Genomic DNA, 41,639 nt, shown 5'->3' with positions numbered 1-41,639 from the left:
GGCTCTGATCCTTGAAGCCGCGCACCGAGTTGAGCCCGCCGACGCTGAGGCGCTGGGAGCTGAACAGCACGTCTTCGCTCTTCTGGCCGGTGGCCAGGCTGTCGAAACTGAAACGCTCGCCCCACAGGCTGAAGGGCTGCAGGTAGCTGAGGGTCAGGCTGTATTTGTTGTAGCGCGCCACGGGCTGATCACCGCGGGGATCGCCGTTGCCCTGAGAATCGAAGGCGCCAATGCCGCGCTGCCAGCCGATGTCGGCGTTGACGAAGGCCGTGCCGATGCGCCGGCCATGGTTGAAGCCCAGTTGCCATTCGCTCAAGCGGTTGCTGGACAGGTCCATGCGGTTGCCAAGGATGAAGTTGTTGGTGCGGATATGGCTCAGGCCGGTGTTGAAGGCGGTCTTGCTGACGCTGTCACGGTGCAGCACGCGCTCGGCACGCAGGGCATGCTGCTGGCTGTCGCCATCGGTCTCGAAAGGAAAGCCGTTGCTCTGGCCCAGGGTGCGGTAGTAGCTCTGGCTGTAGCTGTAGTCCACGCGCCACCAGCCATAAGGGATGCTATAGGACAGACTCTGGGCATGGGAATGGCGGTAGCTGTCACTGACCGCATCGCGGCTGGCACGCAGGCTCAGTTGATCGGCCAGGCCGAGCGGGCTGTCCCAGGTCAAGCCCAGGCCCCATTGCTGCTCGCCGGTGCTGCGCTGGCCATCGTTATGACGATTAATGTTGGCGTGCCACGGCTTGCTGCGCTCGCCTTTAAGGCCTACGCGGCTGCCGCCCACCTGCTCCCCCGGCACCAGTTCGAGCTGGGCTGGGCGCGACGGCAAGCGGTTGAGGTTGTCGACCAGTTGCTCCAACTCACGCAGGTTGAGAATCTCGCCCGCCTCGCCTGGAAAGCTCATGGCCAATTCGCGGTCACTGGCCAACGCGGAGCTGTCGAGGCCTTCGAGCCGACCTTCGACCACGGTGATTTTCAGGGTGCGGGCCGACAGATCCTGCTGCGGCAGGTAGGCCCGAGTGGTCACGTAGCCGCGATCGACGTAATGGTTGGTGATCGCCTTGAGCAGCTCGTTGAGCTGGCTGACGCCCAGGCAGCTGTCGGCGAACGGGGTGAGAATGGTCGCGCGGTCAGCCTCGGACAACAGGCTGGCACCGCTGATCTCGATCTGCTCGATGGCGAAGCAGCGCTCGTCCTCGGCTGCCGCCGGCGCCGTCGGCTCGGCACGTTTGCCCGGCAACTGCTGCAATTCCTGCAGGCGCTGCTGCTGCTCGTCGAGCAGGCGCTCCTGACGGTCGCGGATCAGATCCTGGGTCAGCGGCGTTTGGCGGTTGGCGGGCAGATCGATGGGGGGCGTCTGCGCGGACACGGCCAGCGACAGGGCGGACAGGCAGAGGCATACCGCCGCAGGTCCATTGCGGAAGAACATAGGGTCATCCCTGAAAAAAGGTAGGTCGTTCGAGGTGGCGGATTAAAACACGTGGCACCTGGCCATCAAATACCGTTCAACGGAAGCGAATCACACTTTTACAATATCGCCGCTACCGCTCACGCTCATCCTGCTTTCTCAGGGACATTCCCGAATCGGCCTTACCGATTCATTACTAGCTGCCTTCCGGCTCGATCCGATAGAAATCCTGGGCATTGCGCCAGAAGAACCCATCGCGCTACCCGTAGACCTAACCACATCGAGCCTTGCGCAAAACGCTTGGTCAGCCCCGTTGCCGCCCCCCCATCCGACAGGCGATCTCGAAGGCCTGGCGGGTGGCGCCGACGTTGGCCTTGCCTTGCCCGGCTATGTCGAACGCGGTGCCGTGGGCCGGCGTGGTGATGGGGATCGGAAGGCCGCCCTGCACCGTTACGCCGCGGGAGAAACCCATCAGCTTGATCGCGATCTGGCCCTGGTCGTGGTACATGGTCACCACCGCATCGAAGGCCTGGCTGTCGCCCTGCACCTTGAGGAAGATGGTGTCGCCCGGGTACGGGCCGATGGCGTCGATGCCCTGCTCACGGGCGCGCTCTACCGCAGGTCCGATGATGTCCAGTTCCTCGCGGCCGAAACTACCGTTGTCGCCGTTGTGCGGGTTGAGGCCGCAGACGCCGATACGTGGCTTTTCCAGGCCATTGCGCTTGAGTGCGGTGTCGATCAGGCGGATCGCCTCGATCACTCGATCCTGGCTGAGCATGCCCGGCACGTCGGCCAATGCGACGTGGGAGGTCACCCGCGAGGTCCACAGGTTGTCGAGCACGTTGAATTCGCAGAACGGGCCATCGAAGCCCAGGTACTCGGCGAACCAGTGCAGCTCGTCGCTGTGGCCCATGCCGGCCATGTGCAGCGAGGTCTTGTTGAGCGGGCCGAACAGAATGGCGTCGGTCGTGCCGTCAGCGGTCAGGCGCAGGGCCTGCTCGAGGGTGTCGAGGCTGTACTGGCCACCGATCACGCTGGCTTCGCTGCGCGGGAAAGCGCCTTCGGCGCGGCCGCGAAACGGCAGCAGCAGCGGCGTGTCGTCGGTGAAGGTCAGGTTGTCGGTCGAGTCGATGAGGCGGTACGGGAACGACTGGCCGGCGATGTCCATGCCACGGCGCACTTCGGCTTCATCGGCGATCAGCAGCACCTGAGCCTTGCGACGCACTTCTGGCTCGGCGAGCAGGCGGGCGATCAGCTCGGGGCCGATGCCGGCGGGGTCACCCAGCACCATGGCCAGGCGGGGAAGAGTCGGGTTGCTCATGCGGTTGTCCTCAGGTCAGAAGATGCGTCCGGGATGCGAATGACATCGGGCACGGTGCGATACAGGCGCCGAGCGTTGTCGTGGAAAAGCAGTTGCTGCTGATGGCGCGGCAGATCGGCGACGATGCGCTTGAAGCCGCCGTAGATGTCGTCGAACGAGCCGCACAGGCTGTCGACCGGGAAGTTGCTGGCGAACATCACCCGCTCGGCGCCGAACATGGCGATGGTTTCGCCCACGATCCAGGCGTTGTCTTCGACGCACCAGCGCCGGCCCGGTAGGCCGATGCCGGACACCTTCACCGCCACGTTCGCGCATTCGGCCAGCTTCGCCATCGCCGCGTGCCAGCCGGCCAGGCCCTGCTCGCTGCGATCCGACGGCAGGCCGGCGTGGTTGAGAATCAGCTGGATGCCGGGAAAATCGCCGGCCAGCGCGATGGCTTCGGGCAGGTTCCACCAGGGCGTCTGCAGATCGAAGTGCAGGCCGTGGCGCGCCAGCTCGGCATAACCGCAGCGCCATGCGTCATCGCTCATCAACGTGCGTGAGCGGCCGACTTCATCCGGCGAGGCCGGGCCGCCGGGCTTGTGGCGCACGCTGCGTACCCGCTCGAAGCGGGCCTGGGCCGCCAGCAGCGCGGCGGCATCCGGGGCATCCAGCCAGGCCTGGGCGACCACGGCATTGGGCGCACCATAGCGAGCGGCGACCTCATGAATGAAGCGGGTCTCGCCAATCGGGTCACGCGGGTCCCACTCGGTTTCCACGTAAACCGTGGCCACCACCCGGTGCTCACCGGCATCGGCTAGGTAGTCGTCCGGGTAGTAGGGCCGTTTGATGGCGCTGTAGTCGCCATAACGAAACGGGATGTTCTCCTCGCCCGACAGCCAGGGGTGATGGTTGCGCAGCGGGTCCCAGAAATGGTGATGGGCGTCGATGATCGGCCCGTCGTACAGATCAGCCATGGGTCACCTCGGCCTTGTCGAGGGAGATCAGCAGCGTGCCAGCGATGAACAGCCCCGAGCACAGCGCGAAGAAGCCCAGCACCGCGGCGTAGCCGCCGGCATGCTGCAGCAACAGGCCGACCAGAATCGGTACGGCGATGCCGCCGAGGCTGCCGGCCATGTTCATCACCCCGCCGATCAGCCCGACCCGCGCCGGCGACGCCAGCAGCGCCGGGAAGCTCCAGTACAGGCTGCCCCACATCAGGAAGAACGCGGTCAGCGACAACAGGCCCACTGCCAGGTACGGATCGTTCAGGCTCGGCAGCAGCAGGAAGGCGACCAGCGCCACCAGCCCGGAGAGGCTCAGCAAGCTCTTGGCCGCCAGGCCACGGCGCACGCCCTTGGCGATCAGCCGGTCGCACAGGAAGCCGCCGGTCAGCGAGCCGGCCGCGCCGCACAGGAAGATCACGAAGGTGGCGGCGCCGATGCCCTTGATATCGAAGCCGCGGGCCTGGGCCAGGTAGCTCGGCCCCCAGGTCAGCAGACCAAAGAACACCATGGCCCAGCTGGCGCGGCCGAGTAGGATGCCGGTCAGCGAGCGGCGGGCAATGCCCAGGCCGCGCACGGTCTGTTTGGCTGCTTCGGCCATGGTTACCGTGCGGCCTTCGTTGATCGCTGCCAGCTCGGCGTCGTTGACGTCCGGGTGATCAGCGGGGTTATCGCGCAGGTAGTGCCAGGCCAGCCAGGCCATGGCGAGCGTGGCGATACCGGCGATGAAGAACGCGGTACGCCAAGAGCCCAGCACGGCGATCAGGTAGGCGATGATCAGCCCGCCGAGGGCCACGCCCAGCGGCCCGCCACAATCCATCAACACCGCGCCGCGGCTACGCTCGCCGCTGCCCAGCCACAACGAATTGAGCTTGCCGCCGGCCGGAAACAGCGGCGCTTCGGCAGCGCCCAGGGCCACGCGGGCGAACATCAGCGACAGGCCGCCAGTGGCGAATGCGGCAATGGTTTGAAAAGTGCCCCACAGGCCGGTCGACCAGCCGATCACGCGGCGCGGGCCGTAGCGGTCGATCAGCCAGCCGCCGGGGATCTGCAACAGGGCGTAGGCCCAGAAGAAGCTGCTGAGGATCAGCCCCTGCATGCTCGGGCTAAGGCTGAATTCATCGGCGATGACCGGCATGGCGATGGACAGGGAAACCCGGTCGATCAGGTTGATTACCGTGAGCGCGAAGATGATGGCGAAGATGCGCCAGCGCACCCGGGAGGGTTTGCCAGCCTGAACACCGGCCGAGGGGGTGCGCACCTGCAGGGCGACAGGTTGAGCCTGAGCCATGGGGAGTACCTCTGTGTTGTTGTTTTTGTAGTAGCGGGCGACGAGCGGTCGGCCCGGTTGAGCGAACTATCTGCCCGGCCAACGATAACCGTCTAATCAAAGCTTCTCATACGGACATAGCCTGGAGTTATCGCTGCACAGGGACGCCAGGCATAACCTGAGGCTATCGGAGTATCAGTTCTTTTGAGTAGACGCTTATCGACACCCTTCGCACACTCCAGGCAACCCACAAGAACGACAACAATGAGGTAGCCCCATGTACAGCCCCCGTACGCGTCATGTTCCGGCCCTGCTCGCCGCCCTGCTCTGCACCGCGCCCCTGGCAGCTTTGGCGGACTGGAAACCCGAAAAGAACGTGGAGATCGTGGTGGCCGGCGGCCCCGGCGGCGGCACCGACCAGCTCGGCCGGGTGATCCAGTCGGCGATCACCCAGCACAAGCTGCTCGACGTCAACACCGTGGTGCTCAACAAGGGCGGCGGCAACGGCGCCGAAGCCTTTCTGGAGATGAAGCTCGCCGAGGGCGATGCCAGCAAGCTGGTGATCGGCACCAACAACATCTACCTGCTGCCACTGGTGGCCAAGCTGGGTTACCAGTGGACGGACCTGACGCCGGTCGCGGCGGTGGCCGAGGATGACTTCATTCTCTGGACCTACCAGGGTTCGCCCTGGAAGGATGCCGCCGCGTTCAAGGCCGACCTGACCAAGAATGCCGCCAAGATGCGTATCGGCGGCAGCCAGTCCAAGGACGTCGACCAGACCCTGTCGCTGCTGCTCGGCCAGCAGGCGGGCGCCAAGATCACCTACATCCCCTTCAAGAGCGGCAGCGAGGCGTCCACGCAACTGGCCGGCAAGCACATCGCCGCCAACTTCAACAACCCGGCCGAAAGCGTCAGCCAGTGGCGCGGTGGCCAGGTGGTGCCGCTGTGCGTATTCAGCCAGGCGCGCATGGGCTACACCCAGAAAGTCACCGAGACCCAGTCCTGGGCCGACGTGCCGACCTGCAAGGAGCAGGGCCTGGGCATCGACCAGTACCGTTTCCCGCGCACCGTGTTCCTGCCTGGCGGCGTCACCGACGAGCAGCGCGCGTTCTACGTCGAGCTGATGCGCAAGGTCAGCCAGACGCCGGAGTTCAAGGCCTACGTGGAGCGCTCGGCCCTGGCGCCGACCTTCCTTTCCGGTGATGAGCTGGTGAGCTACATCGAAAAGGATCGTGAGCGCGTGACCCCTGTGTTCAAGCAGGCCGGCTGGCTGCGCGAATAACCCTCGCGCTTCGTGTCCGGCGTGCCATGCGGCCGCCGGACGGCCCTGCACACAGGAGAAAATACCCATGTCCAACACCACGGATACGCCGCTGGTCGCCACCCGCTGGGTGGAGATCGGCCTGGCGCTGTTCACCGCTGCCCTGGGCGGCATCGTCATGTTCGGCGCCATCGAGATCGGCATCGGCTGGGGCGACGCCGGCCCCGAGGCCGGTTACTTTCCCTTCTACATCGGTCTGCTGATGAGCGCTGCCAGCGTCGGCAACCTGATCCTGGCGCTGTTGCGCACGCCGGCGATGAGCGCCGCATTCGTCAGCCGCAAGGCGTTCGGCCAGGTGCTGGCGGTGTTCGTACCGATCGTCCTGTACGTGATCGCCATGCCCTTCACCGGCATCTACCTGGCCTCGGCGGTGTTCATCGCCTGGTTCATGTGGCGTGATCGCCAGCGCAGCAAACCCTACGGCATTGCCACCGTGGCGGTGATTTCCTGCGGGGCGGCGCTGGCCAGTTACCTGATATTCGCGCTGTGGTTCAAGGTGCCGCTGGACAGCGGCGTGCTCGGCGACCTGGTGGCCGTTGCCGGAGGGGCATTGCGATGAGCGAAATCGACTCCCTGATGCAGGGCATGGCGCTGATCCTGACCCCGCACCACATCGGCCTGATGGTCATCGGCGTGCTGCTCGGCATTCTCGTCGGAGTGTTGCCTGGCCTCGGCGCCCCCAACGGCGTGGCGCTGCTGCTGCCGCTGACCTTCACCATGGAACCGGTGTCGGCGATCATCCTGCTCTCTTGCATGTACTGGGGCGCGCTGTTCGGTGGCTCGATCACCTCAATCCTGTTCAACATTCCCGGCGAACCCTCGTCGGTGGCGACCACCTTCGACGGTTACCCCATGGCCCGCAACGGCCAGGCCGGCGAAGCCCTGACCGCAGCCTTCACCTCGGCGCTGCTCGGTGCGCTGGTCGGCGTGCTGCTGCTGACCTTCCTGTCGACGCGCATCGCCGAGTTCGCCATGGAATTCAGCTCGCCGGAGTTCTTCGCCGTCTACCTGCTGGCGTTCTGCACCTTCATCGGCATGAGCAAGAACCCGCCGCTGAAGACCGTGGTAGCAATGATGATCGGCTTCGCCATGGCCGCCGTCGGCATGGACACCGTGTCCGGCGAACTGCGCCTGACCTACGACCAGCCCTGGCTGCTCTCGGGCCTGAGCTTCGAGGTGGCGGTGATCGGGTTGTTCGGTATCGGCGAGATTCTCTGCACCGTCGAGGAAGGCCTGGTGTTTCGTGGCGAACGCGCACGCATCACACCGATGACCATCCTGCGCACCTGGGCCAAGCTGCCGCGCTACTGGCTGACCTGGCTGCGCAGCGCCCTGGTCGGTTGCTGGATGGGTGTGACGCCCGGCGGGCCGACTGCTGCCTCGTTCATGAGCTACAGCCTGGCGCGGCGCTTTTCGAAGAACCGCGACAACTTCGGCAAGGGCGAAGTGGAAGGCGTGATCGCCCCGGAAACTGCCGACCACAGCGCCGGCACCAGCGCCCTGCTGCCAATGCTGACCCTCGGTATTCCCGGCTCGGCGACCGCCGCGGTGATGCTCGGCGGCCTGATGATCTGGGGTCTGCACCCGGGGCCGACGCTGTTCGTCGAGCAGCACGACTTCGTCTGGGGCCTGATCGCCAGCATGTACCTGGGCAACGTGGTGAGCCTGATCGTGGTGCTGGCCACGGTGCCGCTGTTCGCCTCGATCCTGCGCATTCCGTTCTCGATCATCGCGCCGATCATCATCATGGTCTGCTCGATCGGCGCCTACTCGGTGCACAACTCGATGTTCGACGTTGGCCTGATGCTGATCTTCGGTGCCCTGGGTTACCTGTTCAAGAAGCTCGGCTACCCCATCGCCCCGCTGATCCTCGCTGCGGTGCTGGGCGACAAGGCCGAGGACGCGTTCCGCCAGTCGATGCTGTTCTCCGACGGGCAACTGTCGATCTTCTGGTCCAACCCGCTGGTCGGCAGCCTGACCACCGCGGCGCTGTTGATGCTGTTCTGGCCGCTGCTGGCCCGCGGCCTCAAGGCACTGTTCGGCGCACGCCAGGGGCAGGCGCGTCATGTCTCGTAATCGCCAGCAGGCCGGGCTGTTCCTGGCCACGGCTACGGGGCGCTCGCTGATGACTGGCGAGCGTCGCGATTTCTTGTCACCCTTGGCCAATTCCCCTGCCACGAGCCGCGCCATGTCCCGCATTCCTGACGCCAGCATCATCCACAGCCGCCTGCGTTTACGGCAGTTGCGCCTGATGCTGGCCCTGCAGGAATTCGGCTCGCTGCGCCGGGCCGCCGAGGAGATCGGCATGACTCAGCCGGCGGCGACCAAGATGCTTCACGAGGCGGAGAGCCTGCTTGGCGTCGAGCTGTTCGAGCGCCTGCCGCGCGGCATGCGCGCAACGGCGTTCGGTGAAACGGCGATCTACTACGCGAAGATGATCTTCGCCGAGCTGTCGGGCATGCGCGAGGAATTCGCCGCGCTGGAGTCGGGCAACCTCGGCCGGGTCACCATCGGCGCCATTCCGGCCCTGGCCTCGGGCCTGCTGACGCGCACCATCGCCACCCTCAAGCAGAGCCACCCGCGGCTGTCGATGAGCATCCAGGTCGACACCAGCGACGTGCTGGTGCAGGCCCTGCAACAGGATCAGCTGGACGTGGTGCTGGGGCGGATTCCCGATGGTGCGCGGGCCGACGACCTGTCGTTCGACAGCCTTGGCGAGGAAACGCTGTGCGTGGTGGCCGGCGCCCAGCACCCCATGGCTGGCGCCAGCAAGCTGACCTGGCACGAGTTGCAGGACCTGACCTGGGTGCTGCAGCAACACCCCAGCCCGATGCGCACCATCATCAACCAGGCGTTTCACAACGCGCGGGTCGACATTCCCAGCAGCATCGTCGAAACCACCTCGATCATGACCCTGCTGTCGCTGTTGCAGCAGACCGACATGATCGGCGTGACTCCGGTATCGGTGATCAATGACTACCCGGCCCGCCACTTGCTCAAGATCCTGCCGATCACCTTCGAGCCACGCCTGCCACCCTATGGCCTGATCACCCGCAGGCACCGCATTCAGTCGTCGGCCATGCAGGCCTTCATCAACGCGGTAAAGGACGAGCACGCCAACGAGTGAGCGCCCCGCAACCGCGCTTTTCGCAACGAAACGGTAACTTTTACAAGATTTTGCCGACAGGGCGGCGATCCGGCACACTAGCGGCCCCGAGCTCCGGCTCGTCGTCGCAGCCAGATTTCGTATGACCCGCTCCCCGCTTCGCCGCCTTGCCTTCGGTACCCTGCGCCGCCTGCTGTACCTGTGGGTGCGCTCGGAAACCATCAACCAGTCGGCCTTCACCCTCAAGCTCGACCGCAGCAAGCCGGTGTTCTACGTGCTGCAGCAACCTTCGGTGAGCGACCTGGCGGTGCTCGATCACGAATGCACCAAGGCCAATCTGCCGCGCCCGGTGCTGCCCGTGGCGGTGGGCGACCTGATCGAACCGGCGGCGTTCTTCTATCTGACGCCGGAGCCCGACTGGCTCGGCCGCCAGGACAAGCGCGGCATTTCGCCGACCTTGCAGCGCATAGTCGCCGCCCTCGGCGAACACGCCGCCGAGCAGGCGCAGATCATTCCGGTCAGCGTGTTCTGGGGGCAATCGCCGAACCGCGAAACCAGCGCCTGGAAACTGCTGTTCGCCGATAGCTGGGCGGTCACCGGTCGGCTGCGCCGGCTGGTGAGCATCCTGATCCTGGGCCGCACCACCCGCGTGCAGTTTTCCACGCCCATCCAGCTGCGCGACCTGATCGAGCAGAACAAGGGCCAGGAACGTACCCTGCGCATGGTGCATCGCATCCTGCGGGTACATTTTCGCAACCAGAAGGCCGCGGTCATCGGCCCGGACGTGTCGCACCGGCGCAACCTGGTCAAAGGCCTGGTGCACGGCCCGCAGGTGCGTCAGGCGATCGCCGAGGAAGCCAGCCGCGAGAACATTTCCGTCGACAAGGCCGAGGCCCTGGCGCTGCGCTACGGCAACGAGATCGCCTCGGATTACACCTACACGGCGATCCGTTTTCTCGAACTGATCCTGTCGTGGTTCTGGAACAAGATCTACGACGGCATCAAGGTCAACCACATCGAAGGCGTGCAGGACATCGCCCAGGGCCACGAGGTGATCTACGTGCCCTGCCACCGCAGCCACATCGACTACCTGCTGCTGTCCTACCTGCTGTTTCGCAACGGCTTGACGCCGCCGCACATCGCCGCCGGCATCAACCTCAACATGCCGATCATCGGCGGCCTGCTGCGCCGTGGCGGCGCCTTTTTCATGCGCCGCACCTTCAAGGGCAACCCGCTGTACACCGCCGTGTTCAACGAATACCTGCACACCCTGATTCGCAAGGGCTACCCGGTGGAGTACTTCGTCGAAGGCGGTCGCTCGCGCACCGGGCGCATGCTGCGGCCGAAAACCGGCATGCTCGCCATCACCCTGCGCAGCTACCTGCAGAGCCATCGCCTGCCAGTGGTGTTCGTGCCGGTGTACATCGGCTACGAGCGCGTGCTGGAAGGCCGCACCTACCTGGGCGAGCTGCGCGGGGCAAGCAAGAAGAAGGAGTCGATCTTCGACATCTTCAAGGTCATCGGCGCGCTCAAGCAGCGCTTCGGCCACGTGTGGGTCAACTTCGGCGAACCGATCAAGCTCGACGCCTTTCTCGATGCCCAACAGCCCGACTGGCGCGCCCAGGAACTGGGCCCGGACTTCCGCCCGGCGTGGCTCAACGAAACCACCAACCGCCTTGGCGAGCGGGTGGCCCAGCGCCTCAACGAGGCGGCGGCGATCAACCCGGTCAACCTGGTGGCCCTGGCGCTGCTCTCCACCAGCAAGCTGGCCCTGGACGAACGCGCCCTGGTGCGCATCCTCGACCTGTACCAGAGCCTGCTGCGCCGCGTGCCCTATTCGCCGCACACCACGGTGCCGGAAGGCGACGGCCTGGCGCTGATCGAGCACGTGCGCAGCATGGAACTGCTCTCCGAACAGAAGGATGCCCTGGGGCGCATCCTCTATCTGGATGAGCAGAACGCGGTGCTGATGACCTACTATCGCAACAACGTGCTGCACATCTTCGCCCTGCCCGGGCTGATCGCCAGCTTCTTCCAGAGCAGCGGGCGGATGAGCCGCGAGCAGATCCTGCGCTTCGTCCACGCGCTGTACCCCTACCTGCAATCCGAGCTGTACATCCGCTGGGCCGACGAGGAGCTCGACGAAGTCGTCGACCAGTGGCTCGACGCCTTCGTCGAGCAGGGCCTGCTCAAACGCGAGAACGACCTGTACGTGCGCCCGGCGCCCAGCTCGCGCAACTTCGTGCTGCTGACCCTGCTGTCGCGCGCCATCGCTCAGACCCTGCAGCGTTTCTACATGGCCAGCGCCCTGCTGCTCAATGCCGGTCAGAACGCGATCAGTGCCGAGGAGCTGGAAGACCTGTGCACGGTCATGGCCCAGCGCCTGTCGATCCTGCACGGGCTCAATGCACCGGAGTTCTTCGACAAGAGCCTGTTCCGTCACTTCATCCAGACATTGCTCGACCAGGGCGTACTGCGCGCAGATGAAGCCGGCAAGCTCAGCCATCCCCCGGCGTTCGCCGAACTGGCCGAAGGCGCCGCCAAGCGTGTGCTGCCGGCCGAGATTCGCCTGTCCATCCGCCAGGTGACCATGGATCGCAGCGAGGAGCTGCTCGACGGGCTCTGAAAGCCCGGCGTGCTCGACGAGTGCGCCGGGCGTTATTGAGCTTTGCCGCCACAGCCCCTAAGATGCGTCGTTGGGGCCACTTAGGGCAGGGATTTTCGTGCGTTATCACACCATTCTAGGATCACTGGCGATCGTGGTTTCCGGTTGCGCCATGCAACCGTCCGCATCGACCAATAACGAAGAAAAGCCGGCGCAACCGGCTCCAGTCGCGGCGCAAACCGCACCCGCCGCCGCTCAACCGACAGCACAGCCAGCCGCTGCCGCGCCGCCGAGCGCCCAGGCCCAGGCACCTGCCGCTGCGTCGGTGGCCCGCGAGCCCCAGGAATACGAAATCCAACCAGGCCAGTGCTGGGTACACGCCCAGGTTCGCCCACGCCCGGTGCAGAGCACCCAGGAAGTGGTGGTCAAGGATTCGGTCAACAAGATCACCGTCACCCCTGCCGAGCTCGAGAAGGGCTTCAAGCAAGTGGTCACCCGTGAAGGCACCAAGACCTACCGCATCGAGCCGCCGACCTACCGCGTGGTTTCCGAGCAGGTGAAGATTCGCCCGGAAGTGAAGCGCTACATCGTGGTACCGGCGATCTACGAGGACGTCAAGGAAACCGTGACCCTCGAAGAAGCCAAGACCGTGCTCGACCAGTGCCGCGCCGCCGGCACCCGTTACTCGAGCGGCACCGGCGCCATGTCGTTCTGCGCCCGCCAGGTGCCGGCCAAGCAGGAAGTGGTCAAGGTCAAGAAGCTGGTCTCGCCGGAAACCGTGCGAGTTGAAACCGACCCGGCCCAGTACAAGAGCGTGACCCGCTGGATCGTCGACAAGCCGGCCCAGGCCGTGGAAGTCACCCTGGATCCGGAATACACCAAGGTCGCCTCCACCGAAATGGTGCGCCCGGTCGAAGCCAACCAGATCATCCTGCCGGAAGAAAAACGCCAGCTGCAGGTCACCCGCTTCGAAGGCAACGCACGCATCGTTTCCCGGCAGACGATCTGCGATCCGGACATCAACGACGACCTGGTCACGCGCCTGCAGCAGAGCCTGGTCAAGCGCGGCTTCAACCCAGGCAGCGTCGACGGCAAGCTCGGCAAGCGCACCCTCGACGCGCTGACCGAATTCCAGACCGCCAACGGCCTGGCCGTCGGCGCCCTGACCCTGGAAAGCCTCACCGCCCTGGAAGTCCGCTAACGCCGAACCGGCACGCCCGCAACGGGCGTGCCGCGCTCTCCCCGCCCATGCTTTTCCTCAACCTTCGCCGCGCCCCTCGCCAGCCTGCTAAGCTCGCTGCTTATCTCCACCGCTCGAAGGTTACCGCCATGCTTCGCATCCCCGTTCTCGTCGCCGGCCTGCTGCTGTCCGCCAACGTGTTCGCCCTGTCGCTTTCCGACCTCAGCCAGCAGGACGCCAGCGGCGGCCTCAAGGACGCCCTCACCCAGGGCGCCAAGGTGGCCGTGCAGCAGCTCGGCAAGCCCGGCGGTTTCAGCAACAACCCCGAAGTGCGCATCGAACTGCCGGGTAAGCTCGGCAAAGCCGCCAAGACCATGAAGATGATGGGCATGGGCGCCCAGGTCGAGCAGCTCGAAACCAGCATGAACAAGGCCGCGGAGGCCGCCGTGCCCCAGGCCCAGGCGCTGCTGGTCGACGCCGTGAAGAAGATGACCGTGCAGGACGCCAAGAGCATCCTCGCAGGCCCGCAGGACTCGGCCACCCAGTACCTGAACAAGAGCAGCCGCGAGCAGATTCGCGCCAAGTTCCTGCCCATCGTCAAGCAGGCCACCGACCAGGTCGGCCTCGCCAAGCAGTACAACAGCTTCGCCGGCCAGGCGGCGACCTTCGGCGTGCTCGACGCCAAGAGCGCCAATATCGAAAGCTACGTGACCGAACAGGCCCTCGACGGCCTGTTCGACATGATCGCCAAGCAGGAAGCCAGCATTCGCGAAAACCCGGCCGCGGCGGCCACCAGCCTGGCCAAGAAGGTGTTTGGCGCGCTGTAACTGGCAAGCTGCAAAAAAGGGGCTGGCGCGTTATGTGCCAGCCCCTTTTTCATTCTGCGCGGTGAGCGTTGGATTGGTGGACGGATAAAGCATCGCTCACCTTACGACTGTGATGGCTGAAAAGTGGCGGTAGCGGCCGTTATTCGATCCACTGTAGGAGCCGCGACCTCGCGGCGATTCGCTCAGGCACCGCCGAAATAGGCAGTCAGGCTGCAATCGTTTCGCCCCGAGGTCGGGGCTCCCACAGGTTGGTTTGAGTGGCTGCTCATGCCTTATACCAACGCTCCCCAGCAACACGAGTTCTCAAATCCCATCAGGCCCTTAACTGTCACCCTCTGCCTGCGCCCTATCGCTCGGCTTGACCCTGAACCAAGCCGCATACAATGCCGGCAGAAACAGCAGGGTCAGCGCCGTGGCCACCACCAGACCGCCCATGATCGCCACCGCCATTGGCCCGAAGAACACGCTGCGCGACAGCGGGATCATCGCCAGCACCGCGGCCAAGGCGGTCAGCACGATGGGCCGGAAGCGCCGCACGGTGGCTTCGACGATGGCGTTCCAGCTGTCCAGCCCCGCCTCGCGGTCCTGCTCGATCTGATCGACCAGAATCACCGAGTTGCGCATGATCATCCCCGACAGCGCAATGGTGCCGAGCATCGCCACGAAGCCGAACGGCTGACCGAACAGCAGCAGGAACAGGGTCACGCCGATCAACCCCAGGGGCGCGGTGAGAAACACCATGGTCATGCGCGAGAAGCTCTTGAGCTGCAGCATCAGCAGGGTCAGCACCACCACGACGAACAATGGCACGCCGGCCACTACCGAGGCCTGACCCTTGGAGGAATCCTCTACCGAGCCGCCGACTTCCAGCAGGTAGCCATCCGGCAGGCTGGCGCGGATGTCGGCCAGGGTCGGCAGGATCTGCCTGGTCAGCGTGGCCGGCTGCTGGGGCCCGTAGATATCGGCGCGCACGGTGACGGTCGGCAAGCGATTGCGGTGCCAGATCACCCCTTCCTCGAAGCCGTATTCCAGGTTGGCGATCTGCGCCAGCGCCACGCTCTTACCACTGTCGGTGGGCACCGCCAGGCTCGGTAGCAGCTGCAGCGCCTGGCGCTCCGTCGAGGTGCCGCGCAGGAGGATTTCGATCAGCTCGTTGTCTTCGCGGTAATCGCTGACCGACGAGCCATTGAGCGAGCTGCGCAGGAACCTGGCCACATCGGCGGTGCTCACGCCCAGAGCCCGGGCGCGCTCCTGGTCGATGTTCAGGTACACCACCTTGCTCGGCTCCTGCCAATCGAGGTGCACGTTGACCACATCGGGGTTGGCGCGCACCTTGTCGGCGACCTGACGGGCCAGGGCGCGCACCTCTTCGATATGCTCGCCGGAAACCCGGAACTGCACCGGGTAGCCGACGGGCGGCCCATTCTCCAGGCGGGAGATGCGCGTGCGCAGGCTCGGGAATTCATCGCGCAACACGTCGATCAACCAGGCGCGTACGGCCTCGCGCTCCTCGATGGTTTTGGCCAGTACCACGATCTGCGCAAAGCTGGTGGCCGGCAGCTGCTGGTCCAGCGGCAGGTAAAAACGTGGCGAGCCAGTGCCGACATAGGCCACGTAGTTGTCCACACCCGGATGACCCGCCAGGCGCTGTTCCAGGCGCCGCACCTCAGCTTCGGTGGCGATCAGCGAAGCGCCTTCGGCCAGCTTGAAATCGACCATCAATTCCAGGCGCCCCGAAGCGGGAAAGAACTGCTGCGGCACGAACCTGAACAGAAAGATCGAGCCGACGAACAACGCCAGGGTCAGCACGATGACCGTCTTGCGCCAGCGCACGCACCAGTCGACCAGGCGACGCACACGTGCATAGAAAGGCGTTGAATAAGGGTCATGCCCGCCCGTGCTGCCATGCTTGAGGGCCGCGCGCTTGGCCAGGTCCGGCAACAGTCGCGCGCCCAGGTACGGCACGAACATCACCGCCGCCACCCAGGACATCAACAGGGCGATGGTTACCACCTGGAAGATCGAGCGGGTGTATTCGCCGGTGCCCGACTGCGCAGTGGCAATCGGCAGAAAGCCTGCTGCGGTGATCAGCGTACCGGTGAGCATCGGGAAGGCCGTACTGGTCCAGGCGAAGCTCGCCGCCTTGAGGCGGTCGTAGCCCTGTTCCATCTTGATCGCCATGATCTCCACGGCAATGATCGCGTCGTCCACCAGCAGGCCCAGCGCCAACACCAGGGCGCCGAGGGAAATCTTGTGCAGGCCGATGTTGAGGTAGTACATGGCGGCGAAGGTCATCGCCAGCACCAGGGGAATCGACAGCGCCACCACCAGCCCGGTGCGCAGTCCGAGGGAGAAGAAGCTGACCAGCAGCACGATGATCAGCGCCTCGGTGAGCACCTTGACGAACTCGCCGACGCCGGTCTTCACCGCCGCTGGTTGGTCCGACACCTTGCGCAACTGCATGCCCGCCGGCAGGTTGTTCTGCAGGCGGGTGAACTCGCTTTCCAGCGCCTTGCCGAGCACCAGGATGTCGCCGCCCGGCTTCATGGAAACCGCCAGGCCGATGGCATCCTCGCCCATGAAACGCATGCGCGGCGCCGGCGGATCATTGAAGCCGCGGCTGATTTCGGCCACGTCGCCGATGCGGAAGGTGCGGTCAGCCACGCGGATGGGGAAATCGCGGATCTGCTCGACCGTCTCGAAGTTGCCGCTGACGCGCAGTTGCACCCGGTCGGTGTCGGTCTCGAAGAAGCCGGCCACGGGCATGGCGTTCTGCTGTTCGAGAGCCTGCTGCACTGCAGCGAGCGGCAGGCCGAGGGTAGCGAGCTTGGTGTTGGACAGCTCGATCCAGATTTTCTCGTCCTGCAGACCGACCAGCTCGACCTTGCCGACATCCCTGACCCGCTGTAGCTGCAGTTGCACGCGGTCGGCGTAATCCTTGAGCACTGCGTAGTCGAAACCGTTGCCGGTCAGCGCGTAGATGTTGCCGAAGGTGGTGCCGAATTCGTCGTTGAAGAACGGCCCCTGGATACCGGCGGGCAGCGTATGGCGAATGTCGCCGATCTTCTTGCGTAGCTGGTACCAGAGCTCGGGAATCTCGTTGGAGTGCATCGAGTCCCGGGCCATGAAGGTGACCTGGGATTCGCCGGGCCGCGAGAACGACACGATGCGCTCGTACTCGCCGGTCTCCATCAGTTTCTTCTCGATGCGCTCGGTGACCTGGCGCGACACCTGCTCGGCGGTGGCGCCCGGCCAGTTGGTCTTCACCACCATGGCCTTGAAGGTGAACGGCGGATCCTCGCTCTGCCCCAGCTTGGTGTAGGACAGCGCGCCGACGACGCCGAGCAGCAGCATGAGGTAGAGCACGATCTGGCGGTGCTGCAGCGCCCAGGCGGACAGGTTGAACGACATCGGCGCTTACTCCTTGGCAGCCAGGTCGACGGCACGGTTCTGCCGATCCACCGGGCGCACCTGCTGGCCGTCGAGCAGCACCTGCACACCGGCCACCACCACCCAGTCGCTGGCCTTCAGGCCGTCGAGCACCGGCACGCTCTTCTCGCCATAGGCGCCGACCCGCACGGCGGTACGCTTGAGCGTGGAAGTCTGGGGGTCGACCACCCAGACGTAGGGCTGGCCCTGTTCCGCGCTCAGTGCCGACAGCGGCACTGCCAGCGGCACGTCGCCATTGCGGGCGATGAACACCCGGGCGCTCTGGCCGAGCTCGACCTGCGCCTCGGACGCCTGCAGCGCCACCCGGGCGGCATAGGTTCGCGAGCGTGAATCGGCCGCGGGCGACAGCTCACGCACGCGCCCGGCCAGCCGCTCGCCAGGCTGCGACCACAGCTCCACGGCCACTTCCTGACCGATGGCGAGATGCCTGATCACCTGCTCGGGCAGGTCGATCAGCACCTCGCGCTCGCCATCGGCGGCCAGCACGAACACCGTCTGCCCGGCTGCCACAACCTGCCCGACCTCGGCACGGCGCTGCACGATCACCCCGCTCTGTGGCGTTTTCAGCACGGCGTAACCGGCCTGGTTGTCGGCGACGTTGAGCTCGGCGCGCACCTGGCGCAGGCGCGCTTCGGCGGCGCGAAAGGTGTTTTCGGCGTTGTCGGCCAGGGATTTGCTGATCATCCCGCGTTGCTGCAGGGTGCGGTAGCGGTCGCGCTCGGCGCGCGCCAATTGCAGGTTGGATTCGGCCGATTGCAGCTGGGCGCGGGAGGCGTCGAGCTGCAGGCGCACGTCCTGCGGGTCCAGCTCGGCCAGTGGCGCATCCTTGTCGACCCGCTGGCCCACTTCGACCAGCCGCCGGGTCACCTTGCCGGCGATGCGAAAGGCCAGCTCGGGTTCCAGCCGCGCCCTGACCTCGCCTGGGTAGCTGTCCACCTGCTCCGCCGACAGCTGCGGCTGCGCGACCATGGCCGGTCGAATGCCCGGCTGCGGCGCCTGCGCGTCGCTGCAGGCAACCAGGGACAGAGCCAGGCACAGGGGCGCGAGGCGATACAGAGCATGGCAGAACATGATGAGCGTCCTTTCAGCGGGAACTTTTTAATATTTGTACTGCCGGGTATATTAAAAATAGCGTACTCGGCAGTCCAGTATTAAAATCGCCCGATGTCAGACACGTCATTGCAGTCCAGCGGCCCCGGTCGCCCCAAGGATCTCGCCAAGCGCGAAGCCATTCTCGAAGCGGCCAAATGCCTGTTCCTGCGCTACGGCTACGCCGGCAGCAGCATGGACGCCATCGCCGCCCATGCCGGCGTTTCCAAGCTTACGGTGTACAGCCACTTCAACGACAAGGAGACGCTATTCTGCGCCGCGGTGAAGGCCCGCTGCGAAGAGCAGTTGCCCGAGCTGTTCTTCGAGTTTCCCGCCGGCGCGACCGTGCATAACGTGCTGCTCAACATCGCCCGCGGCTTCAGCCAGTTGCTCAACAGCAGCGAGTCCGTCGACTTGCATCGCCTGATGACCAGCCTCGGCACCCAGGACCCGCAACTGGCGAAAATCTTCTACGAGGCCGGGCCACAGCGCTTGCTCGCCGAGATGGAGCGCCTGCTGGCCAAGATGGACCAGAGCGGCCAGTTGCGTATCGAATCGCCGAAGCTCGCCGCCGATCAGTTCTTCTCCCTGCTCAAGGGCTGTGCCAACTTTCGCCTGCTGATCGGCTGCGGCGAGCCGGAGACCGAGGCGCAGCAGGAGCAACACGCCCATGCCACCGTCGAGATGTTCCTGCGCGCCTATCGCCCCTGACTCGCCGCGCGCTCACCTGCTGCTAGGGTCTGTTCCCGTTTCACGCACGGCCGCGCCGGAGCCAGTTTTTGTGCGAGGCAAGGCACGAGATGCGAAGTTTGGCAGGTCAAATGAGCCATCGAGTAACGCCGCATCGCACAAAAACTGGCCCGGCCCTTCGGGTTGCGCGGGAAATGGCCTCCGCTGTCGTTGCAGGACTTGGCAAGGGAGCAACCATTCCCTGCGTCCTGCGTCTAACCGGAGGCCATTTCTCGCGGCAACGCGGCTCGCGCTGAAACGGGAACAGACCCTAGGCTCCATGCCATGAGCCTGCAGGAGGTGCGGCATGGATCCATTCACCGGCGGCTGCCTGTGCGGCCAGGTCCGACTCTCAGCGGCATGCCAACCTGAGCGAGTCGGCATCTGTCATTGCCTCGACTGCCGCAAGCACCATGGCGCGCTGTTCTACGCCGCGGCGATCTTCATCCGCGATGCCGTGACGGTCAGCGGCGCAACCCATAGCTACGCCGGGCGCCACTTCTGTCCGCGTTGCGGTTCCTCGCTGTTCGCCCGCAGTGGCGATGAAATCGAAATCCACCTGGGCGCCCTCGACGCACCCGATCAGCTGCAGCCCTCCTACGAATGCTGGACGAGCCGGCGCGAAGCCTGGCTGCCGGCCTTCCCTCTCGCCAAGCGCCATCCCCAGGATCGCTCCTGAGTCATCTGCCAGCCGGGAAAATGTATATACATCGATAACGTCACACGCTTCTAAATGTGCCGACAATAGTGCACAGGGCTTGACCATCTGAGGCCTTTCGCTTAATTGTATATACATTACAAAAAAGGCGATCTGCAATGGCTTCCTCCCAGTCCACTCCCCTGCTCTGGCGCAACGTCACTCTGTTCGATGGCCTCGAACAGCTCCCCGAGCCGATGGCCGTGCGGGTCGAGCATGGGCTTATTGACGGCCTGTGGCCGGAGAACGAGTTCGACCCGAGCCTGGCCGCTGGTGCCGAACAAGCAGCCAGCGGCGGCGTGATGACGCCCGGCCTGGTCGATTGCCATAGCCACCTTGTGTATGCCGGTGATCGTGCCGGCGAATTCGAACAGCGCCTCGAAGGCGTCAGCTACGAAACCATCGCCCGCAACGGCGGCGGCATTCTCAGCACCGTGCGGGCCACCCGCGCCGCGAGTGAGGAGGAGCTGATCGAAGCCAGCCTGCCGCGCCTGGATGCCCTGCTGGCCGATGGCGTCACCACCCTGGAGATCAAATCCGGCTACGGCCTGACCCTGCACGACGAACTGAAGATGCTGCGCGTGGCGCGGCGCCTGGCCACCTTGCGGCCGGTGCGCATCAGCACCACGCTGCTGGGCGCCCATGCCCTGCCGCCGGAGTACGTCGACGATGCCGACGGCTATATCGAGCTGGTCTGCGAGCAGATGATTCCGGCCGCCGCCAGCCAGCGCCTGGCCGACGCAGTGGACGTGTTCTGCGAAGGCATCGCCTTCTCCCCGGCCCAATGCGAGCGGGTTTTCCAGGCTGCACAACGCCATGGCCTGGCCATCAAGGCTCATGCCGAGCAGTTGTCCAACCTGGGCGGCAGCGCGTTGGCCGCCCGTTATGGCGCCTGGTCCGCGGACCATATCGAGTACCTGGACGAGGACGGCGTGCGCGCCATGGCCGAGGCTGGGACCGTTGGCGTGCTGCTGCCCGGGGCCTTTCACGTGCTGCGCGAAACCCGCCTGCCGCCCATCGAACTGCTGCGCCGCCACGGCGTGCCCATGGCAGTGGCCAGCGACGCCAACCCCGGCACCTCGCCGATCTGCCTGCCCACGCTGATGGCCAACCTGGCCTGCACCCTGTTTCGCCTGACCCCACGCGAAGCCCTGGCCGGCATGACCGCCCACGCGGCGCGTGCCCTCGGCCGCCCGGAGCTGGGCCGCATCGCGATTGGCGCAGTCGCCGACCTGTGCCTGTGGGACGTTCGCCAACCAGCCGAGCTGGCCTATGCCGTGCAGGCCGGGCGCCTGCGCCAGCGCGTCTTCAATGGAGTCATCAGCCATGCACGCTGACCGTTTCACCATGGCCCCGTGGACCGGCCGCGTCGACCCCGAACCGGACAGCGCCCGCTGGCACCAGCGCATCCAGCCGCTGCACGCCGGTGCCGAGCCGGGCATCGCCTTGCTCGGCTTCGCCTGTGACGAAGGCGTGCAGCGCAACCATGGCCGCGTGGGTGCCGTGGGCGGCCCCGTAGCGCTGCGCAAGGCACTGGCCAACCTGGCCTGGCACCGCGACGCGCCGGCCTTCGAAGCCGGCGATATCGTCTGCGAAGACGGCGACCTGGAGGCCGCCCAGACGCGCCTGGCCAACGGCGTGTGCGCGTTGCTCGACAGCGGACACCTGCCGCTGGTGCTCGGCGGCGGACACGAAGTGGCCTACGGCAGCTGGTCCGGGCTGGCCGGACACCTGGAAAAACGAGCCGATGCGCGGAGCGCCGCCCCGCGGAAGGCCGCCCCGCGGAGGGCCGCCCCGCGCATTGGCATCATCAACTTCGATGCCCATTTCGACCTGCGCGACCCGGCGCACGTGCACTCCTCGGGCACGCCCTTCGCGCAGATCGCCGAACAGTGCGCCGCGCGTGGCTGGCCGTTCAATTACGCCTGCCTGGGCATCAGCCGCGCCAGCAATACCCGCGCGTTGTTCGATCGCGCCGCCGAGCTGAACGTGCTGGTGCGCGAAGACCGCGAGATTCGTGAGGCCACCCTGGAGGCCATCGGCCGCGACCTGGACGCCTTCGTCTCAGGCTGCGACCTGCTTTACCTGACCCTGGACATCGACGTACTGCCGGCCTGCGAAGCGCCCGGCGTCAGCGCGCCAGCCGCCCGCGGCGTGCCGCTGGCGCTGCTCGAACCCCTGCTGCTGCGCCTGAAAGCCAGCGGCAAGCTGCGGTTGATCGACGTCGCCGAGGTCAACCCAGAGCACGACATCGACAACCGCACCGCCCGCGCTGCCGCCCGGCTGTTGCACCTGCTCACGACGAGCGACTGAGCGCTCGCGCCCACTTCTCCCATAACAACAAGCACGGAGATTGCCAATGTTCATCAAAGCCCTGACCACGCCAGCCGACGCCTCGAGATGACCAGCGCAACGCCCCTGAGCGCCCCGGTGGCCATCGCGCGCCTGCTCGGCTACAGCCTGGTCGGCATCCTGCTGTTCTTCGTGCCGATGGAACTGGCCGGGCGCTCCAGCCTGCTGCTCGACCACGCCGCCTCGGCCCTGCAAACCCATGCACGGCCGCTGGTGATCGTCTGCGCCCTGCTGTTCATGCTCTACGGCGCGGTGATGCCCTGGTTCGACGGTTCCTGGCGCAACAGCGTGACCACCATCCTGTTCAGCGTGCTCAGAAGCCTCGGTCTGCTGGTGGGCATCGCCTACCTGCTCGAGCTCGGCCCGGCGGCGCTGTATCAGCCGGACATGTTGCCCTTTCTGTTCGAGAAGCTGGTGCTGAGCCTGGCGGTGATCGTGCCCCTGGGCGCCCTGGCGCTGGTGTTTCTGATCGGCTTCGGGCTGCTGGAGCTGGTTGGCGTACTCATGCAGCCGGTGATGCGCCCGCTGTGGCGCACCCCGGGCAAATCGGCGATCGATGCCATCGCCTCGTTCGCCGGCAGTTATTCGGTGGGGCTGCTGATCACCGACCGTATGTACCGCGAAGGCCAGTACAGCCTGCGCGACGCGGCGATCATCGCCACCGGTTTCTCCACCGTGTCGGTGCCGTTTCTGGTGGTGGTGGCCAGGACCCTGGACCTGATGGAGCACTGGAACCTGTATTTCTGGAGCACGCTGCTGATCACCTTTCTGGTCACTTCGGTCACGGCGCGCCTCTATCCATTGGCTTCACTGTCTGCCGAGCGCCTGCCGGAAGCCGAACTGGAGCAGGGCGAGAACCGCTTCGCCAGTGCCTGGCGCGCCGGGGTGGCGCGGGCCGCCTGCGCGCCTTCGCTGCACGTGTCGCTGTGGGGCACCTTCATCGATGGTTTGCGCATGACCGCGTACATTCTGCCAAGCATCCTGGCCGTCGGCCTGCTCGGCCTGCTGGCTGCCAAGTACACGCCGCTGTTCGACGCCATCGGCCTGCTGCTCTACCCGCTGACCTGGCTGTTCGGCCTGGAGCAGCCGATGCAGGTAGCCAGCGCTCTGGCCTCGGGCCTGGCGGAAATGTTCCTGCCGGTGATCCTGCTCAAGGACGCCGACCAACTGGTGCGCTTCGTGACCGCCATCGTCTCGGTCAGCAGCGTGCTGTTCTTCTCCGCCTCCATCCCCTGCATGCTCGCCACCCGCATTCCCCTGCGCCTGCGCGATCTGCTGCTGGTGTGGCTGCAACGCTGCTTGCTGAGCCTGCTGTTCAGCCTGCCGCTCGGCCACCTGGCCCTACACCTGGGGTGGCTGTGATGCCGCCCGCCCCTACTGCCCCTGCAATCGAGGAACCCGCCATGACCACCTTTCGCGATACCGTCATCCGCGCCCCGCGTGGCACTCAGCTCACCGCCAAGAGCTGGCTGACCGAAGCGCCGCTGCGCATGCTGATGAACAACCTCGACCCCGAGGTGGCGGAAAATCCCAGGGAGCTGGTGGTCTATGGCGGCATCGGCCGGGCAGCGCGCAACTGGGAATGCTTCGATGCCATCGTCGAGAGCCTCAAGCAGTTGAACGACGACGAGACCCTGCTGGTGCAATCCGGCAAGCCGGTGGGCGTGTTCAAGACCCACGCCAATGCGCCGCGGGTGCTGATCGCCAATTCCAACCTGGTGCCGCACTGGGCGACCTGGGAGCACTTCAACGAGCTGGATGCCAAGGGCCTGGCCATGTACGGGCAGATGACCGCCGGTTCGTGGATCTACATCGGCAGTCAGGGCATCGTCCAGGGCACCTATGAAACCTTCGTCGAGGCCGGGCGCCAGCACTACGGCGGCGACCTCAAGGGCCGCTGGGTGCTCACCGCCGGGCTCGGCGGCATGGGCGGCGCGCAGCCACTGGCCGCCACCCTGGCCGGCGCCTGCTCGCTGAACATCGAGTGCCAGCAAAGCCGCATCGATTTCCGCCTGCGCACCCGCTACGTCGACGAACAGGCAGAAGACCTGGACGACGCCCTGGCGCGCATCGGCCAATACACAGCCGAAGGCAAGGCGATCTCCATCGCCCTGCACGGCAATGCCGCCGAGATCCTCCCCGAGCTGGTGCGCCGCGGCGTGCGCCCGGACATGGTCACCGACCAGACCAGCGCCCACGACCCACTCAACGGCTACCTGCCGGCCGGCTGGACCTGGGAGCAGTACCGCGACCGCGCCGCAACCCAACCGGCCGAGGTGGTCAAGGCCGCCAAGCAGTCCATGGCCGTGCACGTGCAAGCCATGCTCGCGTTCCAGAAGATGGGCGTGCCGACCTTCGACTACGGCAACAACATCCGCCAGATGGCACAGGATGAAGGGGTCGCCAACGCCTTCGACTTCCCCGGCTTCGTGCCGGCCTACATTCGCCCGCTGTTCTGTCGCGGCATCGGCCCGTTCCGCTGGGTGGCGCTGTCGGGTGATCCGCAGGACATCTACAAGACCGACGCCAAGGTCAAGGAACTGATCGCCGACGATGCCCATCTGCACCGCTGGCTGGACATGGCCCGCGAGCGCATCGCCTTCCAGGGCCTGCCGGCGCGTATCTGCTGGGTCGGCCTGGGCCAGCGAGCCAAGCTGGGCCTGGCCTTCAACGAGATGGTGCGCAGCGGCGAGCTGTCGGCGCCGGTGGTGATCGGCCGTGACCATCTGGACTCCGGCTCAGTGGCCAGCCCCAACCGCGAGACCGAAGCGATGATGGATGGCTCCGACGCGGTATCCGACTGGCCGCTGCTCAACGCCCTGCTCAACACCGCTGGCGGCGCCACCTGGGTGTCGCTGCACCATGGCGGCGGCGTGGGCATGGGCTTTTCCCAGCACTCGGGGGTGGTGATCGTCTGCGATGGCAGCGACGAGGCTGCCGAGCGCATCGCCCGCGTACTGACCAACGACCCGGCCAGTGGCGTGATGCGCCACGCTGACGCCGGCTACCCAATCGCCATAGAGTGCGCCCACGAGCAGGGCCTGAACCTGCCGATGATCACCCGAGGAGCCTGATTCATGACCACCCTGAACCTCAAACCGGGCGCGCTGACCCTGGCCCAGCTGCGTGCCGTGTACCTGCAGCCGGTCAACGTCACGCTCGACGCCAGCGCCCACGCCGGCATCGACGCCAGCGTCGCCTGTGTCGAGCAGATACTCGCCGAAGGCCGCACCGCCTACGGCATCAACACCGGCTTCGGCCTCCTGGCCTCGACGCGCATTGCCCCGGACGACCTGGAAAAGCTGCAGCGCTCGCTGGTGCTGTCCCACGCTGCCGGTGTCGGCGAGGCGCTGGACGACGCCATGGTGCGGTTGATCATGCTGCTCAAGGTCAACAGCCTGGCGCGCGGCTTCTCGGCCATTCGCCGCACGGTGATCGATGCGTTGATCGCGCTGATCAACGCCGAGGTTTACCCGCATATCCCGCTCAAGGGCTCGGTGGGTGCGTCCGGCGACCTGGCGCCGCTGGCGCACATGTCGCTGCTGCTGCTCGGCGAGAGCAAGGCCCGTCACAAAGGCCAGTGGCTGCCGGCAAGTGAAGCGCTGGCGGTGGCCGGCCTGCAGCCGCTGACGCTGGCCGCCAAGGAAGGCCTGGCCTTGCTCAACGGCACCCAGGTATCGACCGCTTACGCATTGCGCGGGCTGTTCGAGGGCGAAGACCTGTTCGCCGCGGCCACCGTGTGCGGCGCCTTGAGCGTAGAGGCCATGCTCGGCTCGCGGGCGCCCTTCGATGCGCGCATCCATGCCGCCCGCGGCCAGCACGGGCAGATCGACGTGGCGGCGGCCTATCGCGACCTGCTCGGCGACAGCAGTGAAGTGGCGCGCTCCCACGCCAACTGCGACAAGGTGCAGGATCCCTACTCGCTGCGCTGCCAGCCCCAGGTCATGGGCGCCTGCCTGACCCAGCTGCGCCAGGCCGCCGAGGTGCTGCAGATCGAGGCCAACGCGGTGTCCGACAACCCGCTGGTGTTCGCCGAACAGGGTGACGTGATCTCCGGCGGCAACTTCCACGCCGAGCCGGTGGCCATGGCCGCCGACAACCTGGCCCTGGCCCTGGCCGAGATCGGTGCCCTCTCGGAGCGCCGCATCTCGCTGATGATGGATCGGCACATGTCGCAGCTGCCGCCTTTCCTGGTCGAGAACGGCGGGGTCAACTCGGGCTTCATGATCGCCCAGGTCACTGCCGCGGCCCTGGCCAGCGACAACAAGGCCCTGACCCACCCGCATAGCGTCGACAGCCTGCCGACCTCGGCGAACCAGGAAGATCACGTGTCCATGGCACCCAACGCCGGCAAGCGCCTGTGGCCGATGGCCGAGAACGTACGCGGTATCCTCGCCATCGAATGGCTGGGCGCCTGCCAGGGCCTGGACTTCCGCTATGGTCTGAAAAGCTCGGCGAAACTGGAACGCGCGCGCCAGACGCTGCGCGCCAAGGTGCCCTACTACGTCGAGGATCGCTTCTTCGCGCCGGACATCGCCGCCGCCAACGAACTGCTGGCCGAGCGCGTGCTGACGCCGCTGCTGCCGGCCGGCTTGCTGCCGTCGGTAGGCTGAGCCGAGCTAGGGTCTTTGTAGGTACCGCGCCTCGCGGCGAATGATGGACACACTGCGGGTTGTGCTGAGTGGCCACAACCGCTTCGCCCCGGGGCGGGGCTCCTACAGAGTGAATCGCGCGCTATCATCCGCGCACCCGGTCTTGCCAAGGAGCTTTCGTGACCACCACCCCGCGCTACAAGGCCATCGAGGATTTTCTGCTCGAGCGCATCGGCAACGGTGACTACCCGCTGCATCACCAGATTCCTCCCGAGGAACAGCTGGCCAGGGACTTTTCGGTCAGCCGGATGACCGCCAACAAGGCCATCAACAACCTGGTGCAGCAGGGTTACCTGATCCGCCAGGCGGGCCTGGGCACCTTCGTCACCGACCGCAAGTCCGAGTCGTCACTGCACGAAGTGATGAACATCGCCGCCGAGGTGCGCGCCCGCGGCCATGCCTATGCCAATCGCATCCTGCGCAGCGAAGCGCTGGCCGCCGATGACGAGGTGGCGCTACGCCTGGGCCTGCGCATCGGCGCCGAGGTGTTTCACAGCATCCTCGTGCACCTGGAAGACGGCGTGCCGATCCAGCTCGAGGATCGCTTCGTCAATCCACGCTGGGTGCCCCATTACCTGAGCAGCGACTTTTCCAAGCAGACGCCCAACGAAGTGCTGGTCGCCAGTTGCCCGATCAGTGATGTAGAGCATGTGGTCGAGGCCGTGCACGCCGACGCCCGCACCGCCGAATGGCTGGATATCGCCATCGGCGCCGCGTGCCTGTCGATGATTCGCCGCACCTGGTCGGGCGAGCACCTGATCAGCTACGTGCGCCTGACTCACCCGGGCGAACGCTACAAGCTGCGCTCGAGCACCAAGCACCGCTGATCACAGCCGAAAATGCTGATGAATGGCCTGGGCCAACAGCTCCAGGGCTTCGTCGTGCTGCGCCTGGGCCGAACGCAGAAACATCACCTCGTGCTCGGCAGCCTGGGGCAGTTCCTCGACGATGCGCATGGCGCTGCTCATCTTCGCGCGGTCCATCAGGGTAACCGCCAGCCCCGATTCGACACAGGCCCTGATGGCCTGACTGGACGGGCTTTCCAGCACCACCCGCCAGGCGTGACCCGCCGCTTTAAGCGATTCCAGCATCAGGCTGCGGTACGGGCATTCGGCTGCATGGATGGCCAACGGTAGCGTCTCCTTCCAGGCCTGGGGAAAGGCCGCCGCCGCGACCCACACCGGCGTGGTGGCGACCAGCACCTGGGCCCTTGGCTCGCGCTGGCCCAACGGCAGGGTGAGCACCGCACCGTGCAGCTTGCCGGCCTGTACCTGCTCGCGCAGCGTGTAGCTGGGGGCGGTTTTCACCTCCAGCACCACGTTGGGCCAGGCCGCCGCGAAGATCGGCAGGATGTCGCGGATCACGTGGGCGGCGTACTCATCGGGTATTCCCAGGCGGATGCGCCCTACCAGCCGTGGCCCATGCAGCTCGGCGAGTACCCGGTCATGGGTGCTGAGCAATTCGCCTGTCGAACGCAGCAGCCGCTTGCCCAGCGCGGTCAGCGCCACCGACTGGTTGTCGCGATCGAACAGCCGGCCGCCGGCGACAGACTCCAGGCGCTGGACATGCACGCTGATCGCCGCCGGGCTCTTGTGCAACTGTTCGGCAGCCGCCTTGAAGCGCCCACTACGCGCCACGGCGTGAAAGGTGCGGATGAGTTCGATGTCGAGTACGGCGCTCATAATTCAAAAACTCCGAACGACTAATTCAATACATTTTGATTTATTAGATTACGCCACCTTCGTAGGCTGGACCTACACCCTTCATCCGGTTTACCGCCATGTCCGTTCGACTGACTGCCCGCCTCTGGCCCGTCGCGATTCCCCTGCTGCTGCTCGAAGCGGCGCTGGTGGTGATCTGGAGCTCGGGCTTCATCGGCGCGCGCTTCTCCATCGAGCATGCGCCGGCCATGCTGGTGGTGTTCTGGCGCAGCCTGCTGTTCGCGGTGCTGCTGGCACCCTGGGCGCTGCCGCGCCTGCGCAACGCCTCGCTGGCCACTTTGCTGCGCCACGCCGGTATCGGTTTGCTGGCGATGGGCGGCTACCTCGCCGGTGTGGTTCAAGGCATCGCCCTTGGCGTACCTGCTGGCCTCGCCGCCCTGCTGGCCGACCTGCTGCCCATCGGCGTAGCCCTGCTCAGCGTGCTGGTGTTCCAGCAGCCTCTGGGCGGGCGCACCTGGCTCGGCCTGATCGTCGGCCTGACGGGCTTGGTGCTGGTGACCTCGGACGCGCTGGCCTGGGGTGATGCGCCGTTGTGGGTGTACGGTTTGCCGCTGCTAGGCATGTTCTCGCTAGCGATTGCGACCTTGTGGCAGAAACGCACCAAGGCCACGGCGTCGCTCGACCTGCTCGGCAACCTGTGGCTGCAATGCTGCATCTGCTGCGTGCCGTTCGCGCTACTGGCTGCGATGGACGGCAGCCTGATGCCGGTTCCCTCGGGCGGCTTCGCCCTGAGCGTGTTGTGGACGAGCATCTCCACCATCGGTGGCTACGGCTTGTACTGGCTGTGCCTGAAGCGCTCGACACCGACCCGGGTGGCCAGCGTGCTGTACCTGAGCCCCGCGCTGACGCTGGTGTGGGCCTGGGCGATGTTCGGCGAGCCGCTGTCCTGGCTGATGGGCCTGGGCACGCTGATTTCGGGGCTGGGAATCTGGCTGGTGATACGTAATGAACCGAAGGAGCGCGATGACGGGCCCGCGCAGGTGAGCCCGCCATCGGCAACCGTCAAAGCAGCTTGTCGAGGGTGATCGGCAATTGGCGGATGCGCTTGCCAGTGGCGTGGTAGACCGCATTGGCGACCGCCGCGGCAACGCCGACGATACCGATCTCGCCTACGCCCTTGGAGCCCAGCGGGTTGATGATGCTGTCGTTTTCCTCGACGAAGATCACCTCGATATCGCCGATATCGGCTTGCACCGGCAGGTGATAGTCGGCCAGGTTGTGGTTCATGCAGCGCCCCAGGTCGTGGTCGATCATCGCCTCCTCGTGCAGGGCCATGCCGATGCCCCACACCACGCCGCCGAGAATCTGGCTGCGTGCGGTTTTCGGGTTGATTACCCGACCCGCGGCGATGGCGCTGACCACCCGGGTGACGCGCACCGTACCCAGCGCTTCGTCCACCTGCACCTCGACGAACACCGCCGAATGGCTGGCACTGGCGTAGCGCTCACGCTGCTTGCCGGGCTGCGCCTGCACCTCGGCCTCCAGGCTGCCGTGCCGAGCGAGCAGCGCGCTCAGCTCCACCGCACGGCTGGCATCCTCGCCCTGCTGCACGCGGCCTGCGCTGAGACGCAGCGCCGCCCCATCACTGAACGGCGCTTCGGGCCACTGTCGCGCCGCCTCGCAGAGTTTGTCGGCCAGGGCCAGGCAGGCCTCGCGCACCGCACTGCCCACCGACGATACGGTGAACGAGCCGCCCTGCAGCGGCGCCTTGGGCAGGCTGGAATCGCCGAGGCGAAACTCCACCTGGGACGGGTCCATGCCCAGCACGTCGGCGGCGATCTGGGTCATCACCGTGGCGGTGCCTGGGCCGATGTCGCAGGTCGCGCTGGCGACGATCAGGCGGCCATCGGCGGTGAAACTGGCGCGGGCGCTGGCCGGCATCTGCATGGCTTCCCACACGCCGGTCGCCATGCCGTAGCCGATCAGCTGATTACCCTCGCGCATGCCCCCCGGCTGCGGGCTGCGCTTGCTCCAGCCGAAGGCCTCGGCACCCTGCTGGTAGCAGGCGCGCAGCTCCTTGCTGGAATAGGGCTTGCCCTCGTTCTGGTTGGTTTCGGCGTAGTTGGTCAGGCGCAGTTGCACGGGGTCGACACCCGCCGCCCAGGCCAGCTCGTCCATCGCCGACTCCAGGGCATATAGCCCGGTCGCAGCACCGGGTGCGCGCATGTCCAGCGGCGTGTAGACATCCAGCGGCGCCAGCCGATAAGCCAGGCGCACGTGATCGCAGTGGTAAAGCATCCCCGACCATTCAGCGACGTGCTCGGTGAAGTCTTCGAAGCGCGAGGTCTGGGCGATCACCTCGTGCACCAGGCCCTGCAACCTGCCACTTTCGTCAGCGCCGAGCTGCAGGTGCTGCACCGCCCGCGGGCGATAGCCGAAGGTGAACATCTGCTGGCGGGTCAGGGTCACCCGCACCGATTGCTGCAGCTTCAATGCCGCCATGGCGGCCAGCGGCAACTGGTACTGCGGGCGCAGACCGGAACCGAAAGCGCCGCCCACGAAGGATGATTTGATGCGCACGCGGCTCGGGTCGAGCTTGAGCACATCGGCCAGATACCGCTGGCTGTTCTGCGGGCCCTGGGTCTTGTCGTGCACCAGCAGGCTGCCATCGGCCTGGTAGATTACCGTCGATGCATGGGGCTCCATCGGGTGGTGATACTCGCACGGCAGCTCGTATTCCAGCTCCAGGCGCAGCGGCGCGCCGGCAATCACACCATCGGCATCGCCACGGGGCTTGGGCAGTTCGGCCGGCGCGGCGTGAGCCTCGCTGAGGGCTTCGCGCAGGTCGGTGGCATGGGGCTGCTGCTCGTAGCTGATGCGCACCAACGAGCCGGCATGACGGGCCAGCTCCAGGGTGTCAGCGACCACCAGCGCCACCGGCTGTCCGCTGTAACGGATACGCTCATTGAACAGCGGACGAAAGGGCGAGCCGTCGGCGGCATCGTCATCCTCGTAGCTCTCGTCGTCCTGGGCCATGGGCGGGCGATTGAGGTGGCTGAGCACCAGCTTGACGCCAGGCAGCGCCAGGGCCGCCGAGTCATCGATGGCGGTGATGCGGCCGCGGGCGATCACGCTGCAGATCACGCTGCCGTGCAGCAGGTCATCGGCCGGATGCTCGGCGGCATAGCGCGCCTGGCCGCTGACTTTCAGCGGGCCGTCGACACGGTCCAGGGGTTGGCCGAGGGTTCGCGCGTTCATGGGCGGGCTCCTTCTGCGGCGGTGGACAGGGCGCGAACCACGGCGCGGCGCGCCAGTTCGACCTTGAAGGCGTTGTGGGCCAGCGGCTGGGCATCCTTGAGCAGCAGCTCGGCGGCCGCCTTGAAGCGCTCGGGCGTGGCGGCCTGCCCAACCAGGCTGGCCTCCACGTCCGCTCGCCGCCACGGTTTATGGGCCACGCCGCCCAGGGCGATGCGTGCCTGGCGGACCTGCCCGTTTTCATCCAGTTGCAGCGCTGCGGCCACCGACACCAGGGCGAACGCGAACGAAGCACGGTCACGCAGCTTGAGGTAGGCGTGATGACTGGCGAAATCTTCAGCCGGCAACTCGATGGCAAGGATCAGTTCACCTGGCTCCAGCACCGTGTCGCGCTGCGGGGTATCGCCCGGCAGGCGGTGAAAGTCGCTCATGGCTACGCGGCGCTCGCCTTGCGGGCCGGTGATCACCACTTGAGCGTCCAAGGCAGCCAGCGCCACGCAGAAGTCCGACGGGTGCACCGCCACGCAATGCTCGCTGGCGCCGAACAGCGCATGGTTGCGGTTCAGCCCCTCACGGGCCGGGCAGCCACTGCCGGGCTCGCGCTTGTTGCACGGCACCTGGGCGTCGTAGAAGTAATGGCAGCGGGTACGCTGCAGCAGGTTGCCACCGGCGCTGGCCATGTTGCGCACCTGGGGCGATGCACCAGACAGCAGTGCCTGGGCGAGCAGCGGATAACGTCGCTCGATCTCCGGGTGCCAGGCCAACTCGGCGTTGCCGACCAGTGCGCCGATGCGCAGGCCGCCATCGGCGGTGACGGTCACGTCACGCAGCGGCAACGCATTGATGTCGATGAGGCGCTTGGGCCGCACCAGGTTTTCCTTCATCAGGTCGACCAGGTTGGTGCCGCCGGCGATGAACAGGCTGTCGGGCCCGGCCAGGCGCACCGCTTCGTCGATGGCCTCGGGCTTGCTGTAGGCGAAGGGGGTCATGGGCGCACCGCCTGTTCGCTCTCGGGCAGCGCTTCTTCGATGGCGGCCAGGATGTTGCTGTAAGCGCCGCAGCGGCACAGGTTGCCGCTCATGCGCTCACGGATGTCGGCGGCGTCGCCGACCCGCCCTTCATTGGCCAGGCCGACCGCCGAGCAGATCTGTCCCGGTGTGCAGTAACCGCATTGAAAAGCGTCGTGCTTGACGAAGGCGCGCTGCATGGGGTGCAGCTCGTCGCCGGCGGCCAGGCCTTCGATGGTGGTCAGCTTACGACCGTCGAGCATCACCGCCAGGGTCAGGCAGGCGTTGACCCGCCGGCCGTCCACCAGCACCGTGCAGGCGCCGCATTGGCCGTGGTCGCAACCTTTCTTGGTGCCGATCAGGTCGAGCTGCTCACGCAGCAGGTCGAGAGCCGTGATCCACGGGTATACCTCGACTTGAGTAGGGCTGCCGTTCAACGACAGGGAAATCGTCCGGCGCTCGGCGCCAGCTGTGATGGTCTCGCTCATGGGGCTACCTCGGTTCGCTCGGATATCTCGTGCATCCGTTCAAAATCTGAGGTGAGGCCCGCCAAAAACGTTCAGGTTGGATCACGACCGTAGGGCGGTTCGCTGAAGAACCTGTTCACGATCTTTTTGGGCGACATTGATGAGGCGGTTACAAGGCAGGAGCAGACACTCAAACCAACCTGTGGGAGCCCCGACCTCGGGGCGAAACGATTGCAGCCTGACTGCCTATCGGCGGTGCCTGAGCGAATCACCGCGAGGTCGCGGCTCCCACAATGGATCGGATAACGGCCGCTACCGCCACTTTGCGGTCAAGCGCTAAGGCCGAGCCGAAAGATCGTGAACAGGCCTTAAGGCGTGAGCTTCTTCAAGGGGTAAATGTCGTAACGGCTGGACTTGCCCTCCAACGCATAACCCGGCTTTGCACCCTCGATGACCGGCGCCTTGCGCGGGCGCTTGACCACCACGCGATGGCTGGCGAGTTTGAGCGCGGCCTCGAGCAACGCCGGCGCATCCAGGTCGTCGCCGACGAAGGGCCGGAACAGGCGCATCTCCTTCTTCACCAGGGCGCTCTTGTCGCGATGGGGGAACATCGGGTCAAGGTAGATCACTTGCGGCGCCTCGCCCTGCCAGCCGGCCATCAGCTCGATGGCGTTGCCCTGCAGCAGGCGCATGCGCGCGACGATACTTGCCACCTCGGCGTCCGCCGCCGCCCGCTGCAGGCCGTCTTCGAGCAGCGCACCGATCAGCGGCTGGCGCTCGATCAGGTCGACCTGGCAACCCAGGCTGGCCAACACGAACGCATCGCGGCCCAGCCCGGCGGTGGCATCCAGCACCCGCGGGCGAATGCCCTGGGCGATGCCGACGGCCTTGGCGATCATCTGTCCGGCTCCGCCGCCGAACTGGCGACGGTGCGCTACCGCGCCCTCGACGAAATCCACCCGCACCGGCCCCGGCGCCTGGGGGCCCAGCTCGACCAGTTGCAAGCCAGCCTCGCCCAGTTGCAACGCATAACCGGCCTCGCCTTCCAGCGGCAAGCCCAGGTGCTGCGCCCATTGCTGCGCGCCGGTTTGCAGATGCGGCGCAAGGGCCTCCATGCGAATGCGCACATCGGGCTGTAGTTCACTCATTGCGGATCGTCCATCGATTCAGAAACGGCAGTTTTCAAGCAACCGCGGGGCTCAACTCGGGCCGACAGCAGCCGATACCCTGGAAAGCGCTAGTTTGCCAGAGCCTGCCGTTCGATGTTCGAAGTCATCTCCCGTATTCCCGGTGACACCCGGGTAGCCGCCCAGAAATCCGGTACGCCATCGAGCGCCAGCGCGGCGCTGTACGACCAGATTCTGCGCAGCGTACTGCGCGATATGGAAAGCACCATGGGCCAGCCCGCGGCGCCGGTCTCGGTCACGGCGATAGCGGTCGACGAAGCCCCCGTGCACGGCGTACGCACCCTGGAAGACGTGATGATGCAGCGTCAGTTCATCTGCTCGCTGAACGAAGTGGGTGTCGCGCTTCCCCTCGAAGAATTGGCATTGCAGCAACAACCGCTGACGCCGACCGGCGCTGCCGAGAATGCCGCCAGCAACCCGCTGCTGGAAGACTCCCTGGCGCCCTGGGAGCTGTTGATGGGCCACCTGACCTTGCAACGACGCCTGGCTCGATAAGCCGCGGGCACCCGTCAGCGGCACATGCGAAAGCCGCCCATATCCAGATGAAAGTGATCACGGTGCGCCGCGTTGTAGTCCGGCCCCAGCGTGGTGTTGAAACTGGAGCAGGCCGCCTGCTGCACCTGGCGCAGGAACAGCGACTTATCATCCTCCCCCGGCCAGTCGCGCAGCACGCTGATACGCCGGCCATCGGCCAGGCGGAAGCCGACGATATCCAGGGCATTGGCCGAGGCGTGCTGGCTGCGCCGCTGACTACCAGCGATGGTGCGGCAGGCGAAGCTGCCAACGTGGTCGACCTGCACCACGCGCTGGCCGAAGCGCTGCTCGGCTGCCGGTTGCAGGCCGTGGCGCTCGAACAGCGCAAAGGCCGCGGCCACCGGACAGGTGGCGATGAAACTGCTGCTCAGGCGCACGTCGCTGCCCTGCACGCGTACCGTATTGGTCAGCGGGCAGTCGGCGGCTGGCGTGCTGTCGGGCAGCGCGACGTAACGCAGCGCGGACGTATCCAGTACCGTGCGGCATAGCTCGGCGTCGCCTTGCAGACGACGCAGCTTGTAGGCGGTCAGCCAGTTGGGCGTGTCGCGCAGGTCCAGGGGTGCCCAGGGATTCCAGCGTGGCGGCACGTCGATCCATTGGCGGTACAGCGCCAACGGGCCGCCGACCACCACGAAGATCAGCAGCGCGATCAGGAACTGCCGCACGCTAGCCCTTGAACAGATCGTTGATGGCGTCGAACGGCAGGGCCTGTTGGGCGCCGCTCAAGTCGCCGCGCTCGGCAAGCCCCGTGGCTGCCTGCAGAAAGGCGCCATAGGCAGCGCGCGCCAGATTGGAGCCCAGGCTCACGCGCCTGACGCCCAGTTGCGTCAGCTCGTCCAGCGACAGCATCAGGCTCGGCGAGCCGACCAGCACGTTGACCGGTTTGGGCGCCACCGCCTCGACCACTGCCTTGATCTGTTCTCGACTGGTCAGCCCTGGCGCGTAGAGCACGTCCGCGCCAGCCTCGGCGTAAGCCACCAGGCGGCGGATGGTGTCGTCCAGGTCGGCACGGCCGTGCAGGAAGTTTTCCGCCCGCGCCGTCAGAGTGAAGGGAATGTCCAGCTCGCGAGCCGCCACCACGCAAGCGCGAATGCGCTGCACCGACAGCTCGAAGGGGTAGATGGGTTGCTCGGGCCGGCCGGTGGCATCCTCGATGGAACCGCCGACCAGGCCGACCTGCGCCGCCAGCCGCACGGTCGCGGCGCAGTCCTCTGGTGAGTCGCCGTAGCCATTTTCCAGGTCGGCAACCACCGGCAGCGGGGTCGCCTCGACGATCGCCCTGGCATTGGCCAGCGCCTCATCGCGGTTCACCGCACCTTCGGCATCGCGTCGGCCCAGTGAAAAGGCCAGCCCGGCGCTGGTGGTGGCCAGGGCGTGAAAACCGAGCGTGGCGAGCATCTTCGCCGACCCGGCATCCCAGGGGTTGGGCAGGATCAGCAGCTCAGGCTGCTGGTGCAATGACTGAAGGCGCTCGCCGCGCTCACGGTAAATCGACATCTGCTGCTCTCCTTGCCTCGAGTGAACACTCAGGGTATCGGAGTTCGCGGCAGTAGGAGAAATTCACTGTTCCGCCACTCAGGCAGAAGGAGCGACGGCGGATGATCAGCGACGCGCCTGGGACAGGCCCATCACCAGTATCAAGAGGTTCTGGCTGGCTTCGGGGGCTGCCTGGACAACCCGCTTGTTAGCAGGGCTCAGGCAATTGCTGCGGTTGGTACTGTTGACCACGCCGGGGCCGGGCTCATACCAGGAGGCCGCCGCGACCGCCGAGACGCTCAATGCGGCAACGAAAAATAAACCTCTGGCGACACCTAAGCTCATGATCGCAACCTCTTGATAGTGCGGCCAACGCGTTCGCTAACACTAGATCAGGATAAGTCGCCAAAGGTTACAACAAGACGAACGGTCAAAACCCTTCACGCCAACCGATGTCACGCGGACAGCATGAGAGGCTCGGGCGCGCCAGCTAGACGCCTGGAGCCAACATCCAGCCGTGGCTGACACACAGGCAATAAAAAACCCCGCGCCAGGGGCGCGGGGTTCTCGGTACAGCTCAGGGTGCCGGTCGGCTTACATCATGCCGCCCATGCCACCCATGCCGCCCATGTCCGGCATGGCCGGAGCAGGCTTGTCTTCCGGCAGCTCTGCAACGATCGCCTCGGTGGTGATCAGCAGGCCAGCGATGGAAGCAGCGGCTTGCAGCGCGCTACGGGTAACCTTGGCCGGGTCGATGATGCCGAACTCGATCAGGTCGCCGTACTCGCCGTTGGCAGCGTTGTAACCGTAGTTGCCAGTGCCCTGCTTGACCTTGTCCAGCACCACGGACGCTTCGTCGCCAGCGTTGGAAACGATCTGACGCAGCGGCGCTTCGATGGCACGGCGCAGGATGTTGATGCCCGCGTCCTGCTCCAGGTTGATACCTTTGAGGCCGTCCAGAGCGGACTGAGCGCGTACCAGGGCAACACCGCCGCCAGGTACCACACCTTCTTCGACGGCTGCGCGGGTAGCGTGCAGGGCGTCTTCAACGCGGGCTTTCTTCTCTTTCATCTCGACTTCGGTGGCAGCGCCGACCTTGATCACGGCAACACCGCCAGCCAGCTTGGCCAGACGCTCTTGCAGCTTCTCTTTGTCGTAGTCCGAAGTGGTGTCTTCCACCTGCTTGCGGATCTGCGCAACGCGCGACTCGATGTCGGACTGCTGGCCAGCACCGTCGATGATGGTGGTGTTTTCCTTGTTCAGGACGACACGCTTGGCTTGACCCAGGTGCTCCAGGGTGGTGCTTTCCAGGCTCAGGCCGATCTCTTCGGAGATGACGGTACCGCCAGTCAGAACGGCGATGTCCTGCAGCATGGCCTTGCGACGATCACCGAAGCCCGGCGCCTTGACGGCAGCGACCTTGACGATACCGCGCATGTTGTTGACCACCAGAGTAGCCAGGGCTTCGCCCTCGACGTCTTCGGCAACGATCAGCAGCGGACGGCCAGCCTTGGCAACGGCTTCCAGAACCGGCAGCAGTTCGCGGATGTTGGAGATCTTCTTGTCGACCAGCAGCAGCAGCGGGCCGTCGAGCTCGGCAACCATGGTGTCCGGCTTGTTGATGAAGTACGGCGACAGGTAGCCGCGGTCGAACTGCATGCCTTCTACGACGGACAGTTCGTTTTCCAGGCCCGAGCCTTCTTCAACGGTGATCACGCCTTCTTTACCGACTTTTTCCATGGCTTCGGCAATGATGTTGCCGATGGACTCGTCGGAGTTGGCGGAGATGGTGCCAACCTGGGCAATGGCTTTGCTGTCGGTGCAAGGCTTGGACAGGTTCTTCAGCTCGGCGACGATGGCCGCGGTGGCCTTGTCGATGCCGCGCTTCAGGTCCATCGGGTTCAGGCCGGCTGCAACCGACTTCAGGCCTTCGGTAACGATGGCTTGAGCCAGAACGGTAGCGGTGGTGGTGCCGTCACCGGCAGCGTCGTTGGCCTTGGAAGCAACGTCTTTCACCAGCTGGGCGCCGATGTTTTCGATCTTGTCCTTGAGCTCGATTTCCTTGGCGACGGAAACGCCGTCCTTGGTGATCAGCGGGGCGCCGAAGCTGCGCTCCAGGACTACGTTACGGCCTTTCGGGCCGAGGGTAGCTTTGACCGCGTCGGCCAGAACGTTGACACCAGTCAGCAGTTTCTTGCGAGCGGCGTCGCCGAATTTTACGTCTTTAGCTGCCATGTTATTTGATCCTCAATTCTTGACGATTAAACGGAATTCGCGGGCGATCAGGCTTCGACGACAGCGAGGATTTCGTTCTCACCCAAAACCAGCAGCTCTTCGCCATCGATTTTGACGGTGTGGCTACCGTAGGGGCTAAACAAAACCTTGTCGCCGACCTTGACGGCCAGGGCACGGACTTCACCGCTGTCCAGAACACGGCCAGTACCCACGGCAACGATTTCGCCCTGATTCGGCTTCTCGGCAGCCGAGCCCGGCAGCACGATACCGCCAGCGGTTTTGGTTTCTTCTTCGCTGCGACGGATCACGACGCGGTCATGCAAAGGACGAAGCTTCATTGTCGATCTCTCCCAATAGTTGTTGACATCAACCGGTGCTCTCACCGGCAGGATCGTGGCGCTGCGCAATGCGCGTAACGCCGAAATATGTTTCGGCGCATCGAACGCCGAAAAACCTTGCGGTGACCGCTACATAAGGTCGACCAGCAGCAATTCAAGGGCAGGCCGATAAATTTTTTACGTCGGCTACGCGCAGATTTGTCAGCCCCAAAATACAAAGCCCCGGCCAGAAGGCTCTGACCGGGGCCTGTGCGCTATGTGCGGGAATCAGTCGCGGCGCTCGTATTCACCTTCGAGCACGTTCGGCTTGGGCGCGCCGGGCTGGCCATTGCGGGCGGCCAGGTCATCGGCGAAGGCCCGCTGCCGCGCGGCCTGCTCGGCAGCGCGCTGGCGCACGCGCTCGACCAGCCAGCGGCGGGTGAACGGCATGAGGCAGAGCACGCCGATGACGTCGCTGATGAAACCCGGCAACAGCAGCAGACCACCGCCGACCGCCATCATCAGGCCCTGCAGCACTTCCTGATCCGGCATTTCGCCGCGCGCCAGGCGCTCGCGGGCACGCCAGGCCGTGGTGATGCCAGCGATACGCAGAATCAGGCCACCACAGATCGAGGTGAGGATCACCAGGGCAATGGTCGGCAGCACGCCAATGGCGCTGCCCACCGAAATGAGCACGGCCAGCTCGAGGATCGGGAACAGCAGGAACAACAACATGAAAATGCGCATCGCGGTTTCCTTGACGGAAGAACACCTTCCAGTAGGAGAGAAATATGGGGTGTTGCGCTTAATTCAAGCTGAAGTTTCGACTTCGCCCACCCACGCTGCGTTCAACGCCAGGCGACGCGAGGCTTCGCGCATACCGACCACGCTGTTACAGGATGTTGAGGCCTGGGGTAGTGCTGGTGCCCTGCCCATCTCGCGCTCTATGCTGCTGCCGGTACGTCATGGCAATCGACCGACCTGAACGCGTGGCAGCGAGTGCCGCCTGGGCAAGACGCCGGTTGACCCGTTCAGCTCTCACTCTAGGGAATTGGCATGCAACTCGAAGATAAAGTCATCATCATCACCGGCGGCGGCCAGGGCCTCGGCCGCGCCATGGCCGAGTACCTCGCCGAGCGCCGCGTGCGCCTGGCGCTGGTCGACCTTAACCAGGAAAAACTCGACGAAACCGCAGCGGCCTGCAGGGCGCTGGGCGTGCAGGCGCGTACCTACCTGTGCAACGTGGCCAACGAAGAGCAGGTCACCCAGACCATCACTCAGATCGCCGAGGACTTCGGCTCGATCAACGGGCTGATCAACAACGCCGGCATTCTGCGCGACGGCCTGACCATCAAGGTCAAGGACGGGGAGATGAGCAAGATGAGCCTGGCCCAATGGCAATCGGTGATCGACGTCAACCTGACCGGCGTGTTCCTGTGCACCCGTGAGGTGGCGGCGAAGATGATCGAGCTGCAGAACGAGGGGGCGATCATCAATATCTCCTCGGTGTCGCGCGCCGGCAACATCGGCCAGGCCAACTACTCGGCGGCCAAGGCCGCAGTGGCCGCCGACACCGTGGTATGGGCCCGCGAACTGGCGCGCTACGGCATTCGTGTGGCCGGCGTGGCACCCGGCTTCATCGAGACCGACATGGTCGCCAGCATGAAACCCGAAGCGCTACAGCGCATGACCGACGTGATTCCGCTCAAGCGCCTCGGCAAACCGAAGGAAATCGCCCACGCCATCGCCTTCCTGCTGGAAAACGAGTACTTCACGGGGCGCATTCTCGAGCTCGACGGCGGCGTGCGCCTGTAGCACGCTGACGGTGAGTGGCTGCACGTAAAAGTGCTTGCGCATAAAAAAGCCCCGCACGCTGGCGTAATGCTGTTCACTTAAGCGGAGCAGCCTTGCGATCCACTGGATATCGGGTTTTGGAAATCTTCACCGTCCTGGGTCTTCCCGGCCTTGGACGGTGATCCAGAAACATTCCTCCGATACCTCCCCGCAGCTCAGCCAACCTTCTGCCTGTCGCCGATACCGGATTAGCAGCTGCCATGACGATCAGTTGTACCGCAATGTACTGGCAGGCAGGTTTGAAGCGTATGTCTGAAGGCGTTCGGCCAAAGGCTATTGCGGCGTGGCTGGCCTCTCGACGGATGATGTTGTAAGCCAGTAACAGCCCCCAGACCTCTTGATAAATAAGGTCGACCTTCTTGCTGCGCAGCGTTACTGCATTCTGCTGCATTGAGCTTTTGATATCCCGGAAGCCCAGCTCGATTTCCCAGCGTTCCAGATAGAGTTCGGCGACCGCTTCTGCGTTGTAGTCCTCGACCGGCAGCGACGTGAGCAGCGATCTGATACGCCCTTGGCTTTGATAGCTGACCTCGCGCACTTCCCAGTGCGTGGGGAGAGCCGGGTTTCGTTTGCGAGCCTGAGGCGAAACCTTCATTCGTACGCGGCGATCATGCTCCCCATAGCGCTCGACTTCCTCCATCACCAGGTTTTTGCGAGCCGGA

At 65.4% G+C, this 41,639-nt stretch carries 37 protein-coding genes; 19 read left to right on the top strand and 18 right to left on the bottom strand.

The window, feature by feature from the left end:
• The 4 genes from BVH06_RS21485 to BVH06_RS21470 all read right to left on the bottom strand — a co-directional run.
• On the bottom strand, positions 1 to 1,423 hold a 1,423-nt coding region (locus tag BVH06_RS21485), incomplete at its 3' end, for a ShlB/FhaC/HecB family hemolysin secretion/activation protein (RefSeq protein WP_083652150.1).
• 283 nt (positions 1,424 to 1,706) lie between these two features.
• Positions 1,707 to 2,723 carry a 4-hydroxythreonine-4-phosphate dehydrogenase PdxA gene (locus BVH06_RS21480; RefSeq protein WP_075935422.1) on the bottom strand — a complete coding sequence of 339 codons (1,017 nt, stop codon included), beginning with the start codon at positions 2,721 to 2,723 and terminating at the stop codon, positions 1,707 to 1,709.
• Complete coding sequence (locus tag BVH06_RS21475; protein ID WP_075935421.1) at positions 2,720 to 3,679, bottom strand: amidohydrolase; 960 nt, start codon at positions 3,677 to 3,679, stop codon at positions 2,720 to 2,722. Before BVH06_RS21475 ends, BVH06_RS21480 begins: the two co-directional genes overlap by 4 nt.
• On the bottom strand, positions 3,672 to 4,997 hold the full coding sequence (locus BVH06_RS21470) for an MFS transporter (protein WP_075935420.1): 1,326 nt from the start codon (positions 4,995 to 4,997) through the stop codon (positions 3,672 to 3,674). Before BVH06_RS21470 ends, BVH06_RS21475 begins: the two co-directional genes overlap by 8 nt.
• 256 nt (positions 4,998 to 5,253) lie before the next feature.
• Here BVH06_RS21470 and BVH06_RS21465 point away from each other — a divergent pair, with 256 nt between their 5' ends.
• The 7 genes from BVH06_RS21465 to BVH06_RS21435 all read left to right on the top strand — a co-directional run bounded on the left by BVH06_RS21465 (position 5,254) and on the right by BVH06_RS21435 (position 14,015).
• Positions 5,254 to 6,258, top strand: coding sequence for a tripartite tricarboxylate transporter substrate binding protein (locus BVH06_RS21465; RefSeq protein ID WP_075935419.1), 1,005 nt, complete (start codon positions 5,254 to 5,256; stop codon positions 6,256 to 6,258).
• A gap of 67 nt (positions 6,259 to 6,325) precedes the next feature.
• Positions 6,326 to 6,856, top strand: coding sequence for a tripartite tricarboxylate transporter TctB family protein (locus BVH06_RS21460; protein ID WP_075935418.1), 531 nt, complete (start codon positions 6,326 to 6,328; stop codon positions 6,854 to 6,856).
• Positions 6,853 to 8,373, top strand: coding sequence for a tripartite tricarboxylate transporter permease (locus BVH06_RS21455; RefSeq protein WP_075931395.1), 1,521 nt, complete (start codon positions 6,853 to 6,855; stop codon positions 8,371 to 8,373). The genes BVH06_RS21460 and BVH06_RS21455 overlap by 4 nt, the downstream gene beginning before the upstream one ends.
• A 112-nt stretch (positions 8,374 to 8,485) precedes the next feature.
• Positions 8,486 to 9,424 carry a LysR family transcriptional regulator gene (locus BVH06_RS21450; RefSeq protein WP_075931500.1) on the top strand — a complete coding sequence of 313 codons (939 nt, stop codon included), beginning with the start codon at positions 8,486 to 8,488 and terminating at the stop codon, positions 9,422 to 9,424.
• A gap of 121 nt (positions 9,425 to 9,545) precedes the next feature.
• Positions 9,546 to 12,029, top strand: coding sequence for a glycerol-3-phosphate 1-O-acyltransferase PlsB (plsB, locus tag BVH06_RS21445; RefSeq protein WP_075931396.1), 2,484 nt, complete (start codon positions 9,546 to 9,548; stop codon positions 12,027 to 12,029).
• A 151-nt stretch (positions 12,030 to 12,180) separates the two neighbouring features.
• Positions 12,181 to 13,209 carry a peptidoglycan-binding protein gene (locus BVH06_RS21440; RefSeq protein WP_075931397.1) on the top strand — a complete coding sequence of 343 codons (1,029 nt, stop codon included), beginning with the start codon at positions 12,181 to 12,183 and terminating at the stop codon, positions 13,207 to 13,209.
• A gap of 128 nt (positions 13,210 to 13,337) precedes the next feature.
• A complete protein-coding gene (locus BVH06_RS21435; protein ID WP_075931398.1) occupies positions 13,338 to 14,015 on the top strand; it encodes a DUF4197 domain-containing protein in 678 nt (225 codons plus the stop codon).
• A 321-nt stretch (positions 14,016 to 14,336) separates the two neighbouring features.
• On the opposite strand, the gene BVH06_RS21430 is transcribed toward BVH06_RS21435, so the two are convergent.
• The gene (locus BVH06_RS21430) at positions 14,337 to 17,426 is read right to left on the bottom strand and encodes an efflux RND transporter permease subunit (protein WP_075935417.1); all 3,090 of its coding nucleotides are present in this window, start codon (positions 17,424 to 17,426) and stop codon (positions 14,337 to 14,339) included.
• 6 nt (positions 17,427 to 17,432) lie between these two features.
• Entirely contained in the window at positions 17,433 to 18,536 is a 1,104-nt protein-coding gene (locus BVH06_RS21425) for an efflux RND transporter periplasmic adaptor subunit (RefSeq protein WP_075935416.1), read from the bottom strand.
• Positions 18,537 to 18,629: 93 nt separating this feature from the next.
• Here BVH06_RS21425 and BVH06_RS21420 point away from each other — a divergent pair, with 93 nt between their 5' ends.
• From BVH06_RS21420 to hutC, 8 genes are all read left to right on the top strand, one after another.
• Complete coding sequence (locus BVH06_RS21420; protein ID WP_075931401.1) at positions 18,630 to 19,265, top strand: TetR/AcrR family transcriptional regulator; 636 nt, start codon at positions 18,630 to 18,632, stop codon at positions 19,263 to 19,265.
• Between the two features lie 325 nt (positions 19,266 to 19,590).
• Complete coding sequence (locus BVH06_RS21415) at positions 19,591 to 19,962, top strand: GFA family protein (protein ID WP_075935415.1); 372 nt, start codon at positions 19,591 to 19,593, stop codon at positions 19,960 to 19,962.
• Between the two features lie 137 nt (positions 19,963 to 20,099).
• Positions 20,100 to 21,317 carry an imidazolonepropionase gene (gene hutI / locus BVH06_RS21410; RefSeq protein ID WP_075935414.1) on the top strand — a complete coding sequence of 406 codons (1,218 nt, stop codon included), beginning with the start codon at positions 20,100 to 20,102 and terminating at the stop codon, positions 21,315 to 21,317.
• Entirely contained in the window at positions 21,307 to 22,293 is a 987-nt protein-coding gene (hutG, locus tag BVH06_RS21405; RefSeq protein ID WP_075935413.1) for a formimidoylglutamase, read from the top strand. The genes hutI and hutG overlap by 11 nt, the downstream gene beginning before the upstream one ends.
• 87 nt (positions 22,294 to 22,380) lie before the next feature.
• Entirely contained in the window at positions 22,381 to 23,694 is a 1,314-nt protein-coding gene (locus BVH06_RS21400) for a YjiH family protein (protein WP_075935412.1), read from the top strand.
• A gap of 41 nt (positions 23,695 to 23,735) precedes the next feature.
• Complete coding sequence (gene hutU, locus BVH06_RS21395; protein WP_075935411.1) at positions 23,736 to 25,406, top strand: urocanate hydratase; 1,671 nt, start codon at positions 23,736 to 23,738, stop codon at positions 25,404 to 25,406.
• 3 nt (positions 25,407 to 25,409) lie between these two features.
• On the top strand, positions 25,410 to 26,945 hold the full coding sequence (gene hutH, locus BVH06_RS21390; RefSeq protein WP_075935410.1) for a histidine ammonia-lyase: 1,536 nt from the start codon (positions 25,410 to 25,412) through the stop codon (positions 26,943 to 26,945).
• A gap of 158 nt (positions 26,946 to 27,103) precedes the next feature.
• On the top strand, positions 27,104 to 27,811 hold the full coding sequence (hutC, locus tag BVH06_RS21385; protein WP_075935409.1) for a histidine utilization repressor: 708 nt from the start codon (positions 27,104 to 27,106) through the stop codon (positions 27,809 to 27,811).
• On the opposite strand, the gene BVH06_RS21380 is transcribed toward hutC, so the two are convergent.
• Positions 27,812 to 28,666 (bottom strand): LysR family transcriptional regulator, encoded by an 855-nt coding sequence (locus BVH06_RS21380; protein ID WP_075935408.1) that lies wholly within the window; start codon positions 28,664 to 28,666, stop codon positions 27,812 to 27,814.
• 98 nt (positions 28,667 to 28,764) lie between these two features.
• On the opposite strand from BVH06_RS21380, the gene BVH06_RS21375 reads away from it, so the two are divergent.
• Entirely contained in the window at positions 28,765 to 29,730 is a 966-nt protein-coding gene (locus tag BVH06_RS21375; protein WP_075935407.1) for a DMT family transporter, read from the top strand.
• Here the strand turns inward: BVH06_RS21375 and BVH06_RS21370 are convergent.
• The 4 genes from BVH06_RS21370 to BVH06_RS21355 all read right to left on the bottom strand — a co-directional run bounded on the left by BVH06_RS21370 (position 29,708) and on the right by BVH06_RS21355 (position 34,489).
• The gene (locus BVH06_RS21370) at positions 29,708 to 31,903 is read right to left on the bottom strand and encodes a xanthine dehydrogenase family protein molybdopterin-binding subunit (RefSeq protein ID WP_075935406.1); all 2,196 of its coding nucleotides are present in this window, start codon (positions 31,901 to 31,903) and stop codon (positions 29,708 to 29,710) included. The genes BVH06_RS21375 and BVH06_RS21370 overlap by 23 nt on opposite strands.
• Complete coding sequence (locus BVH06_RS21365) at positions 31,900 to 32,889, bottom strand: xanthine dehydrogenase family protein subunit M (protein ID WP_075935405.1); 990 nt, start codon at positions 32,887 to 32,889, stop codon at positions 31,900 to 31,902. The genes BVH06_RS21370 and BVH06_RS21365 overlap by 4 nt, the downstream gene beginning before the upstream one ends.
• On the bottom strand, positions 32,886 to 33,395 hold the full coding sequence (locus BVH06_RS21360) for a (2Fe-2S)-binding protein (protein WP_075935404.1): 510 nt from the start codon (positions 33,393 to 33,395) through the stop codon (positions 32,886 to 32,888). Before BVH06_RS21360 ends, BVH06_RS21365 begins: the two co-directional genes overlap by 4 nt.
• 347 nt (positions 33,396 to 33,742) lie before the next feature.
• A complete protein-coding gene (locus BVH06_RS21355) occupies positions 33,743 to 34,489 on the bottom strand; it encodes a class I SAM-dependent methyltransferase (protein WP_371915311.1) in 747 nt (248 codons plus the stop codon).
• 147 nt (positions 34,490 to 34,636) lie between these two features.
• Between BVH06_RS21355 and BVH06_RS21350 the strand changes: the two genes are divergently transcribed.
• Positions 34,637 to 35,056 carry a hypothetical protein gene (locus BVH06_RS21350; protein WP_075935402.1) on the top strand — a complete coding sequence of 140 codons (420 nt, stop codon included), beginning with the start codon at positions 34,637 to 34,639 and terminating at the stop codon, positions 35,054 to 35,056.
• A gap of 14 nt (positions 35,057 to 35,070) precedes the next feature.
• Here the strand turns inward: BVH06_RS21350 and BVH06_RS21345 are convergent, their stop codons facing one another.
• From BVH06_RS21345 to BVH06_RS21320, 6 genes are all read right to left on the bottom strand, one after another.
• Positions 35,071 to 35,760: an extensin family protein gene (locus BVH06_RS21345; RefSeq protein WP_075935401.1), complete on the bottom strand. Its 690-nt coding sequence runs from the start codon at positions 35,758 to 35,760 to the stop codon at positions 35,071 to 35,073.
• Between the two features lies 1 nt (position 35,761).
• The gene (locus BVH06_RS21340) at positions 35,762 to 36,592 is read right to left on the bottom strand and encodes an oxaloacetate decarboxylase (RefSeq protein WP_075935400.1); all 831 of its coding nucleotides are present in this window, start codon (positions 36,590 to 36,592) and stop codon (positions 35,762 to 35,764) included.
• Positions 36,593 to 36,697: 105 nt separating this feature from the next.
• Entirely contained in the window at positions 36,698 to 36,916 is a 219-nt protein-coding gene (locus tag BVH06_RS21335; protein WP_075935399.1) for a hypothetical protein, read from the bottom strand.
• A gap of 249 nt (positions 36,917 to 37,165) precedes the next feature.
• The gene (groL, locus tag BVH06_RS21330) at positions 37,166 to 38,806 is read right to left on the bottom strand and encodes a chaperonin GroEL (RefSeq protein WP_075935398.1); all 1,641 of its coding nucleotides are present in this window, start codon (positions 38,804 to 38,806) and stop codon (positions 37,166 to 37,168) included.
• A gap of 47 nt (positions 38,807 to 38,853) precedes the next feature.
• Positions 38,854 to 39,144 (bottom strand): co-chaperone GroES, encoded by a 291-nt coding sequence (locus tag BVH06_RS21325; protein WP_075935397.1) that lies wholly within the window; start codon positions 39,142 to 39,144, stop codon positions 38,854 to 38,856.
• 267 nt (positions 39,145 to 39,411) lie between these two features.
• Positions 39,412 to 39,870 (bottom strand): FxsA family protein, encoded by a 459-nt coding sequence (locus BVH06_RS21320; protein WP_075930911.1) that lies wholly within the window; start codon positions 39,868 to 39,870, stop codon positions 39,412 to 39,414.
• Between BVH06_RS21320 and BVH06_RS25565 the strand changes: the two genes are divergently transcribed.
• Positions 39,857 to 40,108: a hypothetical protein gene (locus BVH06_RS25565; protein WP_139315701.1), complete on the top strand. Its 252-nt coding sequence runs from the start codon at positions 39,857 to 39,859 to the stop codon at positions 40,106 to 40,108. The genes BVH06_RS21320 and BVH06_RS25565 overlap by 14 nt on opposite strands.
• Before the next feature lie 71 nt (positions 40,109 to 40,179).
• Complete coding sequence (locus tag BVH06_RS21315) at positions 40,180 to 40,938, top strand: SDR family oxidoreductase (protein ID WP_075930912.1); 759 nt, start codon at positions 40,180 to 40,182, stop codon at positions 40,936 to 40,938.
• Positions 40,939 to 41,011: 73 nt separating this feature from the next.
• On the opposite strand, the gene BVH06_RS21310 is transcribed toward BVH06_RS21315, so the two are convergent.
• Positions 41,012 to 41,639 (bottom strand): transposase (locus BVH06_RS21310; RefSeq protein WP_139315704.1); only part of this gene is annotated, 628 nt, incomplete at its 5' end.

It is taken from the genome of Pseudomonas sp. PA27(2017), from assembly GCF_001945445.1.
GTDB lineage: Bacteria > Pseudomonadota > Gammaproteobacteria > Pseudomonadales > Pseudomonadaceae > Aquipseudomonas.
The sequence above is the reverse complement of the archived record's forward strand: the minus strand, read 5'-3'. Positions and strand labels throughout refer to the sequence as shown.

What these genes read in the sequence shown, in the direction of transcription:
- BVH06_RS21370 (WP_075935406.1), bottom strand. Translation starts at nt 31,903, where the DNA reads ATGAACGCGCGAACCCTCGGCCAACCCCTGGACCGTGTCGACGGCCCG.
- BVH06_RS21320 (WP_075930911.1), bottom strand. Translation starts at nt 39,870, where the DNA reads ATGCGCATTTTCATGTTGTTGTTCCTGCTGTTCCCGATCCTCGAGCTG.
- BVH06_RS21400 (WP_075935412.1), top strand. Translation starts at nt 22,381, where the DNA reads ATGACCAGCGCAACGCCCCTGAGCGCCCCGGTGGCCATCGCGCGCCTG.
- BVH06_RS21475 (WP_075935421.1), bottom strand. Translation starts at nt 3,679, where the DNA reads ATGGCTGATCTGTACGACGGGCCGATCATCGACGCCCATCACCATTTC.
- BVH06_RS21435 (WP_075931398.1), top strand. Translation starts at nt 13,338, where the DNA reads ATGCTTCGCATCCCCGTTCTCGTCGCCGGCCTGCTGCTGTCCGCCAAC.
- BVH06_RS21325 (WP_075935397.1), bottom strand. Translation starts at nt 39,144, where the DNA reads ATGAAGCTTCGTCCTTTGCATGACCGCGTCGTGATCCGTCGCAGCGAA.
- BVH06_RS21360 (WP_075935404.1), bottom strand. Translation starts at nt 33,395, where the DNA reads ATGAGCGAGACCATCACAGCTGGCGCCGAGCGCCGGACGATTTCCCTG.
- BVH06_RS21355 (WP_371915311.1), bottom strand. Translation starts at nt 34,489, where the DNA reads ATGGAGGCCCTTGCGCCGCATCTGCAAACCGGCGCGCAGCAATGGGCG.
- BVH06_RS21440 (WP_075931397.1), top strand. Translation starts at nt 12,181, where the DNA reads ATGCAACCGTCCGCATCGACCAATAACGAAGAAAAGCCGGCGCAACCG.
- BVH06_RS21470 (WP_075935420.1), bottom strand. Translation starts at nt 4,997, where the DNA reads ATGGCTCAGGCTCAACCTGTCGCCCTGCAGGTGCGCACCCCCTCGGCC.
- hutH (WP_075935410.1), top strand. Translation starts at nt 25,410, where the DNA reads ATGACCACCCTGAACCTCAAACCGGGCGCGCTGACCCTGGCCCAGCTG.
- BVH06_RS21430 (WP_075935417.1), bottom strand. Translation starts at nt 17,426, where the DNA reads ATGTCGTTCAACCTGTCCGCCTGGGCGCTGCAGCACCGCCAGATCGTG.
- groL (WP_075935398.1), bottom strand. Translation starts at nt 38,806, where the DNA reads ATGGCAGCTAAAGACGTAAAATTCGGCGACGCCGCTCGCAAGAAACTG.
- hutU (WP_075935411.1), top strand. Translation starts at nt 23,736, where the DNA reads ATGACCACCTTTCGCGATACCGTCATCCGCGCCCCGCGTGGCACTCAG.
- BVH06_RS21465 (WP_075935419.1), top strand. Translation starts at nt 5,254, where the DNA reads ATGTACAGCCCCCGTACGCGTCATGTTCCGGCCCTGCTCGCCGCCCTG.
- BVH06_RS25565 (WP_139315701.1), top strand. Translation starts at nt 39,857, where the DNA reads ATGAAAATGCGCATCGCGGTTTCCTTGACGGAAGAACACCTTCCAGTA.
- BVH06_RS21460 (WP_075935418.1), top strand. Translation starts at nt 6,326, where the DNA reads ATGTCCAACACCACGGATACGCCGCTGGTCGCCACCCGCTGGGTGGAG.
- BVH06_RS21340 (WP_075935400.1), bottom strand. Translation starts at nt 36,592, where the DNA reads ATGTCGATTTACCGTGAGCGCGGCGAGCGCCTTCAGTCATTGCACCAG.
- BVH06_RS21335 (WP_075935399.1), bottom strand. Translation starts at nt 36,916, where the DNA reads ATGAGCTTAGGTGTCGCCAGAGGTTTATTTTTCGTTGCCGCATTGAGC.
- BVH06_RS21415 (WP_075935415.1), top strand. Translation starts at nt 19,591, where the DNA reads ATGGATCCATTCACCGGCGGCTGCCTGTGCGGCCAGGTCCGACTCTCA.
- BVH06_RS21425 (WP_075935416.1), bottom strand. Translation starts at nt 18,536, where the DNA reads ATGTTCTGCCATGCTCTGTATCGCCTCGCGCCCCTGTGCCTGGCTCTG.
- BVH06_RS21455 (WP_075931395.1), top strand. Translation starts at nt 6,853, where the DNA reads ATGAGCGAAATCGACTCCCTGATGCAGGGCATGGCGCTGATCCTGACC.
- plsB (WP_075931396.1), top strand. Translation starts at nt 9,546, where the DNA reads ATGACCCGCTCCCCGCTTCGCCGCCTTGCCTTCGGTACCCTGCGCCGC.
- BVH06_RS21365 (WP_075935405.1), bottom strand. Translation starts at nt 32,889, where the DNA reads ATGACCCCCTTCGCCTACAGCAAGCCCGAGGCCATCGACGAAGCGGTG.
- BVH06_RS21375 (WP_075935407.1), top strand. Translation starts at nt 28,765, where the DNA reads ATGTCCGTTCGACTGACTGCCCGCCTCTGGCCCGTCGCGATTCCCCTG.
- hutG (WP_075935413.1), top strand. Translation starts at nt 21,307, where the DNA reads ATGCACGCTGACCGTTTCACCATGGCCCCGTGGACCGGCCGCGTCGAC.
- BVH06_RS21420 (WP_075931401.1), top strand. Translation starts at nt 18,630, where the DNA reads ATGTCAGACACGTCATTGCAGTCCAGCGGCCCCGGTCGCCCCAAGGAT.
- hutI (WP_075935414.1), top strand. Translation starts at nt 20,100, where the DNA reads ATGGCTTCCTCCCAGTCCACTCCCCTGCTCTGGCGCAACGTCACTCTG.
- BVH06_RS21315 (WP_075930912.1), top strand. Translation starts at nt 40,180, where the DNA reads ATGCAACTCGAAGATAAAGTCATCATCATCACCGGCGGCGGCCAGGGC.
- BVH06_RS21350 (WP_075935402.1), top strand. Translation starts at nt 34,637, where the DNA reads ATGTTCGAAGTCATCTCCCGTATTCCCGGTGACACCCGGGTAGCCGCC.
- BVH06_RS21450 (WP_075931500.1), top strand. Translation starts at nt 8,486, where the DNA reads ATGTCCCGCATTCCTGACGCCAGCATCATCCACAGCCGCCTGCGTTTA.
- BVH06_RS21480 (WP_075935422.1), bottom strand. Translation starts at nt 2,723, where the DNA reads ATGAGCAACCCGACTCTTCCCCGCCTGGCCATGGTGCTGGGTGACCCC.
- BVH06_RS21380 (WP_075935408.1), bottom strand. Translation starts at nt 28,666, where the DNA reads ATGAGCGCCGTACTCGACATCGAACTCATCCGCACCTTTCACGCCGTG.